Origin of the sequence: Paracoccus angustae, assembly GCF_042648745.1 — a bacterium.
In the GTDB taxonomy this organism is placed as follows: domain Bacteria; phylum Pseudomonadota; class Alphaproteobacteria; order Rhodobacterales; family Rhodobacteraceae; genus Paracoccus; species Paracoccus angustae.
Map to the genome: position 1 here is coordinate 164,927 of NZ_JBHRXY010000005.1, position 49,930 is coordinate 214,856.

The 49,930-nt window shown below is 65.5% G+C and carries 46 protein-coding genes (1 of these 46 only partly in view); 29 read left to right on the plus strand and 17 right to left on the minus strand.

Annotated elements, in window-relative coordinates; genetic code table 11:
- Positions 1-218, minus strand: the start of a protein-coding gene (locus tag ACFOM8_RS09215; protein WP_377761062.1) for a helix-turn-helix transcriptional regulator. 604 nt of this gene lie to the left of the window's left edge; the window shows 218 of its 822 coding nt (coding positions 1-218); it begins with the start codon at positions 216-218; the stop codon falls past the left edge of the window.
- A 257-nt stretch (positions 219-475) separates the two neighbouring features.
- Entirely contained in the window at positions 476-1,465 is a 990-nt protein-coding gene (miaA, locus tag ACFOM8_RS09220) for a tRNA (adenosine(37)-N6)-dimethylallyltransferase MiaA (RefSeq protein WP_377761063.1), read from the minus strand.
- Here miaA and pyrH point away from each other — a divergent pair.
- The 8 genes from pyrH (at position 1,464) to ACFOM8_RS09260 (ending at position 9,989) form a co-directional block, all read left to right on the plus strand.
- On the plus strand, positions 1,464-2,198 hold the full coding sequence (pyrH, locus tag ACFOM8_RS09225) for a UMP kinase (RefSeq protein ID WP_377761064.1): 735 nt from the start codon (positions 1,464-1,466) through the stop codon (positions 2,196-2,198). The two genes, miaA and pyrH, sit on opposite strands and share 2 nt — an antisense overlap.
- Before the next feature lie 117 nt (positions 2,199-2,315).
- Positions 2,316-2,879 (plus strand): ribosome recycling factor, encoded by a 564-nt coding sequence (gene frr, locus ACFOM8_RS09230; RefSeq protein WP_377761065.1) that lies wholly within the window; start codon positions 2,316-2,318, stop codon positions 2,877-2,879.
- 6 nt (positions 2,880-2,885) lie between these two features.
- The gene (uppS, locus tag ACFOM8_RS09235; RefSeq protein ID WP_377761066.1) at positions 2,886-3,623 is read left to right on the plus strand and encodes a polyprenyl diphosphate synthase; all 738 of its coding nucleotides are present in this window, start codon (positions 2,886-2,888) and stop codon (positions 3,621-3,623) included.
- Positions 3,620-4,465: a phosphatidate cytidylyltransferase gene (locus ACFOM8_RS09240; protein WP_377761067.1), complete on the plus strand. Its 846-nt coding sequence runs from the start codon at positions 3,620-3,622 to the stop codon at positions 4,463-4,465. The genes uppS and ACFOM8_RS09240 overlap by 4 nt, the downstream gene beginning before the upstream one ends.
- A 3-nt stretch (positions 4,466-4,468) precedes the next feature.
- Positions 4,469-5,626, plus strand: a complete 1,158-nt coding sequence (dxr, locus tag ACFOM8_RS09245; RefSeq protein WP_377761068.1) for a 1-deoxy-D-xylulose-5-phosphate reductoisomerase — start codon at positions 4,469-4,471, stop codon at positions 5,624-5,626.
- Positions 5,623-6,954, plus strand: a complete 1,332-nt coding sequence (rseP, locus tag ACFOM8_RS09250) for an RIP metalloprotease RseP (RefSeq protein ID WP_377761069.1) — start codon at positions 5,623-5,625, stop codon at positions 6,952-6,954. Before dxr ends, rseP begins: the two co-directional genes overlap by 4 nt.
- Before the next feature lie 105 nt (positions 6,955-7,059).
- Positions 7,060-9,360 (plus strand): outer membrane protein assembly factor BamA, encoded by a 2,301-nt coding sequence (gene bamA, locus ACFOM8_RS09255; RefSeq protein ID WP_377761070.1) that lies wholly within the window; start codon positions 7,060-7,062, stop codon positions 9,358-9,360.
- Positions 9,360-9,989, plus strand: coding sequence for an OmpH family outer membrane protein (locus tag ACFOM8_RS09260; RefSeq protein ID WP_377761071.1), 630 nt, complete (start codon positions 9,360-9,362; stop codon positions 9,987-9,989). Before bamA ends, ACFOM8_RS09260 begins: the two co-directional genes overlap by 1 nt.
- A 211-nt stretch (positions 9,990-10,200) precedes the next feature.
- Here the strand turns inward: ACFOM8_RS09260 and ACFOM8_RS09265 are convergent, their stop codons facing one another.
- Entirely contained in the window at positions 10,201-11,139 is a 939-nt protein-coding gene (locus ACFOM8_RS09265; RefSeq protein ID WP_377761072.1) for a nucleoside hydrolase, read from the minus strand.
- Between the two features lie 109 nt (positions 11,140-11,248).
- Between ACFOM8_RS09265 and ACFOM8_RS09270 the strand changes: the two genes are divergently transcribed.
- Positions 11,249-13,057, plus strand: coding sequence for an ABC-F family ATP-binding cassette domain-containing protein (locus ACFOM8_RS09270; RefSeq protein WP_377761073.1), 1,809 nt, complete (start codon positions 11,249-11,251; stop codon positions 13,055-13,057).
- Here the strand turns inward: ACFOM8_RS09270 and ACFOM8_RS09275 are convergent.
- Complete coding sequence (locus ACFOM8_RS09275) at positions 13,054-14,028, minus strand: putative zinc-binding metallopeptidase (RefSeq protein ID WP_377761074.1); 975 nt, start codon at positions 14,026-14,028, stop codon at positions 13,054-13,056. The two genes, ACFOM8_RS09270 and ACFOM8_RS09275, sit on opposite strands and share 4 nt — an antisense overlap.
- 260 nt (positions 14,029-14,288) lie before the next feature.
- On the opposite strand from ACFOM8_RS09275, the gene rplU reads away from it, so the two are divergent.
- The 4 genes from rplU to ACFOM8_RS09295 all read left to right on the plus strand — a co-directional run bounded on the left by rplU (position 14,289) and on the right by ACFOM8_RS09295 (position 16,724).
- A complete protein-coding gene (gene rplU / locus ACFOM8_RS09280) occupies positions 14,289-14,651 on the plus strand; it encodes a 50S ribosomal protein L21 (protein ID WP_377761075.1) in 363 nt (120 codons plus the stop codon).
- 12 nt (positions 14,652-14,663) lie between these two features.
- Positions 14,664-14,936 carry a 50S ribosomal protein L27 gene (rpmA, locus tag ACFOM8_RS09285; RefSeq protein WP_377761076.1) on the plus strand — a complete coding sequence of 91 codons (273 nt, stop codon included), beginning with the start codon at positions 14,664-14,666 and terminating at the stop codon, positions 14,934-14,936.
- Between the two features lie 111 nt (positions 14,937-15,047).
- Entirely contained in the window at positions 15,048-15,599 is a 552-nt protein-coding gene (locus ACFOM8_RS09290; protein WP_377761077.1) for a GNAT family N-acetyltransferase, read from the plus strand.
- 144 nt (positions 15,600-15,743) lie between these two features.
- The gene (locus ACFOM8_RS09295; RefSeq protein WP_377761110.1) at positions 15,744-16,724 is read left to right on the plus strand and encodes an LLM class flavin-dependent oxidoreductase; all 981 of its coding nucleotides are present in this window, start codon (positions 15,744-15,746) and stop codon (positions 16,722-16,724) included.
- A gap of 272 nt (positions 16,725-16,996) precedes the next feature.
- On the opposite strand, the gene trpS is transcribed toward ACFOM8_RS09295, so the two are convergent.
- Positions 16,997-18,031 carry a tryptophan--tRNA ligase gene (gene trpS, locus ACFOM8_RS09300; protein WP_377761078.1) on the minus strand — a complete coding sequence of 345 codons (1,035 nt, stop codon included), beginning with the start codon at positions 18,029-18,031 and terminating at the stop codon, positions 16,997-16,999.
- A gap of 76 nt (positions 18,032-18,107) precedes the next feature.
- Between trpS and ACFOM8_RS09305 the strand changes: the two genes are divergently transcribed.
- The gene (locus ACFOM8_RS09305) at positions 18,108-18,809 is read left to right on the plus strand and encodes a rhomboid family intramembrane serine protease (protein WP_377761079.1); all 702 of its coding nucleotides are present in this window, start codon (positions 18,108-18,110) and stop codon (positions 18,807-18,809) included.
- Positions 18,810-18,843: 34 nt separating this feature from the next.
- Complete coding sequence (locus ACFOM8_RS09310; protein ID WP_377761080.1) at positions 18,844-19,599, plus strand: SDR family NAD(P)-dependent oxidoreductase; 756 nt, start codon at positions 18,844-18,846, stop codon at positions 19,597-19,599.
- A 7-nt stretch (positions 19,600-19,606) separates the two neighbouring features.
- Here ACFOM8_RS09310 and murJ read toward each other — a convergent pair whose 3' ends face one another.
- From murJ to ACFOM8_RS09325, 3 genes are read right to left on the minus strand one after another with little or no spacing between them, the layout of a single operon-like run.
- Positions 19,607-21,139, minus strand: coding sequence for a murein biosynthesis integral membrane protein MurJ (gene murJ / locus ACFOM8_RS09315; RefSeq protein ID WP_377761081.1), 1,533 nt, complete (start codon positions 21,137-21,139; stop codon positions 19,607-19,609).
- Between the two features lie 3 nt (positions 21,140-21,142).
- The gene (locus ACFOM8_RS09320) at positions 21,143-23,926 is read right to left on the minus strand and encodes a [protein-PII] uridylyltransferase (protein WP_377761082.1); all 2,784 of its coding nucleotides are present in this window, start codon (positions 23,924-23,926) and stop codon (positions 21,143-21,145) included.
- A 2-nt stretch (positions 23,927-23,928) separates the two neighbouring features.
- Positions 23,929-25,146, minus strand: coding sequence for a penicillin-binding protein activator (locus tag ACFOM8_RS09325; protein ID WP_377761083.1), 1,218 nt, complete (start codon positions 25,144-25,146; stop codon positions 23,929-23,931).
- Between the two features lie 89 nt (positions 25,147-25,235).
- On the opposite strand from ACFOM8_RS09325, the gene rsmI reads away from it, so the two are divergent.
- Positions 25,236-26,126: a 16S rRNA (cytidine(1402)-2'-O)-methyltransferase gene (gene rsmI / locus ACFOM8_RS09330; RefSeq protein ID WP_377761084.1), complete on the plus strand. Its 891-nt coding sequence runs from the start codon at positions 25,236-25,238 to the stop codon at positions 26,124-26,126.
- Between the two features lie 2 nt (positions 26,127-26,128).
- A complete protein-coding gene (locus ACFOM8_RS09335) occupies positions 26,129-26,566 on the plus strand; it encodes a YraN family protein (protein ID WP_377761085.1) in 438 nt (145 codons plus the stop codon).
- A gap of 335 nt (positions 26,567-26,901) precedes the next feature.
- Here ACFOM8_RS09335 and ACFOM8_RS09340 read toward each other — a convergent pair whose 3' ends face one another.
- Both ACFOM8_RS09340 and ACFOM8_RS09345 read right to left on the minus strand, forming a co-directional pair.
- Positions 26,902-27,678, minus strand: a complete 777-nt coding sequence (locus ACFOM8_RS09340) for an alpha/beta fold hydrolase (RefSeq protein ID WP_377761086.1) — start codon at positions 27,676-27,678, stop codon at positions 26,902-26,904.
- Positions 27,675-28,274 carry a 2-hydroxychromene-2-carboxylate isomerase gene (locus ACFOM8_RS09345; protein WP_377761087.1) on the minus strand — a complete coding sequence of 200 codons (600 nt, stop codon included), beginning with the start codon at positions 28,272-28,274 and terminating at the stop codon, positions 27,675-27,677. Before ACFOM8_RS09345 ends, ACFOM8_RS09340 begins: the two co-directional genes overlap by 4 nt.
- 84 nt (positions 28,275-28,358) lie before the next feature.
- Here ACFOM8_RS09345 and ACFOM8_RS09350 point away from each other — a divergent pair, with 84 nt between their 5' ends.
- Entirely contained in the window at positions 28,359-29,378 is a 1,020-nt protein-coding gene (locus ACFOM8_RS09350) for a ribose-phosphate pyrophosphokinase (RefSeq protein WP_377761088.1), read from the plus strand.
- 60 nt (positions 29,379-29,438) lie between these two features.
- Here the strand turns inward: ACFOM8_RS09350 and purD are convergent, their stop codons facing one another.
- Complete coding sequence (gene purD, locus ACFOM8_RS09355) at positions 29,439-30,695, minus strand: phosphoribosylamine--glycine ligase (protein WP_377761089.1); 1,257 nt, start codon at positions 30,693-30,695, stop codon at positions 29,439-29,441.
- A gap of 62 nt (positions 30,696-30,757) precedes the next feature.
- Here purD and xseA point away from each other — a divergent pair, with 62 nt between their 5' ends.
- Positions 30,758-32,311, plus strand: a complete 1,554-nt coding sequence (xseA, locus tag ACFOM8_RS09360; protein ID WP_377761090.1) for an exodeoxyribonuclease VII large subunit — start codon at positions 30,758-30,760, stop codon at positions 32,309-32,311.
- 56 nt (positions 32,312-32,367) lie between these two features.
- Here xseA and ACFOM8_RS09365 read toward each other — a convergent pair whose 3' ends face one another.
- From ACFOM8_RS09365 to trhA, 3 genes are all read right to left on the minus strand, one after another.
- Positions 32,368-33,570, minus strand: coding sequence for an MFS transporter (locus ACFOM8_RS09365; protein WP_377761091.1), 1,203 nt, complete (start codon positions 33,568-33,570; stop codon positions 32,368-32,370).
- Between the two features lie 2 nt (positions 33,571-33,572).
- The gene (gene eda / locus ACFOM8_RS09370) at positions 33,573-34,217 is read right to left on the minus strand and encodes a bifunctional 4-hydroxy-2-oxoglutarate aldolase/2-dehydro-3-deoxy-phosphogluconate aldolase (RefSeq protein WP_377761092.1); all 645 of its coding nucleotides are present in this window, start codon (positions 34,215-34,217) and stop codon (positions 33,573-33,575) included.
- Positions 34,218-34,330: 113 nt separating this feature from the next.
- Positions 34,331-34,981 carry a PAQR family membrane homeostasis protein TrhA gene (trhA, locus tag ACFOM8_RS09375; protein ID WP_377761093.1) on the minus strand — a complete coding sequence of 217 codons (651 nt, stop codon included), beginning with the start codon at positions 34,979-34,981 and terminating at the stop codon, positions 34,331-34,333.
- 232 nt (positions 34,982-35,213) lie between these two features.
- Between trhA and rpsB the strand changes: the two genes are divergently transcribed.
- The 3 genes from rpsB to ACFOM8_RS09390 all read left to right on the plus strand — a co-directional run bounded on the left by rpsB (position 35,214) and on the right by ACFOM8_RS09390 (position 37,689).
- Entirely contained in the window at positions 35,214-36,002 is a 789-nt protein-coding gene (gene rpsB / locus ACFOM8_RS09380) for a 30S ribosomal protein S2 (protein WP_377761094.1), read from the plus strand.
- 82 nt (positions 36,003-36,084) lie between these two features.
- Positions 36,085-36,996, plus strand: a complete 912-nt coding sequence (gene tsf / locus ACFOM8_RS09385) for a translation elongation factor Ts (protein ID WP_377761095.1) — start codon at positions 36,085-36,087, stop codon at positions 36,994-36,996.
- Between the two features lie 108 nt (positions 36,997-37,104).
- Positions 37,105-37,689, plus strand: coding sequence for a (d)CMP kinase (locus ACFOM8_RS09390; protein WP_377761096.1), 585 nt, complete (start codon positions 37,105-37,107; stop codon positions 37,687-37,689).
- Positions 37,690-37,695: 6 nt separating this feature from the next.
- Here ACFOM8_RS09390 and ACFOM8_RS09395 read toward each other — a convergent pair whose 3' ends face one another.
- On the minus strand, positions 37,696-37,968 hold the full coding sequence (locus ACFOM8_RS09395) for an I78 family peptidase inhibitor (RefSeq protein ID WP_377761097.1): 273 nt from the start codon (positions 37,966-37,968) through the stop codon (positions 37,696-37,698).
- A 79-nt stretch (positions 37,969-38,047) separates the two neighbouring features.
- On the opposite strand from ACFOM8_RS09395, the gene ACFOM8_RS09400 reads away from it, so the two are divergent.
- Positions 38,048-38,335 carry a hypothetical protein gene (locus tag ACFOM8_RS09400; protein ID WP_377761098.1) on the plus strand — a complete coding sequence of 96 codons (288 nt, stop codon included), beginning with the start codon at positions 38,048-38,050 and terminating at the stop codon, positions 38,333-38,335.
- Between the two features lies 1 nt (position 38,336).
- On the opposite strand, the gene ACFOM8_RS09405 is transcribed toward ACFOM8_RS09400, so the two are convergent.
- The gene (locus ACFOM8_RS09405) at positions 38,337-38,870 is read right to left on the minus strand and encodes a superoxide dismutase family protein (protein WP_377761099.1); all 534 of its coding nucleotides are present in this window, start codon (positions 38,868-38,870) and stop codon (positions 38,337-38,339) included.
- Between the two features lie 123 nt (positions 38,871-38,993).
- Between ACFOM8_RS09405 and ACFOM8_RS09410 the strand changes: the two genes are divergently transcribed.
- The 5 genes from ACFOM8_RS09410 to ACFOM8_RS09430 all read left to right on the plus strand — a co-directional run bounded on the left by ACFOM8_RS09410 (position 38,994) and on the right by ACFOM8_RS09430 (position 45,267).
- Positions 38,994-39,302 (plus strand): ETC complex I subunit, encoded by a 309-nt coding sequence (locus tag ACFOM8_RS09410; RefSeq protein ID WP_377761100.1) that lies wholly within the window; start codon positions 38,994-38,996, stop codon positions 39,300-39,302.
- Between the two features lie 128 nt (positions 39,303-39,430).
- A complete protein-coding gene (locus ACFOM8_RS09415) occupies positions 39,431-40,360 on the plus strand; it encodes an MYG1 family protein (RefSeq protein WP_377761101.1) in 930 nt (309 codons plus the stop codon).
- A gap of 322 nt (positions 40,361-40,682) precedes the next feature.
- A complete protein-coding gene (locus ACFOM8_RS09420) occupies positions 40,683-42,302 on the plus strand; it encodes a dsDNA nuclease domain-containing protein (RefSeq protein ID WP_377761102.1) in 1,620 nt (539 codons plus the stop codon).
- The gene (locus ACFOM8_RS09425; RefSeq protein WP_377761103.1) at positions 42,299-44,458 is read left to right on the plus strand and encodes a DEAD/DEAH box helicase; all 2,160 of its coding nucleotides are present in this window, start codon (positions 42,299-42,301) and stop codon (positions 44,456-44,458) included. The genes ACFOM8_RS09420 and ACFOM8_RS09425 overlap by 4 nt, the downstream gene beginning before the upstream one ends.
- 236 nt (positions 44,459-44,694) lie before the next feature.
- The gene (locus tag ACFOM8_RS09430; protein WP_377761104.1) at positions 44,695-45,267 is read left to right on the plus strand and encodes a hypothetical protein; all 573 of its coding nucleotides are present in this window, start codon (positions 44,695-44,697) and stop codon (positions 45,265-45,267) included.
- 107 nt (positions 45,268-45,374) lie between these two features.
- Here the strand turns inward: ACFOM8_RS09430 and ACFOM8_RS09435 are convergent, their stop codons facing one another.
- Positions 45,375-48,452 (minus strand): DUF3320 domain-containing protein, encoded by a 3,078-nt coding sequence (locus ACFOM8_RS09435; protein ID WP_377761105.1) that lies wholly within the window; start codon positions 48,450-48,452, stop codon positions 45,375-45,377.
- A 99-nt stretch (positions 48,453-48,551) separates the two neighbouring features.
- Between ACFOM8_RS09435 and istA the strand changes: the two genes are divergently transcribed.
- On the plus strand, positions 48,552-49,930 hold a 1,379-nt coding region (gene istA / locus ACFOM8_RS09440; protein ID WP_377761106.1), incomplete at its 3' end, for an IS21 family transposase.

Consider the following 49,930-nt stretch of genomic DNA (forward strand, 5'->3'; position numbering starts at 1 on the left):
GCCGGGACAAAGCGCAGATCGCCCGCCCGCAGGCAGGCATGGTCGCGGGGAAAGTCAAACTGGACGCGCCCCTCGATCACCCAGACCAGCACGTGATCCGGGCGGGTGCGCGGCTGCGGCGGCTTGGCCCGGCTGCCCCACAGGAACGCCTCGAGCGGCAGCAGCCGCATGCCGTTCTGCCGTCCGACGGGATGCGCTCCGCGCCAGGCGGGTTGCATGGCGGCGGGGACGGGATTGCCTCTGGATGCCGGGATCGACGGGGGACCGGCGGGCGGTTCGGGCGCGTCGGCGATGAAGGGGGCGTTGACTCCATCCACCCCCAACCGCCGGCCAGCCCGGATCCTGCTGGGAGAGAACGGAAATCCGTCTTTCCATTGCGAATGCTCGAACGCCGACATGAGATTCGCCTGACATAAAGGACAATAAGCGAATTATTGCCGATGACTGGTTCGGACTCAATGCCGTCGATGCGCGATCAGTCGGGCGCTGTGCTTTTTGCGTCAGCCTGGACGGGCCGCCAGTCCCGCATCCGGCCCCTGAACCAGATGCGCTGCGCCTTGGCGTACTGCCTTGTGGCGATGATCGCGCGTTCGGTCGCGGTCGGCAGGTCGATCTCGCCCCGCAGATGGGCGACCAGCTCGGGCGCGCCGATGGCGCGGGCCCATTGCCGGGCGGGATCCCAGAACGGCAGCATGGCGCGCGCTTCATCCAGCGCGCCTTGGCGCATCATCGCATCGAAGCGCCGCGCGATGCGGTCGGCCAGCCAGTCGCGGTCCGCTGTGACCAGGATGCGCTGCCCATCCTCCGGGCCGATCAACGGAGGCGGCGTGTCGGCCTGCCAGTCGGCCAGACCGCGCCCGGTGGCGGTCAGCACCTCCCACGCGCGCTGCACGCGCGCGGGGTTCCGGGTGTCGATGCGGGCGCGGGTGGCGGGATCGAGCGCGGCCGCCATGCGCGCCAGGCCGCCCTCGGCGGCCAGTCGGGCGTCCCCCTCGGCCCGGATGGCGGGAGGCACGGGCGGAACATGGGCCAGCCCCTGCGTCAGCGCCGTCAGGTAAAGGCCGGTCCCCCCCACGACGATCAGCCGCCGGTCCAGAAGGCCCGCCACCTCGCGAAGCCAGTCGCCGACCGAATAGGCCGTGCCCGGCGCGACATGGCCGTAAAGCGCGTGGGGAACCGCGGCCTCGTCGGCGGGCGACGGACGCGCGGTCAGCACCCGCCAGCAGGACCAGACTTGCAGGGCGTCGGCATTGACGATCAGCCCGCCCTGCCGACGCGCGACGGCCAGCGCCAGCGCCGACTTGCCGCTGGCCGTCGGCCCCGCGATCAGCAGGTGGCGCCCGGGGTCGATCTGGTGCAGAGGGATCACGGCAAGGCGGCTTTCGGGCGGTTGAACACCGACGCCTTTTGCGACATTTTGCGCCGCGATGAAAGCGACCGGCGCTGTAGACGAAGGAATGGACATGACCGATCATGGGGGCGCGGCGCCCGCGCAATACGGCAGGGTTATGCTGAAGATCTCGGGCGAGGCGCTGATGGGCGACCAAGGCTACGGCCTGCACCCGCCCACCGTCGCGCGCATCGCCGACGAGGTCGAATCGGTCCAGAAGATGGGGGTCGAGGTCTGCATGGTCATCGGCGGCGGCAACATCTTCAGGGGCCTGCAAGGCAGCGCCCAGGGGATGGAGCGGACAACGGCGGACTACATGGGGATGCTGGCCACGGTGATGAACGCGCTGGCCATGCAGTCCGCGCTGGAGGCCAAGGGCCTGCATTGCCGCGTCATCAGCGCCATCCGCATGGACGAGGTCTGCGAGCCCTATATCCGCCGCCGCGCCATCCGCCACCTGGAAAAGAAGCGCATCGTGATCTTCGCGGCGGGCACGGGAAACCCGTATTTCACCACCGACACCGCCGCCACGCTGCGCGCGAACGAGATGAACTGCGAGGCGATCTTCAAGGGCACCAAGGTCGATGGGGTCTATGACAAGGATCCGAAAAAGCATTCCGACGCAAAACGTTACGGCGAGGTCAGCTATGACGAGGTTTTGCAAAAGCACCTGGGCGTGATGGACGCCTCGGCCATTGCCCTGGCCCGCGACAACCGCCTGCCGATCATCGTCTTCTCGCTGGACGAGCCGGGCGGCTTCCGGGGCATCCTGGAAGGCAAGGGCACCTACACGCGGGTTCACAACTAGCCCCTTGGGGGCCGTCGCCGGAATGGCAAAGCCTCGCGCATTTTAGGGGCAAAGTCTTTGCCATCATTAACCGATCCCGCTACAAGCGGGGAAAATTCAATGCAGAGGCAGTCCCAGATGGCAGAGGACATCGACATCGACATCGACGACCTGGAACGGCGCATGAAGGGGGCGATGGAAAGCCTGCGCCACGAATTCTCCAGCCTGCGCACGGGCCGCGCCTCGGCCTCGATGGTCGAACCCGTCCAGGTCGAGGCTTACGGCCAGATGACCCCGATCAACCAGCTGGGCACCGTCAACGTGCCCGAACCGCGCATGGTCACCATCAACGTCTGGGACAAGGGCATGGTCGGCAAGGTCGAAAAGGCCATCCGCGAATCCGGCCTGGGCATCAACCCGCAGACGAACGGCACCATTATCATGCTGCCGATCCCCGAACTGAACGAGGAGCGCCGGCGCGAACTGACCAAGGTCGCCGCCCAGTACGCGGAACATGCCCGCGTCGCGATCCGCAACGTGCGCCGCGACGGCATGGACCGGATCAAGAAGGGCAAGGCGAACGGCATGCCCGAGGATGACCAGAAGTTCTGGGAAACCGCCGTGCAGGAACTGACCGACAAGATGATTGCCCAGGTCGATCAGGCGCTTGAAAGCAAGCAAGCCGAAATCATGCAGGTCTGAGGGAAAATGATGGCCGCTGAAACCGCACCGCTGCTGTTATCGGGCGGGGTCGATCAGCGGCCTCGTCACGTCGCGATCATCATGGACGGCAATGGCCGCTGGGCCACCGAACGCGGCTGGCCGCGCCTTGTCGGCCACCGCCGGGGGGCCGAACGCGTCAAGCAGATCGTCCGCGCCTGCCCCGACCTGGGGGTGAACTGGCTGACCGTTTACGCCTTTTCGACCGAGAACTGGAAGCGTTCGACCGAGGAAGTCCTGGGTCTGATGAAGATCTTCCGCCGCTACATCCAGTACGAGGCCGAGGGCATGGCCGCCGAGGGCGTGCGCCTGCGCTTTATCGGCGGACGGGACCGTCTGGACGACAAGCTGCGCGCCCTGATGTCCTCGATCGAGGCGCGGACGGCGGGCAACACCCGCCTGAACCTGACGGTCGCGATCAACTATGGCGGCCGGGACGAACTGACCCGCGCATCCGCCCGCCTGGCCCAGAAGATCGCGCGGGGCGAGATCGAGACGCCTACCGAAACCGATCTGGCGGCCTGCCTGGACACGGCGGACCATCCCGATCCCGACCTGGTGATCCGCACCTCGGGCGAAACGCGCACGTCGAATTTCCTGCCGTGGCAGGCGGCTTACGCGGAATACGAGTTCACGCCGGTGCTGTGGCCGGATTTCACCCCTGACCACCTGGCGCGGATCCTGGACCGCTTCGGGTTGCGCGACCGCCGCTTCGGGGGCGTATGAGCGCCGGGCGCGTCCACGCGGTAAAGCCTCCTGCGGGCAAATGGGCCGACCTGTCGCGCCGTGTCGCCTCGACGCTGGTGCTGCTTGGCATCGGCATCATGCTGGCGGTGGCGACGGGGGTCTGGCTGCGGCTGGCAATGGCTTTGATTTCGGCCATCACATTTTGGGAACTGGCGGCGATGACGGGCTGGAAGAACCCGCGCCTGCATCCCGGCATCTTCGGGGCCTGGCGGCCTTTCGCGCTGGCGGTCATCGCCTTCATGTCGCAGGTCGTGGCGACGATGTCCGGCCATCCCCTGGCGGTCCTGGCGCTGCTGTTTCCGTTGGTCGCGGGCATTCCCGGCGCCGCGACGCGCGACCGCTGGACCTATGCGGTTTTCGGCCTTGCGATCATGCTGGTGGCTTTCGGCCTGGTCGGCTTCCGCGAGGCTTACGGCCTAAATTTCGTGCTGTGGCTGATGGGCATCGTGATCGTGTCGGACACCACGGGCTATTTCTTCGGCCGCATGATCGGCGGGCCGAAGTTCTGGCCCTCGCTCAGCCCGAAGAAAACCTGGTCGGGAACCGTGGCCGGGTGGATCGGCGCATTTCTGATGGGCGTTGTCCTGTGGTGGCTGGGCCGGGCCGACGCCCCGGCGGTCTGGTGTTCGCCCATTGTCTGCCTGGCGGGCCAGATGGGCGACATCGCCGAAAGCTGGCTGAAGCGCCGGGCGGGGGTCAAGGACAGCTCCAACCTGATTCCCGGGCATGGGGGCTTCATGGACCGTTTCGATGCGGTGACGGGCGCGGTTCTGGCCACCATGTTGATCGGGCTGTTGACGGCATTGCCCGCGGTGAATTGACGAATGCGACGGATTTCCATTTTCGGGGCCACCGGTTCGATCGGGGCGAACGGCGTTGACCTGATCCGCCGCGCGGGCGGGCCCGGGGCATTCCACACGGTCGCGCTGACCGGCGGGCGCAACATCGCGCGGCTGGCGCGGATGGCGCGCGACCTGCGGGCCGAGGTCGCCGTGACCGCGCATCCCGGCCTGCTGGGCGACCTGCGCGACGCGCTGGCGGGCAGCGGCGTCGAGGCCGCGGCAGGCCCCCAGGCCTTGATCGAGGCCGCGCGGCGCCCGTCGGATTGGGTGCTGTCGGCCATTGTCGGCGCGGCGGGGCTGGCGCCGGGGCTGACGGCTCTGGCCCAAGGGGGCGTGCTGGCGCTTGCCAACAAGGAATCCCTGGTCTGCGCGGGGCCGCTGCTGCGCCGGGCGGCCCAAGCCGGAGGCGCCACGATCCTGCCGGTGGATTCCGAACATTCCGCGATCTTTCAGGCGCTTGGCCAGGATGATCTCGAATCCGTCAAGGACGTGACCATTACCGCCTCGGGCGGCGCCTTCCGCGACTGGCCGCTGGAGCGGCTGGCCGCGGCGACGGTGGCCGAGGCCTCGACCCACCCCAACTGGGCGATGGGCCAGCGGATCACCATCGACAGTGCGTCGATGTTCAACAAGGCGATGGAGGTCATCGAGGCGAAAGAGTTTTTCGGCCTCCGGCCCGATCAGATCAGGGTGCTGGTCCATCCCGAATCGATCATTCATGCCCTGGTCGGCCATGTCGATGGCGGCACCATCGCGCATCTGGGCGCGCCCGACATGCGCCATGCCATAGGCTTCGCGCTGAACTGGCCCCGCCGCGCGCCGCTGCCGGTGGCGCCGCTGGATCTGGCCGCGCTCGGCAGCCTGACCTTTCGGGCGCCCGATGAGATCCGCTGGCCCGCCCTGCGCCTTGCGCGAGAGGTGATGACGGCGGGCGGCATGGCGGGGGCGGTGTTCAACGCGGCCAAGGAACAGGCGCTCGACGACTTCATCGGCGGACGGATCCGGTTCACGGCGATGGCGCCTCGCGTGGAAATGACCTTGGAGGCCCTGTCGGCGCGCGCAGGCTTCGGCGATGATCCGGCTGATCTGGAGACGGTCCTGCATTGGGACCGCGAAGCACGCAAGGAAGCCGCCGCATGACCGACCTGATCCCGCAATTCGGCAGCACGCTGTGGACGCTGGCTGCGTTTTTCGTGGCCTTGGCGGTGATCGTGACCGTTCACGAATTCGGCCATTATTACATCGGCAGGCTGTCGGGGATCCGGGCCGAGGTTTTTTCGGTGGGATTTGGCCCGCGCCTGATCTCGCGCCGCGACCGGCGCGGCACGCTGTGGCAGGTGGCCGCGATCCCGCTGGGCGGTTATGTCCGCTTTCTGGGCGACGCCAATGCCGCCAGCGCGGGGACCGGCCGCCCGGTCGATCCGGCCTTGCGGCGGCAAACGCTGTCGGGGGCGCCGTTGTGGGCGCGCTTTGCGACGCTGCTGGCGGGGCCGGTCTTCAATTTCATCCTGTCGATCCTGGTTTTTGGCGGCTTCGCGCTGGTCCAGGGCCTGCCCACCGAGGAGCCGCAGGTCGGCGCCATTGCCGAGGCTCCGCCCGGCGTGGTCAACGAGTTGCAGCCGGGCGACCGGATCCTGGCCGTGGGCGGCCAGCCGGTCCAGACCTGGGGCGACATCGGACAAATCGCGGAAACGCTGCCGGTGGCCGCGCAGCAGGACTGGCGCGTGCTGCGCGACGGGGCCGAGATCACTGTGCGCGGTCCCGACCCCATGCCCGCCCGCATCAGCGGCGTGGCCCCGCGCAGCGCGGCGGCCGAGGCCGGGCTGCGCGCCGGCGACGTGGTTCTGGCCATCGACGGCCAGCCCGTCAGCCGCTTCACCCAGATGCGCCAGGCGGTCGAGGCCGCCGAAGGCCGGCCGCTGACCCTGCATGTGTGGCGTCCCGGCGCGGGAACGGCCGATTACACGCTTGTTCCCAAGATGCAGGATCTGCCCGCCGACGGCGGAGGCTACGAACGCCGCTGGCTGATCGGCGTGACGGGCGGCGAAAGCTTCTTCGCGCCCGCGACGCGCCGCGCCGGGCCGCTGGAATCGCTGGGACTGGGCATCCAGCAGACCTGGGGCATCATCGCCTCGTCCCTTTCGGGGATGTGGGCGATGATCTCGGGCCAGATCGGGACGTGCAACCTGGGGGGCGCGATCAGCATCGCGGAAAGCACAGGGCAGGCGGCCAGCGCGGGCGGCGGCAGCTTCCTGTGGTGGATCGCGGTCCTGTCGGCGGCCATCGGGTTCCTGAACCTGCTGCCGATCCCGGTTCTGGATGGCGGCCATCTGATGTTCTACACGTGGGAGGCCGTGACCGGCCGCCCGCCCTCGGACAAGGCGCTGAACCTGCTGACGGCGATCGGCATGGCGGCGGTGCTGTCGCTGATGATTTTCGGGCTCACCAACGATCTTTTGTGCCCTTGACGCGCGATGCGCTTTTGACAGGGCAGGCGGATTGATGCACAAGCTTGGTGCAAAAGAAGGCGCTGAAAACAGCGCCGCTTCAGGCTGACGGCAAGAGGGGCAGCGATGACACGGAAACTGGGCAAGGGCGCGGTCGCGCTGATGACGGCCTTGACGATTGCGGTCCCGGCGACGCTGATCCCAGGGGCCGCGGCGGCTTATGTCTTCAACGACGTGCGCATCGAGGGCGCGCAGCGGGTCGAACCGGCCACCGTGCTGTCCTATGCCAATATCGCGCGCGGCCAGGACGTGTCGGCGGGCGAACTGAACGACGCGCTGCAACGCTTGCAGAATTCCGGCCTGTTCGAAACGGTCGAGATCGTGCCCCAGGGCGGCGTCCTGGTGATCCGGGTCAGCGAATACCCCACGATCAACCAGATCAGCTTCGAGGGCAACCGCCGCATCAACGACGAGCAACTGTCCGAGGTCGTGCAAAGCCAGTCCCGCCGGGTCTATCAGCCCAGCCAGGCCATCCAGGACGCCAACAACATCGCCCAGGCCTATGCCGCGCAGGGCCGCCTGGCCGCCCGCGTCGATCCGCGCATCATCCGCCGCAGCGACAACCGCGTGGACCTGGTCTTCGAGGTCCGCGAGGGCAACGTCACGGAAATCGAGCGCATCGGCTTTACCGGCAACCGCGCCTTCAGCGACCGCCGGCTGCGCAACGTGCTGGACACCAAGCAGGCCGGGATCCTGCGCACCTTTATCCGCCGCGACACTTTTGCGCCCGAACGGCTGCAACTGGACGAACAGCTGCTGACCGATTTCTACCGCTCGCGCGGGTACGCCGATTTCCGGGTGCAGGCCGTGGCGCCGGAACTGGCGCGCGAACGCGACGCCTTCTACATCACCTTCAACATCCAGGAAGGCCCGCGCTATCGTTTCGCGCAGGTCAACACCGTGTCCGAGATCCCGGGCGTCGACGCGGCCGCCTTTGCCGCGCAGAACCGCGTCGGGCGGGGCGATGTCTACAATCCCGCCGCCATCGACAACACCATCCGGCGAATGGAAACGGTGGCGCTGCAACAAGGCCTGAACTTCGTCAACATCGAGCCGCGGGTCACGCGCAATCCGCAAAACCAGACGCTGGACCTGACCTTTGCCGTCACCCGCGGTCCGCGCGTTTTCGTGGAACGCATCGACATCGAGGGCAACACGACCACGCTGGATCAGGTGATCCGCCGCCAGTTCAACACGGTCGAGGGCGATCCCTTCAGCCCGCGCGAGATCCGCAATGCCGCCGAACGCATCCGCGCGCTTGGCTATTTCAGCGATGCCCAGGTCGAAAGCCGCCCCGGCAGCAGCGGCGAACAGGTGATCGTGGATGTGAACGTGGAGGAACAGCCGACCGGATCGCTGTCCTTCGGCGCGTCCTACGGCGTGTCCTCGGGCGTGGGACTGAACGCGTCCTTGCAGGAAAACAACTTCCTTGGCCGGGGCCAGACGGTGGGGCTGTCGATCTCGACCGCGGATGGGGACCAGTCGTCCTCGCTGACCTTTATCGAACCCTATTTCCTGGGCCGCGACCTGCGCTTCGGCTTCAACACCTATTACAACGTCACCGAAAGCCTGAACTCGGACTACAACACCCGGTCGGTCGGGGTGCGTCCGTCGATCGAATTCCCGATCTCGCAGAACGGGCGGCTGGAACTGCGCTATCGCCTGTCCAAGGAAACGCTTGGCGGGGTCGAGGACGACAGCTCGGAAATCCTGCAACGCGAGGAAGGGCAGCGCGTCACCTCGGCGCTCGGCTACAGCTATCTGTGGGACACGCGCATCACCGGGCTGGACCCGCTGACCAGCTACAAGCTGCGCTTTTCGCAGGATTTCGCGGGGCTTGGGGGCGACACGAAAAGCGTGACCACAAGCACCCTGGCCGGCGTGGAAAGCACCGCCTGGCGCGAGGAGGTCACCCTGCGCGCCGAGTTCGAGGCGGGCGCGATCCATTCGCTGGACGACTATTCGACCTGGATCCTGGACCGATACCGCGGCGGCACCCGCATCCGCGGGTTTGAACCCAACGGCATCGGCCCGCGCGACCTGGCGGCCGAAAACGAAGACGGGTTGGGCGGCAACTATTTCTGGGTGGTCCGCACCGAGGCGCAGTTCCCCTTGGGCCTGCCCGAGGAATACGGCATCTCGGGCGGGTTGTTCGCCGATGTCGGCTCGATCTGGGGGCTGGACGACACGGTCGGCACCGGGGGCGAGCCCGTGGACGATTCGATGCATATCCGCGCGTCGGTCGGGGCCTCGCTGTTCTGGACGACGCCGATCGGCCCGCTGCGGTTCAACTTCTCGAAGGCGCTCAAGAAGGAAGACTACGACGAGGAGCAGAACTTCGACCTGACCATCTCGACCCGGTTCTGATGCGGGGGGCGGGGCTGGTCGCGGCTTGCGCGCTGCTTGCCCTGGCGGGCGGCGCCGCGGCGCAGGAGGCGCCGGAAGGCGCCCCGGCCGCGCCGGAACTGCCCTCGCGCACCATCCGCACGCCTGCCGATTCCAAGCCGCTGGCTGCGGCCCCGATCCTCACGGTGGATCAGGACCGGCTGTTCGCGGCGTCTGACTGGGGCAAGCGGACGCAGCGCGTGCTGGAGGAGGAAGGCCGCAAGATCGAGGCAGAGAACGAACGCCTTGCCGCCCAGTTGTCCGACGAGGAGGCCGAACTGACCCGGCAGCGCGGCACGCTGGATCCGGCAGAGTTCCGCAAGCAGGCCGAGGCCTTCGATCTGCGCGCCACCGAAGTCCGGCGCGAGCGCGCCAAGGTGGTGGAGGATCTGAACGCCTGGGCCGAGACGGATCGCGCGGCCTTTTATCGCGCGGCGCTGCCCCTGATGGGCGAGATGATGCAGGAACGCGGCGCGGTGGCGGTGCTGGACCGCCGCACGGTTTTCGTGTCGCTGGATGCCATCGACCTGACGCAGGATCTGGTTGTCCGGCTGAACACGGACCTGGGCGACGGCGCCGGAACCGTGCCCTTGACCGGCAGCACGCCCTAAGCCGGATCGGCGGTCAGCAGATACGGGACGCGCGGTGCAACGCGCTTCCACCAACGGGCGGGATCAGGAAACGCGCGCGTTTTCCCTGCCCCGGGTGATCGGGTTTCATAAGAAATACCGCCATGTCGCGACCAAGCCCGAACGGGTGGGCGTGGCGAAGGCGCTAGCCTTCGCCAGATCGCGTGCGGAAAAGCTGCAAAGCCGGTCCGGCCTAGGGCAGCCGCGCCAGCCGTTCGGTCAGCAGGGCGAAGAAACCGTCCCGGTCCACATGGCGGATGAAAAGCGCATTGGCGGGACGGCCCGTGACGCGCCACCAGTCGGCGACCGTCATGCCGGTGGTGAAGCGGCCTTCGGTCTCGATTTCCACATTGATCTCGCGTCCCCGGAACAGGTCGGGGCGCAGCAGCCAGGCGATGGTGCAAGGGTCGTGCAGCGGGGCGCCCTGGCTGCCGTATTTCTCCTTGTCGAACCGCTCGAAGAAATCTGTCCAACTGGCGACGGCGGGGCCGCAGCGGCCGGGCAGGGCGCGCATTCCCTCGATCCAGTCGCGGGAGGTCAGCGCCTCGTGCGTGGCGTCCAGCGGCATCACCACCAGCGGCGCGCCCGCGGCAAAAACGGCGGCCGCGGCTTCGGGATCGACATAGATGTTGAATTCGGCGGCGGGGGTGACGTTGCCCACTTCGAAATAGGCGCCGCCCATCAGGACGATCTGCTGGACGCGGGTCACGATGTCGGGGGCCTGGCGGAAGGCCTGGGCGATGTTGGTCAGGGGGCCGACGGGCACCAGCGTCACCGTGCCCGCCGGTTCCCGGCGCAGCGTGTCGATGATGAAGTCGACGGCGTGCCGAGGTTGCAGGGCGATGGCGGGATCGGGCAGCTCGATCCCGTCCAGGCCGGTCTGGCCGTGGACGTTTTCAGCCGTCACCAGCCTGCGCGCCAGGGGCTGGTCGCAGCCCGCGAAGACCGGGATGTCGGGGCGGCCCGCCAGTTCAAGGATTTTGCGCGCGTTCCGTTCGGTCAGCGCCAGCGGCACGTTGCCCGCGACCACCGTCAGGCCCAGCACCTCCAGTTCCGGGCTGGACAGCGCCAGCAGGATCGCGACCGCATCGTCCTGGCCGGGATCGGTGTCGATGATAATCTTGCGGGCCATCCAAACCTCCTGAACCGTGCCGCTTTTCTGGGATCCAAACGCCCGGGGCGCAAGCCCCCTGACGTGCGATCCATTGACCGCCCGCGCCCCCCGCGATAGGGCCGCAGCCATGGCACGCGCACCCCTTCTTCAACTGACCGACATTTCGCTGACCTTTGGCGGCGATCCCGTGTTCGACGGGCTGTCCCTCACCATCCAGCCGGGCGACCGGGTGGCCCTTGTGGGCCGCAACGGATCGGGCAAATCCACGCTGATGAAGGTCATGGCGGGCCTGGTCGAGGTGGACCGGGGCGAGGTCGTGGTCAGCGCCGGGGTCTCGACCGGCTATATGGAGCAGGACCCCGACCTGTCGGATTTCGCGACCCTAGGCGAGTTCGCCGCCTCCGGCCTGCCGGAGGCCGAGGCTTATCGCGTCGAAATGGCCGCCGAGGGGCTGAAGTTCGATCCCGCGCGTCCGGTCGATACCGCATCGGGCGGCGAACGCCGCCGCGCCGCGCTGGCCCGGCTGCTGGCGCGGGCGCCCGAACTGATGCTGCTGGACGAACCCACGAACCACCTGGACATCGAGGCGATCGGCTGGCTCGAGGATCACCTGTCCCAGACCCGCGCGGCTTATGTCATCATCAGCCATGACCGCGCCTTTCTGCGCCGCCTGACCCGCGCGACCCTGTGGATCGACCGGGGCGAGGTGCGCCGCCAGGAAAAGGGCTTCGAAGCCTTCGAGGACTGGCGCGAGGCCGTCTGGTCCGCCGAGGACGACGCCCGCCACAAGCTGGACCGCAAGATCAAGGCCGAGGCCCGCTGGGCCGTCGAAGGCATCAGCGCGCGCCGCAAGCGCAACCAGGGCCGCGTCCGCGCCCTGGCCGCGCTGCGGGCCGAACGCGGCGCCCAGATCCGGCGGCAGGGAACGGCGGCAATGGCGCTGGACAGCGGGCCGCAGTCCGGCAGAAAGGTGATCGAGGCCAAGGGCATCGCCAAGGCCTTTGGCGACCGCGTGATCCTGCGGCCTTTCGACCTGCTGGTGAACCGGGGCGATCGGGTGGCCTTTGTCGGCCCGAACGGCGCGGGCAAGACCACGCTGATCAAGATGCTGACCGGAGAGATCGCGCCCGACCAGGGCAGCGTGACGCTTGGCACCAATCTGGAACTGGCAGTCTTCGACCAGACCCGCTCGGCGCTGAACCCGGACCAGACCTTGTGGGAATCGCTGACCGGCGATCCCGACATGCGGGTCTCGGGCCGGGCGGACCAGGTCATGGTGCGCGGCCAGCCCCGTCATGTGGTGGCCTATCTCAAGGACTTCCTGTTCGACGACGCGCAGGCCCGCGCGCCGGTGCGCAGCCTGTCGGGCGGCGAGAAGGCGCGGCTGCTGCTGGCGCGGCTGATGGCGCGCCCGTCGAACCTTCTGGTGCTGGACGAACCCACCAACGACCTGGACGTGGAAACGCTGGACCTGCTTCAGGATCTGCTGGGCGATTACGACGGCACCGTGCTGCTGGTCAGCCATGACCGCGACTTCATCGACCGCGTGGCCGACACCACCGTGGCGATGGAGGGCGACGGCCGCGCCACCGTTTATGCCGGCGGCTGGTCCGATTACCGCGCGCAGCGGGGCGAGGATGCGCCCCCCGCCCCGGACAGCGCGCCGAGAAAACCCGAGGCCGCGCCCGAAAAGCCCAGGGCCGCCAAGGCTGGCCTGACCTTTACCGAACGCCACCGCCTCGATGCGCTGCCCGCCGTGATCGAGCGGCTGGAAGCCGAGATCGCCAAGCTGTCCGAGTTCCTGGCGCAGCCCGACCTGTTCACCACGGCGCCCGCCAAGTTCCAGAAGGCGACCGAGGCGCTGGCCGAACGGCAGCAGGCGCTGTCGAAGGCCGAGGAGGAGTGGCTGACGCTCGAGGAAAAGGCCGACTCCTAGGCGCCTCGTTCCGCATGGCTGCTGATCCAGCCATGCGCGAACTTGATCTTTTCCCGGATCTTCGGCGTCAGGATGAAGGGATACAGATCCGAGTTGTCCAGGGCGCGGTTGATGTCGTTGATGGCGATGGCGACGGCGGCCGCGATGTTCAGCAGGTGGTCGGCGTCGGTGTCGGCGTAAGGCTGGTAGCCGTCGGGCACGCCCGTCATCGACAGGCCCGCGCTGACGAAGCTGTCGGTGAAATCGACCATGTGCAGCAGATGCGCCACCGTCTCGGCCCAGTCCTCGTGCGGGTGGGAGGTCGCATAGGCGGTGATGAAATCCTCGCCCGGATCCTTGGGGTTGGCGTAGTGTTCCTGCAAGGCGGCGTCGTAATCGGCGGTCTCGTCGCCGAACAGCGGACGGAATTCGTCCACGAAGCCCGGCGCCGCCTTGAGCCGGTCGAACAGGAAATGCGCCAGTTCGTGCCGGAAATGGCCGACCATGGATCTGTAGTGCTCGCCCAGCTGGCGCTGGCGCTGGACGCGGATCAGTTCGTCGGCCTCGGTCACGTTGATGACGATTTCGCCGTTGTCGTGGCCCATCATGATCTGCTCGGCCCGCCCGGTGCCGGTGTTTTCGGACAGCATCTGGAAGCGGGGCCGCATCCCCCCGTCCGCATCGGTGAACCATTGCCAGTTCGACAGGTTCGCCAGCACCCAGCGTTTCGCCCGTTCCGCCCGGGCCAGAAGCTGCCGGTTGTCGCCCACGTTCAGAACAGGCACCGTGTCCGACATGGCGCAGGACCGGCACAGCGTTTCGCCCGGAACGGCGGCCCAGTTGCACTGGATGGTGTCGCGGTTGGCGCAGGGTTCGGCCTTGTTCCACATGGCGCGCGCCTCGGGCTCGTAGAACAGGGGCTGGCCGCAGGCGCAGAACAGGTTGTCGAAGTAGACGCGGGTGTTGCAGGCGGGACAGGTGAAACTCTGCATGATGAATTCCTTGGAGGGCTGCTGACAAAACCGTGCCATGTGCCAGGGTTCCATGCCGCGACGGAAATTTCGCGGGGCGATCCGATGCTTGACTCGAGAGCGGGAATCCGCCATATCCACGCGGACCGGCCGGGCGAACGCCCTTGGCCGGTACGTTATTTTGAATCACATCCCATGGGGGATGCGCTGTCCGAAGGCGGGAAACCCCAACGCCAGAGCGATCTGGGGCCATAGGACGCGGCAAGGAAGGAAACGAAGCGATGTTCGCGGTTCTGAAGACGGGCGGCAAGCAATACAAGGTGCAGGCGGGCGATGTCCTGCGCGTTGAAAAGCTGAATGCCGCGGCTGGCGACAAGATCCAGTTCAACGAAATCCTGATGGTCGGCTCGACCCTGGGCGCCCCGCTGGTTGACGGGGCCTGCGTTCAGGCCGAAGTGATCGACCAGATCAAGGCCGACAAGGTCATCACCTATGTCAAGCGCCGCCGCAAGCACAGCTCGCAGCGCACGCGCGGGCATCGCCAGCAACTGACCCTGCTGCGGGTGACCGATGTTCTGGCCGAAGGCGCGGCATCGACCGGCGTGAAGACCGCCGTCGGCGCACGCACCAAAGAAAACGCGTAAGGAGACTGACCCATGGCACACAAGAAAGCAGGCGGTTCGTCCCGCAACGGTCGCGATTCGGCCGGTCGCCGTCTGGGCGTGAAGCTGTATGGCGGCCAGGAAGCCGTCGCCGGAAACATCATCGTGCGTCAGCGCGGCACCAAGTGGTGGGCCGGGACCAATGTCGGCATGGGCAAGGACCATACCCTGTTCGCCCTGACCGACGGTCATGTGACCTTCAAGAAAGGTCTGAAGGGGCGCACCTTCATTTCCGTGATTCCCGCGACCCTCGAAGCCGCCGAGTAACCCGAGCTTAACATTTCGCTGTTACAGGGGGATCGGCGAAAGCCGGTCCCCCGCCTGTTTTCCGGGGGAGGGAAGATGGTCATGTCTGCACCGATGCGGGAGGGAACGCGCTTGGACGATCTGAAGATTTCGGATTCCGCGTTGAACCAGCCCGTTATCGCCACCGAACGGTTCATCCTGCGCCCGCTGCGTCCTTCGGACGCCGGGATGATCGCGCATTACACCTCGGACAAGCGCGTGGCCGAAGGGACGCGGGCGATCCCGCATCCGCTGCCGCCGGGCGCGTCCGAGGCTTTTGTCGCCCGCGCCCTGTCGCCCGACCGGACCGAGGATGTCTGGGCCATCGACGGCTCGGCCAACAAGCTGGCCGAACTGCTGGGCGTGGTCTCGCTGACCCGGATGGAGGGGGATCAGTCCGAACTGGGGTTCTGGATCGGCGCTGGCTTCTGGAACACCGGCTTTGCGACCGAGGCCGTGGATGCCCTGGTCCGCGCCAACCCGCACAAGGCCCGCACGCTGTTCGCCGAAGCGTTCCAGGACAATCCCGGCTCGGCCCGCGTGCTGACCAACTGCGGCTTTGTCTATCTGGGCGATGCGGAAAGCTGGTCAGTGGCCCGCAATGCCCGCGTTCCGACCTGGACCTATCTGCGCAAGATGGACTGAAGGCAAGGGGGCGCTCGCGCCCCCTCTGGCGCGCAAGCGCGCCATTCACCCCCGAGGGTATTTCGGCAAAGAATAAGCCGGTTGCAGAATATGCAGCCGGCCGCTTGCATTTCGGCACGGGGCGCATAACTCGGCGGCATGAGCATTCCGTTTTCCCTTCTTGATCTGTCGCCGGTGCCCGAGGGTTTCGAAGCCCGGGACGCCATCCGCAACACCCTTGACCTGGCGCGCCGGGCCGAGGACTGGGGCTATCGCCGCTTTTGGCTGGCCGAGCATCACAACATGCCGGGCATCGCCAGCGCCGCGACGGCGGTGCTGATCGGGCTGGTGGCGCAGGCGACATCCCGGATGCGGGTGGGCGCGGGCGGCATCATGCTGCCGAACCACGCCCCGCTGACCGTGGCCGAGGCCTTCGGCACGCTGGCGACGGTCTTTCCTGACCGCATCGACCTGGGTCTCGGCCGCGCGCCGGGCGGCGACGGCGCCGTCATCCGGGCGCTGCGCCGCGATCCGATGGCCGACAGCTTTCCGCAGGATGTCGTCGAGCTGCTGGACTATCTGGGACCCGAACGCCCGGGCGCCGCTGTTCGCGCGCTGCCGGGCGAGGGGACGAATGTCCCGGTCTGGATCCTGGGCAGCAGCCTGTTCGGCGCGCAACTGGCGGCGCATCTGGGCCTGCCCTATGCCTTTGCCAGCCATTTCGCGCCGGGCGACATGGAAGGGGCCATTGCCATTTACCGCGACCGTTTCCGTCCCGGTCCCTGGAACGACCGGCCGCAGGTGATGATCGCGATCAACGTCTTTGCCGCCGATGACGCCGAACAGGCGCAGTATCTGCGCACCTCGATGCAGCTTGCCTTTGCGCGGCTGCGGACCGGGATGCCGGGCAAGCTGCCCCGCCCCGTGCGCGATCTGGACGCGGAGATCGGGCCGCAGATGCGGCGCATGGTCGATCAAGCGCTGAAGATCAGCGCGGTCGGCGATTCAGGGCAGGTCAAGGATCAGATGCAGGCGTTGATCGCGCAGTACAGGCCCGACGAGGTGATCCTGACCGGGCAGATCCACGACCACGGGGCGCGCCTGCGCAGCTTCGAGATCGCGGCGGAAGTCATGCGGACGCTATAGGCTGGCAGGATGGCACGCGGCTGTCTTGCGGGCATGGCGGCTGGCATGGTGCTGGCTTGCTGGGTCCGAAAGCTGGCTGGCGGTCCCGCTGGCTGGCCTTGTCGGGATCCGTATACCGCACTTCAATCCCGGGCGCAATAAAAATCCAACAAAATCATATAGTTGATCATTTCAGTCGGGAGTTCGGCAAGCGTCTGAACCGAAAGCGAATTCGATGAAGACAAAGCCGCCGCTGCCTGGGCAGCGGCGGCTTCAGGCACAGGCGGGACGGATCACGGCCGGGTGCGCAGAAGGCCCATGATCTCCTTGGTCCGTTCCAGGATGGGTGTCGCGATCTCGTCCGCGCGGACCGCGCCTTGTCCCAGGATGCGGTCGATCTCTGCCGGATCGGCCATGTGGTCGTTCATCCGCCGCGTGATCGGCTCTAGCGAGGCGACGGCCAGGTCCGCCAGCGCGGGCTTGAAGGCGCCGAAGCCCTGGCCTTCGAACCGCGCCAGAACCTGGTCGGGCGTTTCGTCGGCAAGCGCGGCATAGATGTTGACCAGGTTGCGCGCCTCGGGGCGGTCCTTCAGGCCGTCCGCGCTGCCGGGCAGGGGGTCGGCGTCGGTGCGGGCCTTGCGGATCTTCTGCGCGATTGCGTCGGCGCCGTCGGTCAGGTTGATGCGGCTGGCGTCCGAGGGATCGGACTTCGACATTTTCTTGCTGCCGTCGCGCAGGGACATGACGCGGGTCGCCGCGCCTTCGATCAGCGGCTCGGTGATCGGGAACTGTTCGACGCCATAGTCGTGGTTGAACTTGGCGGCGATGTCGCGGGTCAGTTCCAGGTGCTGCTTCTGATCCTCGCCCACCGGAACGGCGGTCGCCTGATAGGTGAGGATGTCGGCGGCCATCAGCGCCGGATAGGCCAGAAGGCCCAGGCTGACGTTTTCGGTGTTCTTGCCCGCCTTGTCCTTGAACTGCGTCATCCGGTACATCCAGCCGACACGGGCCACGGTGTTGAAAAGCCACGCCATTTCGGCATGGGCCGAAACCTGGCTTTGGTTGAACAGCACCGACCGCGCGGGATCGACGCCCGCCGCCATGAAGGCGGCGGCGGCCTCGCGGATGTTGCGGCGCAGGGTTTCGGGATCCTGCCAGACCGTGATCGCGTGCAGATCCACAAGGCAATAGATCGTCTCGGCCTCGCCTCCCTGAAGGGCCGCGAAACGCTTCAGCGCGCCCAGGTAATTGCCCAGTGTCAGCCCGCCCGAAGGCTGGATGCCCGAAAAGATGCGGGGTTTGAAACGGGTCTTCGGCGTCTCGGTCATGTGCGGGCCTGCTTGGATTTTGCCTGGCCTTGGCTTAGCCCTTGGCCAAAGCGTCCGCAACCGCGAAGGAAACCCGATGCGCCAGGCCATGCCCGTCTCTCCTCTCAACCCGCTGCCTGCGGTTCTCTGGGCGCTGGCTCTGCCTGCCATCGCAGGCGAGATGGTGTTCATGCTGGGCCAGACAGGGCTGATCGGCGGCGCGCAGGGCGTGGGGCTGCGGCTGAACGCGATGCAGATGACCGCCTTCGCGCCGGAAATGGTGCAGCGCATGTGGCAGCTGCGCGCGGTCGATTGGGACCAGGCTTACCGCATCCTGTCCTACAGCTTCGTCAATACCTCCTTCACCCATGCGCTGTTCGTGGTCGTTTTCACCCTGGCGCTTGGCAACATGATCGCGCGAGAGTTCCGCCCCTGGGCCGTTGCGGCGCTGTTCCTGGGATCGGCCATCGGCGGGGCTCTGGTCTACGCGGCGGCGGTTTCGGTGCTGCCGGGGCGGCCGGGGCCGCTGATCGGCGGCTATCCGGCGGTCTACGGGCTGGTCGGCGCCTTCACCTTTCTGCTGTGGTCGCGGCTTGGGGCGGTTCATGCCAACCGGATGCGCGCCTTTGCCCTGATCGGAATGCTGCTGGCCTTCCAACTGGTCTTCGGCATCGTCTTCGGCGGCGCGGGCTATGGCTGGATCGCCGAGATCGCGGGCTTCGGCGCGGGCTTCCTGCTCAGCTTCGTGCTGGTGGATGGCGGGGTGCAGCGGGTCTTGCGCCAAATCCGGCAGCGGTGAAAATGACCGCATCGCGTCAAGGAAAGGGCATCGGATGAAGATCGATTTCGCGGGCAGGACGGGTATCGTGACGGGCGCCGCATCCGGCATCGGCAAGGCCGTTGCCGAAGGCTATGCGGCATGCGGCGGCACGGTGATCGTGTCGGACCTGAGGCAGGAGGCGGCGCAGAAGGTTTCTGACGCCATCACCGCCGCGGGCGGCAGCGCCCTGGCCTTTGCCGCCGATGTGGCCTTGGAACGGGATGTCGAGGCCCTGGTGCGCTTTGCCGAGGACCGGACCGGATCGCTGTCCCACATCGTCAACAATGCCGGGATCGGCGGGGCGCAGGCGCCCACCGGCGAATACCCGGTCGACGCTTGGAGAAAGGTCATCGACGTGAACCTGACCGGGGTGTTTCTGGGGATGCGCTTTGCCATTCCCGCGATGAAGCGGGCCGGGGGCGGTGCCATCGTCAACGTGTCGTCGATCCTGGGTTCGGTGGGGCTGGCCAATTCGCCGGCCTATGTCGCGGCCAAGCACGGCGTGAACGGCCTGACCAAGGCCGGCGCGCTGGAACATGCGGGCGACGGGATCCGGGTGAACGCGGTCGGGCCGGGCTTCATCGGCACGCCGATGCTGGACGAGAGCCTGGACAGGCAGACGCTGGATCATCTTGCCACGCAGCATGCGTTGCAGCGGTTGGGCACCGCGGACGAGGTGGCCTCGCTGGTGCTTTACCTGCTGTCGGATCTGGCCAGCTTCGTCACCGGATCCTATCACCTGGTGGATGGGGGCTACACCGCGCGATAGACCGGCGTCAGCGCCCCCGCCGGACCGCCGCCTTGAGTTCGGACAGGCGATAGGCCCGCGTCGCGAAGCTGAGCGTGAAATAAATCGCCGCGCCCCCGAAGACCAGCACCGCCAGCCCGGGCACGCGGGCGACCTCCGCCCGCTCCAGCCAGCCCATGATCGTCCACAAGGCCCCGGCCATCAGGGCCGAGGACAACAGGATCAGCGGCGTCTTGCGGCGCAAGCGGTCGTCGGCGCGGGCCGCGTCGCCCATGGCGCGGGTGCCCCACCACAGCTGCGCGACCATGATCCAGGCGGCGACGGTGGTGCCAAGGGCCGCCGCCAGAAAGCCCAAGGCCGGCATCAGCCCGAAGGCCACGACCGCGTTCACCACCATCGACCACAGGGCGTAGCGGAACGGGGTCTTGGTGTCCTCGCGGGCGAAATACAGCGGTTGCAGGATCTTTTGCAGCACAAAGGCGGGCAGGCCGAAGGCATAGACGATCAGCGCGCGGGCCGTTTGCGTGGTGTCCTCGGCCGTGAATTCGCCGCGCTCGAACAGGGTGCGGACCATGGGTTCGGCGATCACGGCGATGGCGAAGGCGGCGGGCAGGGTCAGGAACAGGCCGAATTCGGTCGCCCGGGAATAGGCGGACTGGCCGCCCGCGTGATCGCCCGCCCGCAACCGGCGCGACAGTTCGGGCAGCAGGACCACGGCCACGGCGGCGCCGACCACGCCCAGGGGAAGCTGGTACAGGCGGTCGGAATAGGACAGCCAGGAAATCGCGCCCTCGAAATGGCTGGCGACCTGGCGGCCGACCAGCAGGTTGATCTGCACCACGCCCCCGGCGAATGCGGCGGGCAGCGCCACGGCCAGAAGGCGGCGCATGTCGGGGGTCAGGCGCGGGCGGCGGGGGCGGAAGGACCAGCCGGTGCGATGCGCGTCCCACCAGACCAGTGCCAGTTGCGCGATCCCGGTCAGCGGCGTGGCCCAGGCCAGGGTCAGGCCCACGTCCCAGCCTTGCCACCACGCCACGGCCATGGCGGCGATGAACAGCAGGTTCAGCAGCACCGGCGCGGCGGCGGCGGCGGTGAAGCGGCCGTTGGCGTTCAGCACGCCCGAGATCATCGAGGCCAGCGAGATGAGCAGGATATAGGGGAACATGATGCGGCCGTACTGCACGGCCAGCGGGAACCGCTCGTCCCCCGCAAAGCCCGCGGCCATCAGCCAGACCAGCCCCGGCATGAAGACCATGGCGACGGCGGACAGGATCAGCACGGCCATCAGCAGGCCCGAGAACGCCTCGGACGCGAAGCGTTGGGCGTCTGCGCGGTTGTCCAGCTTCTTGGCGAACATCGGAACGAAGGCCGTGTTGAACGCCCCCTCGGCGAAGAACCGGCGGAACATGTTGGGCAGCGACAGGCCCACGAAAAAGGCGTCCGCCACCGCGCCGCTGCCCAGCCAGGCGGCCATCAGGATGTCGCGGACAAAGCCCGAGACGCGCGACACGAAGGTCCAGATCCCCACCGAGAGGAACCCGCGCACCAGTCCCGATTTCATGATCTACGCCTCTGCCCGTTTCGCCCCGTCGGCAATAGCCGCGCGCAGCTTCTTTTCCAAGGCGTCGCGCTTGGCGTCGCTGTGCAGTTTCAGGCCGAACATGTCCTTGACATAGAAACTGTCCACCACCTGCGCGCCAAAGGTCGCGATCACGGCGCTGACGATCTGGATGTGGTTCGCCGCCAGGGTCCGCGTCAGGTCGTAAAGCAGGCCCGGGCGGTCGCGGGTATCGACCTCGATGATGGTGTAGATGTCGCTGCCTTCGTTGTCGAAGGTCACATGGGTGGGGAACTTGAACTCGCGCGTGCGTTTCTTGGGCTTGTCGCGGGTGGCGAAAGCCTCGCGCGCGACGATCTCGCCCTTCAGGATGCGCAGGATCTTCTGGTGCAGCCGGGGCATCCGGGTTTCGTCGAAGGGGCTGCCGTCGGGATCCTGGACCCAGAACACCGCCGTGGCAAAGCCGTCGCGCGTCGTATAGGTCCGCGCGTCCACGACATTCGCGCCCATCAGCGTCAGCGCCCCGCAAAGCCGCGAGAAGATGCCGGGATGGTCGGCCAGCACGAAGGCCGCGCGCGTGGCGTCGCGGTCGGGATCCGCGCGCAGGTCGATGCGGATTTCGTCGGGGCCGATCCCGCTCAGCAGTTCGGCGAATGTGGCCTGCGTTTCGGTCGGAAGGCCCGACCAGTAGTTGTCGTAATGCCGCCCAAGCTCGGACCGGATCGCCCGGGCGTCCCACCCCTTGGCGATCAGCATGTGGCGCAGGCTGCGCTTGGCCTCGCTTTGGCGGCGGTCGCGGTTCAGATCCTCCAGCCCGTTTTCCAGGACGGCGGCGGTTTCCTGGTGCAGCTTGCGCAGCAGCGCGGCCTTCCAGTTGTTCCAGGTGCCCGGTCCGACGCCGCGGATGTCGCAAACGGTCAGCACCAGCAGCATGTCCAGCCGCTTGCGGGTCTTCACCGCCTTGGCGAAGTCGCGCAGGGTGCGGGGGTCGGCGATGTCGCGTTTCTGCGCCACGTCCGACATCAGCAGGTGATTGCGGACCAGCCATTCCACCGTGTCGATGTCGTCCTGCGGAAAGCCGAAGCGCGCCGCGATCCGCCGCGCCAGCCGCGCCCCCAGGATCGAGTGATCCTCGCGCCGGCCCTTGCCGATGTCGTGCAGCAGCACCGCCAGATACAGGACGCGGCGGTTGATGCCCGATTCCATGATCTCGCTGGAAAGCGGCAGATCCTCGGGATGCTCGCCCCGCTCGATCTCGGCCAGGGCGGCGACGCATTGGATCGAATGTTCGTCCACGGTGTAGTGGTGATACATGTTGAACTGCATCATCGCCACCACCGGCTCGAATTCCGGGATAAAGGCGGCCAGCACGCCCAGTTCGTTCATGCGGCGCAGGCCGCGTTCGGGATTGCCGTGCTTCAGCAGCAGATCCATGAAGATGCGCGTGGCTTCCGGGTCGGCGCGGACCTTGTCGTCGATCAGATCCAGATTGGCCGCGACCAGGCGCATCGCGTCGGGGTGGATCAGGATGCCCGTGCGCAGCGCCTCCTCGAACAGGCGCAGGATGTTGAGGGGATCCTTCAGGAACGCGGCCTCGTCGGTGATGCCCAGGCGGCCGTGATTGTCGGCAAATCCGGCCCGCATCTTGCGGCGGCGGCGGAACAGCCTGCCCAGAAAGGGGGCGCTGCGGACATGGCGCGCTTCAAGCTCGGTCAGAAAGACGCGGGTCAGTTCGCCCACATGGGTGGCATGGCGGAAATAGTCCTGCATGAAATACTCGACCCCGCGCCGGGCCGAGGTGTCCTTGTAGCCCATGCGGCGCGCCACCTCGACCTGCATGTCGAAGGACAGCACATCGACGGGGCGGCCCGCGATCAGGTGCAGGTGGCAGCGCACGGCCCAAAGGAAATCCTCGGCCTGCCAGAAGGCCAGGTGTTCTTCCCGCGTGAACACGCCGAGATCGACCAGTTCGACCGCCCGGTCTACGCGGTGGATGTATTTCGCGATCCAGTAAAGCGTCTGGAGATCGCGCAACCCGCCCTTGCCTTCCTTGACGTTCGGCTCCAGGACATATCGCTGCCCGCCCTGCCGCTGGTGGCGGGCCGTGCGTTCTTCCAGCTTTGCCTCGATGAACTCGGGCACGGTTTTCGAGAACAGCTCGACCCACAGGCGTTCGCGCAATTCCTCGGCCAGGGGCGCGTGGCCCGTCACCAGCCGGTGTTCCACCAGCGAGGTGCGGATCGTCATGTCGCCCGCGCCCAGGCGGATGCACTCGTCCACGCTGCGGATGGAATGGCCGATCTTCAGCTTCAGATCCCACAGGATGTACAGCATCGATTCGACGACGCTTTCGGCCCAGGCGGTGATCTTCCACGGCGTCAGGAACAGCAGGTCCACATCCGAGGCGGGCGCCATCTCGGCCCGGCCATAGCCGCCGACGCCCAGCACGGCCAGCCGCTCGGCCTCGGACAAGGATCGCTGCGGGTGCAGATGGGTGGTCGCGACGTGGTGGGTGGCGATGACGATGCCGTCCGTCAGGCTGGCAATGGCGCGCACGGTTTCACGCGCGGCGCGGGGATGGCTGGCAAGCCCCGCCTCGATCGCCGCCATGGCCTTGGTTCGCGCTTCGGACAGCAGCGCCACGGTGCGGGCGCGGATGTCCTTGCGTTCGGTCATTCCGGCAAGCGCCTGATCCAGGACCGGCAGGAAACCGGCGGGGTCGAAGATCGGATGCGCCCCGGGCAGGGCCGGGGCGCTTTGCCGGACCGTCGCGTCGGGCAGGTCGGCCAAGATCAGAACCCGAAGCCGCCGCCAAAGCCGCGCGGCGCGGGATCCAGGATCACCAGCCGGTTGCCGCGCAGGGTGGCCACGGCCAGCGCCCGGTCCGAGGTGCCGTCCGGCCGCAGCCGGAAGACACCGCCCACGCCCGCAAAGCCCGCGTTCTGGGTCAGCCCGGTCGTCGTCAGCGCATTGCGCTTGCCGCTGCGCGCCAGCGAGGCGACGGCGGCCACCCCGTCATAGGCCAGGCTCGCGAGTTCGTGGGGCTGTTCGCCATGGGCGCTGCGATAGCGCGCGTCGAACTGCGCCTTCAGGCCCTGGTCCGGGATCGCGAACCAGCCTTCCTGCAACTGCGGCATCCCGATGCGGTCGGCGGGCTGGTCCCAGCGGGTCAACCCCATCATCTGCGTCACGGGCGAGCGGACGCCGGCGGCCGCCAGCTTCTCGGTCAGGTAGGGCAGCACGGCCTGGTTGTTGGCGGTCATGAACACCGCGTCGACTTGGCCCGACTGCGCGGCGGCCACGATCTGCGGCGTCACGGCGTCGATCCCCGTGATCGAGACGGGGTGGTTGCTGCGCCCCGCCAGGCGGGCGCCGTTGCGGGCGATGGCGGTCTCGATGGCGCGGCCGCCAAGCTGGCCTGCAACGTCATCCTCGGCCACGACATATATGTCGCGCTTGCCCTGGCGGGCGGCATAGCCCACCAGCCGGTTGGCGACATTGGCGAAGCTGTTGCCCAGGATAAAGACGTTGCCGCCCGCGATCTCGGCATTGTTCGAGAATGTCAGGACGTTGATGTTGCGCGGCCGCATGGCGTTGCCGACGGCGTTGGCGGCCTCGGCGAACAGCGGGCCGACGATGATCTGGGCACCCGCGTCGGCCGCGGCATTCGCCTGCGCCACGGCCTGCGCGGTGCTGGTGCCGGTGTCATAGACGCGCAGGTCGATATTGGCGCCCTGCGCATCCGCAGCCGCCATCCGCGCGGCGTTCTTCAGGCTGCGCGACAGCCATTCCAGATCGGCCGATCCGCTGCCGCCCGGAGCCAGCAGGGCCACGCGCACCGGCTCGCCCGGGTTGATCAGGGGGCCGATGGCAGGGCCGCTGACCGTCGTTGTCTGCGATCCGCCCGTGGGCTCGCAGGCTGCCAGGACAAAGGCGGACAGGATGGCTGCGGCCCGGGCAACGACGCGGCGCAATCCGGTGGCGGGCCGGGTTGTGGCGGAAACGACCATATGAAACTTCCCTGCTGTGAGGTATCGGCGAGGTGCGGGCAGCCTAGGACCAACCGGCTGGCTTGGCAATCAGTCGAAAGGAAAACGCCATGGACATCCAGCCCCCGCAGCGCCTGACCGCCCATGTCGAGGCAAGGCCGCTCGACACCGGCCTTTACCTGGTGGCGACGCCCATCGGCACGGCACGCGACATCACCCTGCGGGCGCTGGACGTGCTGAATGCGGCCGAGGTTCTGGCGGCCGAGGATACGCGCGTGCTGCGCCACCTGCTGGACATCCACGGCGTTCCCCTGCGCGGGCGGCGCGTGCTGCCCTATCACGACCACAACGGCGACCGCGCCCGTCCCGCGCTGCTGGCGGCCCTGGCCGGAGGGGCCAGCGTCGCCTATGCCTCGGATGCCGGGACGCCGCTGGTGGCCGACCCGGGCTTCCGCCTGGCCCGGGAGGCGGCGGGGGCAGGCCACCGCGTCCACGCCATTCCCGGCCCCTCGGCGCCGCTGGTGGCGCTGAGCCTGTCGGGCCTGCCCAGCGACCGCTTCCTGTTCGCAGGCTTTCCGCCTTCGACCAGAGGCGCGCGCATGGCATGGCTGCGGCAATGGATGGCGGTGGACGCGACCCTGATCCTGTTCGAAAGCCCCCGGCGCGTTAACCAAACGTTGGAAGAGATGTGCGAGATTGATGCGAATCGCGTTACGGTGGTGGCGCGGGAACTGACCAAGAAGTTCGAGGAGGTGATCCGCGGCACCGCCGCCGAACTGGCCAGGGATCCGCGCATGGCCGCCCTCAAGGGCGAGGTCGTGATGCTGGTCGACCGGCCGGGTGCCGTGGAGGCCGATGACGATGCGATCCGGCAGGCCCTGCGGGTCAGGCTGGGACGGATGACGGTGAAGGACGCCGCGAAAGAGGTCGCGGCGGAACTGGGATTGGCACGGCGCGATGTTTATCAGATCGCGCTGTCGCTGGGTCAAGGCGAGGAGTGATCATGAGCTATGCCAAGGCAGGGGATTTCGATCGGGCGCTGCCGGTCACGCCCCGCGTCGTGTCGGCTGCGCGCCGTTCGCGCGGGCGGCTTGCCCATCTGTCGGGAACCTTGGCCGAGGATAGCGTCGCCCGCATTCTGGAGGGCAGGGGAATGACGATCCTGGCCCGGCGCTGGCGGGGCAAGGCGGGGGAAATCGACCTGATCTGCCGGACTGGATCATGCCTGGTTTTTGTCGAGGTCAAGCAGTCCGCGACCCATGGCGAGGCTGCGCAGCGGTTGGGCGCCGCCCAGCAAGGCCGCATCATGCATGCGGCGCTGGAATACTGCGACAAGGAAGGTCATGCACCCTTGCCGGAAATGCGCTTCGACGCGGCCCTGGTCGACGGGCAGGGCCGCGTCGAAATCCTCGAGCGGGCCTTCGAGGAAGCCTTCGCTTGATCCATGCCTTGCCGTCTGCGGCCGGATCAGCCCAATCATCGCGTCGTTTCCCGATAACTTGGCTCTGAAGTTGGTTTAGTAGTTGCGGATGCAACGGTCTGGCCGTCACCCAGTCGGAATTTGCCAGGGATCACGGCTGCTGTTTTCAACGTTTGCGGATCAGGGCACGATGTGTTCGGGCGAGGGTCCGCGTGCCATCCGCCGGTTTGTGACCTTTCCTTTGCCTCTTGTTGTCGGCCCTGCGGTTCATGTCGCGGTCGGCATGCGGGATGTCGAGGGTGGCGCCATTCAACGGGCTGGCAGGCCGTCGGCGCGGTCCGCCACGACTTCGCCGTCTAAGCGCGGTCGAGATTGACGGCGATCAGACCGGCGGTTTCGTCTGGATGGGTCAGCGGCAGCATGTGGGCCGCTCCGGGAACGGTGGCGCGGCCGACATCGGCAAGGCGTCCCGCCAAGGCTTCGGCAATGTTGTGGATGACTCCCGGGGATCGCTCTCCGGCGATGATCAACACGGGGGCGTCGATGGCCTCCAGCCCGCCGTCGCGCAGGATGTTCGCGTGGTCGCGGGTCAGGGTGTCGTCCGTAGCGGCCACCAGACGGATCTGGTCGGTCATCATCCTCTGGGCAGGCGAGGGCAGGGCGTCAAAGGGCTGCGCCCCCCAGATGTCGATAAAGGCCCGGGCGGCATCCTCGACGCGGCCCTGGGCCAGATGTCCGGCAATGATCCGGCCGCGGTTCCGCTGCTCTGCGTCTGGCGCTGCGGCAAACAGCACCGGCTCGATCAGGGTCAGGCTGCGGATCGCCTCGGGCGCGGCGATGGCGATGCGCAGGGCAACGGTCGCGCCCAGGCTGTGGCCGATCAGATCCAGTGGCCGGTCGATGAAGCTGGCCGCGATCCGCGTCACGGCGGTGTGGAAATCCGGGCCCTCGGTCCCGTTCATCCAAGGGCCGCTGCGGCCATGCCCCGGCATGTCGAAGCCCGTCAGATCGACGCGCCCCTCCAGCCGCCGGGCGATCGGTCCCCAGTAGCCGGCGCTGCCCATCATGCAATGCAGCGCCAGCGCCGGACGATCCTTGTCGCCCGGCCAGTGGCGCTTGTGGATGCCGGTCATAGCGCCGACAGGTGCCGGTCGAGGAAGTCCAGCCGGTCCTGGCCCCAGAACTTCTGCCCGCTTTCCCGCACTACGTAGAAGGGCGATCCGAAGACCCCCGCTTCGACCGCCTGTTCCAGGTTGCGGCCGTAGGTCTCGGCGCCGATGAACAAGCCTTTATCGGCCAGCGCGGGATCGAAGCCATGCGTTCCCAAGATGTCGCGGATCACGGCGTCGTCGCTGATGTCGCGCTCCTCGGCCCAGACGGCGCGCAGGAAGCCCTGCACCAGCCCGCCCAGGTCGCCGCCGCCCGTCCCTTGCGCGGCGATGATCGCATAGGACGACGGCGCCATGTTCACCGGCCAATGGGCGGGCTTCACGTTCAGCGCCATTCCCAGGCGATCGGCCCAGCGGGGCAGTTCCTGAGCGCGATACTCCATCCGGCTGGGGTGGCGATCGGCCGGGCGGACCCCGCCGGTGCGGTCGAAAAGCTGTAGGATGTCCAGCGGCTTGTAGGTGATCGCCGCGCCGTGCCGGGCGGCGATCCGTTCCAGCCGGTCGCCCGCCAGATAGGCCCAGGGGCTGATCGTTCCGAAATAATAGTCGATGTTGGCCATAACGAACCTTCGCAGTTTGCCCGCAGGCTAGCCCGGTGCTAAGGCGTGCGCAATCTGGCGAATCCCCGCGAAAAGGCCCCATCCATGCCCGTCATGACCGAACCCAAGCTGATTTCCGGCAATGCGAACCGGACCCTGGCCGCCGCCATCGCGCGGCGGATGTCGATGCATCGGGGTATGAACGTCAGCCTGTGCGACGCGCGGGTCGAGCGGTTCAACGACCAGGAGATCTTTGTCGAGGTGTACGAGAACGTCCGGGGCGAGGACATGTACATCATTCAGCCGACCTCGAATCCGGCCAACGACAACCTGATGGAACTGATGGTGATGACCGATGCGCTGAAGCGGTCGTCGGCGGCGCGCATCACGGCGGTGATCCCTTATTTCGGCTATGCCCGGCAGGACCGCCGCGCCAAGGCCCGCACGCCGATCAGCGCCAAGCTGGTCGCGAACCTGCTGACCGAAGCCGGGATCGACCGCGTGCTGACGCTGGACCTGCACGCGGCGCAGATCCAGGGCTTTTTCGACATTCCGGTGGACAACCTTTATGCCGCGCCGGTCTTTGCCCTGGACGTGCAGCACCATTTCCGCGGCCGCATGCAGGATCTGATGGTCGTGTCGCCCGACGTGGGCGGCGTGGCGCGGGCTCGTGAGCTTGCGACGCGGATCGGTGCGCCTTTGTCCATCGTGGACAAGCGCCGCGAGAAGGCGGGCGAAGTGGCCGAAATGACCGTGATCGGCGACGTCGAGGGCAAGGTCTGCATCATCGTGGACGACATCTGCGACACCGCAGGCACGCTGGTGAAGGCCGCCCAGACCCTGACCGACAGCGGCGCGACCGAGGTTCACGCCTATATCACCCATGGCGTGCTGTCCGGCCCGGCGGTCGAGCGGGTCAGCAAGTCGGTGATGAAGTCGCTGGTCATCACCGATTCGATCCAGCCGACCGATGCGGTGAAGTCCGCGCCGAATATCCGCATCGTTCCGACCGCGCCCATGTTCACGCAGGCGATCCTGAACATCTGGAACGGCACCTCGGTCAGCAGCCTGTTCGAGACGGATACGCTGCTGCCGATCTACGAGGGGCTGTATTCGTCCATCTGACGGCCCGCTGCTGGCCCCGTCGGATGCCTCCGGCGGGGGTATTTGGGCAATGAAGAAGCGTCAGAGCGCGCGCCAGCCGATGTCGCGGCGGCAAAAGCCTTCGGGCCAGTCGAGGGCATCAACCTGGGCATAGGCGCGCCGATGCGCCTCGGCCAGGGTCGCGCCGCGTCCGGTGCAGGCCAGGACACGGCCGCCCATGGCGACGGTCTGGCCGTCTCGGCTGGCGGTGCCGGCGTGAAAGGTCATGGCGAAACTGCTTTCAGGCAGATTGTCCAATCCTTTGATGGTGCTGCCTTTCCGGTAAGCGCCCGGATAGCCTTGCGCGGCCATCACCACCGTCAGGGCGTGATCGTCCGCCCAGTTGACGGTCATGCCGGACAACCGTCCCTCGGCGCAGGCCAGCAGCAGATCCAGCGCCTGCCCGCCAAGCCGCATCATCAGCACCTGGCATTCGGGATCGCCGAAGCGGACGTTGTATTCCACAAGCCGGGCACGTCCGTCCTGGATCATCAGACCGGCATAAAGGACGCCCTGGAACGGCATTCCGCGCGCGGCCATCTCGGCCACGGTGGGGCGCACGATCCGCGCCATGACCTGTTCCTGCAAGGCCTCGGTCAGGATAGGGGCGGGGCTATAGGCGCCCATGCCGCCGGTGTTCGGCCCGGTGTCGCCATCGCCCGCGCGCTTGTGGTCCTGGGCGGTGCCGACGGGAAGGCAGTCGGTGCCGTCGCAGAGAACGAAGAAGCTGGCCTCCTCGCCGGCCATGAACTCCTCGATCACCAGCGACATCTCGCCGAACTCGCCGTCGAAGATGGCGTCGATGGCCCCGTGCGCCTGTTCCACGGTTTCGGCCACGGTGACGCCCTTGCCGGCCGCCAGGCCGTCGGCCTTGACCACGATGGGGGCACCTTGCGCGGTGACGTAATCGCGGGCGCTTGCGGCGTCGGTGAAGCGCGCCCAGGCGGCGGTGGGCGCCCCGCAGGCGTCGCAGATCTCCTTGGTGAAGGCTTTGGACGCCTCCAGTTGCGCGGCGGCCTGGGACGGGCCGAAGACCAGGAACCCGGCATCGCGCAGCGCGTCCGAAACGCCGGCGGCCAGGGGCGCCTCGGGGCCGATCACCACGAAGTCTATGGCGTTTTCCTGGGCGAATTCCAGAACTTCGGCACGCGACAGGATGTTCAGGTCGGCGCATTCCGCGACATTGGCGATGCCCGCGTTGCCCGGCGCCACAAGGAGGCGGTCGCATTTCGGGTTCTGCCGTATAGCCCAGGCCAGCGCATGTTCGCGCCCGCCGCCGCCGAGGATCAGGATGTTCATGGGCCGCCCTTTCGCTTCTGGTCGCGGCGTTCTAGTGTGGCGCGGCGAAGGGAACAAGACGCATGGATTTGCTGGAAGACGCGCCGGGCAGCAACGCCCACGAATTCACGGTTTCCGAGCTGTCGGGCGCGGTCAAGCGCAGCCTGGAGGATCAGTTCGGCCGGGTGCGCGTGCGCGGAGAGATCGGCCGGGTGTCGCGCCCGTCATCGGGGCACGTCTATTTCGACCTCAAGGACGATCGCAGCGTGCTGGCCGCCGTGACCTGGAAAGGGCAGGCGGGCAAGCTGGCGCAGCGCCCCGAGGAGGGGATGGAGGTCATCGCGACCGGCCGCATCACCACCTTTCCGGGCCAGTCCAAGTATCAGCTGATCGTCGACCAGATCGAACCGGCAGGCCTTGGCGCGTTGATGGCGATGCTGGAAAAGCGCCGCCAGACGCTTGCGGCCGAGGGACTGTTCGACGAGGCCCGCAAGCGTCCGCTGCCGTTCCTGCCGCGCGTGATCGGGGTCGTGACCTCGCCTTCGGGCGCGGTGATCCGCGACATCCTGCACCGGCTGCGCGACCGCTTTCCGACGCATGTGCTGATCTGGCCTGTGGCCGTGCAGGGCGAAGGCTGCGCGCCCCAGGTCGCGGCGGCGATCCGGGGCTTCAACGACGTGCCGCCCGGCGGGCCGATCCCGCGACCGGACCTGCTGATCGTCGCGCGCGGCGGCGGCAGCCTCGAGGATCTGTGGGGCTTCAACGAGGAAGCCGTGGTTCGCGCCGCTGCCGAAAGCCGGATCCCGCTGATCTCGGCCGTGGGGCACGAAACGGATACCACGCTGATCGACTTCGCGTCGGACCGCCGGGCGCCCACGCCGACCGCCGCGGCGGAGATGGCGGTGCCGGTGCTGGCGGAACTGTCGGCGCGGTTGGCCGAATCGCAGGCCCGGCTGATGCGGTGCAGCCGGCATCACATCGACCGCCCCCGGCAGCGGCTGCGGGATCTGTCCCGCGCGCTCGGCCGTCCCGGCGCGTTGACCGAGGGCGTACGGCAGCGGCTGGATCTGTGGGCCGGGCGACTGGAACCGGCGCTGCACGGGTTGGTGCGGACGCGCAGGCACCAGCTTGCCTTGCGGCCCATGCCGGTGGCGCTGCTGCGGCGGTTCACGGACCGCAAGGCCCATGCGCTGCACGGGTTGGAGCACCGGCTGGACTCCGCTGCAATCCGGCGGCTGGAGCGGCGGCGCGACCGGATGACGGCGATGGGGGAACGGCTGGATACCTCTTTGGCCAGGGTGATGGCCAGCACGCGGCGGGCGATCGCGCAGCAGGATCAGCGGCTGGCCGATCTGGCGCGGCGGCTGGAACAGGCCGTGCAGCGGGCGATCCGCAACCGCGACCAGGCGATGCAGCGGGTGGACCGGCTGCGCCTGTCGCTGGGCTACAAGGAAACGCTGAAGCGCGGCTTCGTGGTGGTCCACGGCCCCGAGGGGGTGCTCACATCGGCGCAGGCCGCTCGCCAGACGCCGCAGATGGACCTGGAATTCGCCGATGGCCGCGTGACGGTCCGCCCGGAAGGCGCGCCCAAGCCCGCGCGCAAGGCCAGGCCGCCGGAACAGAAATCCCTGTTCTGATCTTCACCTTTGCCCAAATATCCTCGGGGGGTGCGGGGGGCGAAGCGCCCCCGCCGCTAGGCCTCGCGCGGGCGCAGCATCAGCCAGATCAGCGCCCCTCCGGCCAGCACCAGGAAGGGCAGCATCGCCAGGTTGACCGCGTTCCAGCCCGCCACCACCGATCCCCCGCTGCAATTCATCAGCCCCCCCGAGGACAGCGAGGCGAGGAACACGCCGCCGAACACCACCGCGTCGTTCAGACCCTGCACGCGGCCCCGCTCCTCGGGCGCGTGGGCGCGGGACAGCATGGTGGTGGCGCCGATATAGCCGAAGTTCCAGCCCATCCCCAGCAGGATCAAGGTGGCGAAGAAATGCGAAAGCTCGACCCCGGACAGGGCGGTGGCGCCGGCCAAAGCCAGAAGCAGCAGGCCCGCCGCGACGATCCGTTCCGCGCCGAAGCGCGCGATCAGGTGGCCGGTAAAGAAGCTGGGCGCGAACATGGCCAGAACGTGGGCGCTGACGATGTTGGCCGCGTCCGTCGGCCCAAAGCCGCAGCCCACCACCGCCAGCGGGGTCGAGGTCATCACCAGGTTCATCAGCGCATAGGCCACCATCCCGCAGATCATCGCCACGGCGATCTGCGGCTGGCGCAGCAGTTCGGCCAGCGGGCGGCCTGCCTCCGCGCCGGCCTCGGCGGGCGCGGGCTTGGGGCTGTCGAGGAACGCGAACAGGAACGGGCCAAGGGCATTCAGCCCGATCACCGCCAGATAGGCCGCAAGGAACGGCACCGCCGTCAGCCCGTCCGTGGCGCGGACCACGGCCGGGCCGATGATTGCGGCGGCCAGTCCACCCGCCATCACCCAGCTGATCGCGCGGGGGGCGTAATCCTCGGAGGCGAGATCGGTGGCGGCGAAGCGATAGAAACCCTGCGCCGACATGTAGATGCCCGTCAGCAGGGATCCGGCCATGAACAGCCAGAACGATCCCGCCGACAGCCCCCAAGCTGCAAGGCCCGCGCCCAGGCCGCCCGCAAGGACCGCCAGCAGAAAGCCCGCCCGCCTACCGCGATCTTGCATGAAGCGCGCCAAGGGCCGCGCCGTCAGCGCCGATCCCAGAACGATCATGGACAAGGGCAGCGTGGCGATGCAGGGGTTCGGAGCCAGGATCTGCCCCGCAAGGCCGCCCACGATAAAGATCACCGACATCTGCGCGCCCAGGATCGCCTGCGCCGCGACCAGCACGATCACGTTGCGGCGGGCGCGCCTGTCGTCGGAGGGCAAGGTCAGCCCCGGCTCAGCCGGGATGCGGCATGGGCCCGTTCCTGGATCGCGCCCCAATTCTCGGCGCTGACATCGGCGTCGGTGGCGATCCAGCTGCCGCCGATGCAGACCACGTTCGGCAGGGACAGATAATCGCCCGCATTGGCCGGCGAGATGCCCCCGGTCGGACAGAAGCCGATCTTCGGCAGCGGCCCGGCCAGCGACTTCAGCGCGCGGGCGCCGCCGATCGCCTCGGCCGGGAAGAACTTCAGCATGTCATAGCCCGCGTCGGCCGCGCGCATCACCTCGGACGCGGTGGCCGCACCCGGCAGCAGCGGCAGCTCAAGCTCCTCGCAGGCGGCGATCAGCCGGTCGGTGAGGCCGGGCGACACGGCAAAAGTCGCACCCGCTTCCTTGGCGCGCTTGGCGTCGTCCGGCGTCAGAACCGTGCCCGCGCCGACATGCCCGCCCGAAACGCCCGACATCGCCCGGATCGCATCAAGCGCGGCATCGGATCGCAGCGTGATCTCCAGCACCGGCAACCCGCCGGTGACCAGCGCCTGCGCCAGCCCCGCGGCCCGTTCGGCGTTCTGGATGACGATCACCGGAATCACCGGGGCAAGCCTGCACAGCGCCCGCGTCCTTTGCGACTGTGTTTCAGGGTTCATGGCGCCACCTTTCTAACCGCAATCTGCGGGCAAACTGCCCGGAGGCGGGGGGTGATGCAAGCGATTTGCCGCCCTGCGGCGAAAATCTTGTTATCGCTATCAGGCGGCAACGGTCAGACGGCGACCAGCACGGCCACGTAATGGATCGCAGCGGCGGTCACGACAAAGCCGTGCCAGATCGCGTTCTGGAAGCGCAGCCGTTCCCAGACATGGAAAACGACGCCCGCCGTGTAAACGACGCCGCCGACGACGATCAGCAGCATCGAAACGGGCGGCAGGTGGTCGGAAATGGGGCCGAAGGCGATCAGCCCGCTCCACCCCATGAGGATATAGAGCAGGATCGCCAGCCGGTCGTATCGCCCGGGCAGCAGGCATTTGAGGGCGACGCCAAGCGCCGCCATGGTCCAGATGAAGACCAGCAGCGCCAGCACCGTCGGATCCGAGGAGGCCTTGTGCAGGAAGGGCGTATAGGTGGCGGCGATCAGAACGAAGATGGCGGAATGATCGACCCGCCGCAGATACCATTTCAGCGGCGAATGCGGCAGCATGTTATAGGTGAAGGACGCGGCCAGCGCCAGGATCAGCCCCGCGCCATAGATCGCCGCGGCCAGAACCTCGGCCCGGTCCGCCGACATCGCGGTATGGAACATCAGCGCGGTCACGCCCACCAGCGCCAGGGTGACGCCCACGCCGTGAACGATCCCGTCTGCAAGCACTTCGTAGAAATCGTATTGACGCCCAAAGCGGAAGCGGCTGTCGGCCATGGCGGAACCCCCTTCGCCCTCATCTTGCCCGACCGTTCCCGACCCGGCAACTGACAGATTCGTCAGCTTTTATCGGTTCCGCAAGGGGAAGCCCTTGCAAAACGAATCCAGGGGGGCTATCTGCCCCACACTTCACAGGCAGGGGCGGGCCCTTGCGGGAGAAATCCGCAAAAGGTCCACCGGTTGGGACATCCGTCCTGAATCCCCTGCCAAGGCGCAAACCGGAAAGGACATGGACATGGCGCTTCCCGAATTCTCCCTGCGTCAGCTCTTGGAAGCTGGCGTTCACTATGGCCACCAGACGCAGCGCTGGAATCCGCGCATGGCGGAATACATCTATGGCGACCGCAACGGCATCCACATCCTGGACCTGACGCAGACCGTCCCGATGCTGGACGCGGCGCTGCAAGTCGTGCGCGACACCGTGGCCAAGGGCGGCCGCGTGCTGTTCGTCGGCACCAAGCGCCAGGCGCAGAAGCCGATCGCCGATGCTGCCGAGAAATCGGCCCAGTTCTACATGAATCACCGCTGGCTGGGCGGCACGCTGACCAACTGGAAAACCGTTTCCCAGTCGATCAGCCGCCTGAAGGCCATCGACGAGACCATGGCCGGCGGCGCCGAAGGGCTGACCAAGAAGGAACGCCTGCAACTGGAGCGCGAGCAGCAGAAGCTGCAAGCCTCGCTGGGCGGCATCCGCGACATGGGCGGCCTGCCGGATCTGCTGTTTGTGATCGACGTGAACAAGGAAGACCTGGCGATCCTGGAAGCCAAGAAGCTGGGCATTCCGGTTGTGGCCGTGGTCGATACCAACTGCTCGCCCGAAGGCGTGGACTACATCATCCCCGGCAACGACGACGCCGCCCGTGCCATCGCGCTGTATTGCGATCTGGCCAGCCGCGCCGCGCTTGACGGCATGTCGGCCCAGATGGGCGCGGCGGGCGTGGATGTCGGCGCCCTGTCCGAAGCCCCCGAGGAACTGCTGGACGAGCCCGCCCCCGAACAGGCGACCGCCGACGCCTGATCGGCGTTACACCGGATATTCACGGAACTGTCGTCAGGCGGGGATATGCCCCGCCTGACGCGTTGATCAAAGGAGACGGATCATGGCTATCACCGCCGCGATGGTGAAAGAGCTGCGCGAAACGACCGGCGCAGGGATGATGGACGCCAAGAAGGCGCTGACCGAGACCGACGGGAACATGGAAGCCGCCATCGACTGGCTGCGCACCAAGGGTCTGGCCAAGGCCGCCAAGAAGGCCGACCGCGTCGCCGCCGAAGGTCTGGTTGGCGTGCAGGTCGCCGATGGCCGCGGCGTCGCCGTCGAGATCAACTCGGAAACCGATTTCGTCGCCAAGAACGCCGACTTCCAGCAGCTCGTGCGCGAGATCACCGACACCGCCCTGACCACCGCCGACGATGTCGAGGTTTTGAAGTCCACGCATCTGAACGGCAAGCCCGTTTCCGAAGTGCTGACCGACGCCATCGCCCGCATCGGCGAGAACATGACCCTGCGCCGGATGCACGTTCTGGAAGGCGACACGGTGGTGTCCTATGTCCACAACGCCGCCGCCGAAGGCATGGGCAAGATCGGCGTCCTGGTCGCGCTGAAGGGCGACAAGGACAAGGCTCAGGCGATCGGCAAGCAGTTCGCCATGCACATCGCCGCGACCAACCCGGTTTCGCTCTCCGAGGCGACCATGGACCAGGCGCTCTTGGCGCGCGAGCTGGAAGTCCAGACCGCCAAGGCGATGGAGGAAAACGCCGCCTCGGCCAAGCCGAAGCCCGAAGCCGTGATCCAGAACAACATCATTCCGGGCCGGATGAAGAAGTTCGTGGCCGAAAACACGCTGCTGGGCCAGGCCTTCGTGATCAATCCCGACCTGACGGTCGAGCAGGCCGCGAAAGAGGCCGGGGTCGAGATCACCGGCTATGCCCGCGTCGCCGTCGGCGAAGGCATCGAGAAGAAGGAAGAGGATTTCGCGACCGAGGTCGCCAAAACCCTCAGCGGCGCCTGATCCCGCTGTTCCGACAACGGAATGCCGGTCCTGCGGGGCCGGCGTTTTTCATTTTGACGACCGGACCTGGCCATGCCATGCACGGGCGCGAAACTGCCTTGCGAAACCATGCCATTCATTATCGCCATCGACGGGCCCGCCGCCTCGGGCAAGGGCACCATTGCCCGCGCGCTTGCCGCGCATTTCGGCTTTCACCACCTGGACACCGGGTTGCTGTACCGGGCGACCGGCGCAAAGGGCGGCGATCCGGTGCTGGCCGCGCAGACGTTGGAGGCCGATGATCTGGCCCGGCCCGGCCTGCGCAGCGCGCAGGCGGGGCAGGCGGCCAGCCGCGTCGCCGCCATCCCCGCCGTGCGCGCCGCGCTGCTGGAGTTCCAGCGCCGCTTCGCCTTGCAGGATCCCGGCGCCGTGCTGGACGGGCGCGACATCGGCACGGTCATCTGCCCCGATGCGGCGGTCAAGCTGTATGTCACGGCCTCGGACCAGGTTCGCGCCGCCCGCCGCGCGGCCGAGCTGGGCGCCGATCCGGTCGAGATCCTGGCCGAGCTGCGGGAACGCGACCGCCGCGACAGCGAACGCGCGACGGCGCCCTTGCGGCCTGCCGAGGACGCGGTTGTTCTGGACACGAGCGACCTGACCATCGCCGAGGCGATTGCCCGCGCCATCGCCCAGGTGGATCGCGCGCGGGCGTGACCCGTCTCAGCCGCAGGTCACCCGGGCGATCCAGCCCTTGGGATCCAGGAAGATGTTCAGCCGCCGCGGCTGATAGTCCTGCGTCACGACCTGCCCGGGGCTGATTTCCCGCCGATGCAGTTGCGGGGGCAGGTAAACCTCGCCGATGTTCATGCCGACCAGCCGCTGATGCTGGCTCAGGTCGCAGCTTGTGGCGGCAACGGTCAGGCCGTAGCCCGTCGAGCAGGCGGCCATGGAGAACAGGGCCAGAACGGAAAGGATGGCACGGGCCGATGACATACGATCACCTCTTTGTGTTTGAGGCAGAACGATTGCACCGCCCGCGCGTTCCCTGCTTTTCTGCGGATGGAGAAAAACGATGAAACAAGGGCTTGCCGCCATCGGTCTTGCTGTTCTGCCCGTGATGGCCTGGCCGTCGAGCGACGAGGCATGGGACGCGTTCCGCACCGCCGTCGCGCAATCCTGCCGCGCGCTGGTTGAAGCGCCGGCCTCTGCAAGCGTCGCGGTCGAAGTCAATCCGTTCGGTTCGGAAAGCTATGGCGCGGCCCTGGTCACGGCCGGTTCCGACCGGATGGTCTGCATCTATGACAAGGCCGCGGGCACGGCGGAGCTGACGGCGCCCTTTGCGGACGCCGCAGCGCAGTGATCTAGCTGGCTTCGGCGAAGGTGCCGCAGCCGATCCGGCCGCCGGCATGGCCCGAAGGCTGGCCCACATAGTCGTCGGGTTGTTCATGGATGATGATGGCGGATCCGTCTTCGTCTGCGACCATTTCCTTGCTCAGCCCGGAAACGAAATATTCGACCATCAGCGTGCCGCTGTCGGGGACATGGATATTGGGCAGGTCGCCCGGATGCGGGCCGTTGGCCGCCATCACGCCATGGTCCTTGTCGCCCGCCAGGTGCCCGCCCGCCGATTCGAAGTCGGGCGGCGTGCATTCGCCGGTCTGGTGGATATGGGCGCCGTGGATGCCGGGGGGCAGGCCCTCCAGTTCCAGCGTTACCAGCATCATGCCGGACGGGGTGGCGACCGCGGTGGCGGTGCCGCGGCTTTCGCCCTCGGCCGTCTTGATTTCCGCGATCATCGGCGCCTCGCCTTCGGCCGGGGCGGCGGGCGCGGCGGTTTCCTGGGCCGCGGCGGGCAAGGCCAGCAGCACAAGGGCGGCAGCGGTTCGGAACGGCATGGGAAATCTCCTCTGGTTGCGGTTCCGGCCTCAACGCCCGGGAGGGGCGGACGTTCCGGGCCTTGATCCGCGCCGCGTCATTGGCGATAAGTCCCCCGAGATCCGCCCCCGAAAGGTAGCCCCATGCGCGTTCGCATCTATCAACCCGCCCGCAATGCCATGCAGTCCGGCACCGCGCGGACCAGGACATGGGTGTTGGAGTTTCCGCCCGTCGGACGCGATATCGACCCGCTGATGGGCTGGATCGGCAGTGACGACACGCAGAGCCAGGTCCGCCTGCGCTTTGACACCCAGAAGCAGGCCGAGGATTACGCCCGCGAACATGGCCTGGACTACATTGTCCAGCCGCCGCAAAAGCGCGCCGCCAATGTCCGTCCGCGCGGCTATGGCGAGAACTTCGCGACAGACCGCCGCGCGCCCTGGACCCATTAGGTTTTGTTGTTCGGAGCATAGTTGCTGCCGGCTAGGGGTAAATTTGTTCAGTTCGGGGCAAAGATTTCGTAACCCATTGATTCTCTACTGACCGCCTCCGGGCGGTCATCTCTTTTCCAGGACATCTCATGACTATTGCTCATCTTGTCACCCATTCCGGTGGCTTTCACGCTGACGAGCTTCTCTCCTCCGTTGTCCTGACGCGGCTTTTCCCGAAGGCGCGGATCACGCGGACGCGTGATGCGGCTTGGACCACACCGGCGCCGGACCGGGTGATCTATGACGTCGGCCGCGATCACGATCCGGAGCGGCTGATCTTCGATCACCACCAGAAGAGCCCACCTCTGCGCGACGACAGCCAGCCCTACAGCTCGTTCGGCCTAATCTGGCGGCACTTCGGCAGGGACTATCTGCGGACCTTCGGTGTTCCTGATGGGGATCTGGACATGATCCATGCAGCGTTCGACGCCGATTTCGTCCTGCCCATCGACTTGGTAGACAATGGTTCCCTGTCGCCAAGTGGATTGCTCGCGGACCTGTCCCTGCCGCTCCTGCTGGAAAGCCTCAAACCCGTCTTCGACGATCGCAGCCCGGGTGCCGATGATCGGGCCTTCGACCACGCTTTGACCATCGCTCGTGCCTTTGTCGAGGCGGCGGTTGCACGAAAGGCCGCCAAGCTGCGGGCCGAGGCTGTCGTTATGGAGGCCATTGCCGCCGCCGGAGAAAGCCGGGTCCTCGAACTCCCGATGGGCATGCCCTTCCGCTCTGCCATCGAGAAGGCAGGCGCCGATCACCTGCTCTTCGTGGTCCATCCCCGAGAAACAGACTGGGCCCTGACCGGCATCCGCCGCGAAGCTGAAGGTTTTGCCCTTCGGGCCGATCTTCCCGTAGGTTGGGCGGGGCTGACGGACGCGGCCTTCGAAGCTGCATCTGGTGTGCCTGGCTCACGCTTCTGCCACAACGCCCGCTTCATTGCTGTGGCCGCAGATCGTGAGGCTGCTCTGCAGCTTGCTACTCTGGCAGTTCAACATGCGCGGGCACTGCGAGGAACAGCTTGAAGCCTACACTTGTCCCAAGTGGCAGCATCTCATCATTAACCAAAAGGGCGGAAAGCGGTTGTTCGCTGCGTTCAGCTCGATCGTCCGCTGTGTGTGAACTTAGTAGAATTGGGGGTATGAACCGGGTGAACCAGTATTCGCAGCGTGCGTCGATTGAGTGACCCGTCCTTGCGCCACAAAGCGGCCAAGTCCTTGCTTCATGTGCCACTGGCGACACAATCTCCGCATTTCGCTGCCTTCGAGATGAGGGTGGAGGTCAACAAGTTGCGATACGCGTGAATTATGCGCCTATACTATGGACATGAGTTAAGTGAGCGCTGCCGTGACCTTGGACGTTCTTATCGATGATCCATCAAACGCCGGAGGGGTCGCCGCCAGGGCGGGCTTTACATACCAGGATCAGGTAGGGGTCGGTTTCCTGCTCGATATGTTGGAAGACGCAACAATCGTCGCAGTGGAATTCGAGACGGCGGATGACATCACCTTGCGCATCCTCGAAGAGGACAGAAGCATCAACGAGTATGTTCAGGTAAAGACCACCGAAGACGACAGGAAGTGGTCAATTAAAGAAATAACGGAGCGAAGCAAGTCGAGCACGAAGACGCTCCCCGGAACATCACTATGCGAAAAATCTCTAGCGTGCGACCGCTTCGAAGCCGAACCCCGTTTCCGCATCGTGTCGCGGCGCGATGTCGCTTCCGCTTTGAAGCCATTTTGTGCGCCTCGGGGGCGAAGGAAGGCTGTTACGGAAAAACTGGCTGCGCTGAAGGAGAGTTTCTCTAACAAGCATAAATCATTCACATCAAAGAACAAGCGCAACCTTGGTCATTGGGCGGAAACCCTCTACTGGCAGGTCGCTGGCTCGAGTGACGGGCTTGAGCGCGATGGTATCAACAAGATCCTTAGGATGTGTGAGGCTCAAGGCTCGATTCCGGGCATAACGCGAGCGGAAGCGATGTATAAGGAACTGCTTTCCCAGGTTCGGGAAGCTTCAGAGGCTGACCGAGCAACAGACGGGGACAAGAAAAGCCTCGCGAGGGCGACGGTTCAGCAGTGGTGGAAAGAAAAGCTTGCCGACATCCGGGCCAACGCACGGCTGGACCTCAAGGTCTACACCACTCTGCCGGAACCGTTCCTAAAGGAGATTGCAAAGCTTGACGAGGTCGCGATCGCGCGGTCTATGAGAAGCTTCGATGTCGAGTTCGATGACGGAGAGTGGCGCTCGGAAGCCCTGTGTGATTATCTCGTGGATTGGCTGCCCGAAATCGCGCTGCCTTCGCACACGCTTGCCCAATTTGACAGGTTTTCTGCAAGACAGCTGCTCCCGAGAGCGCTGGACGCTTTGAAAGGTCGGCGCATTGATGTCGACACGCTCCTGGCCGAAGTTCTTCTCCACGCGGTCATGAGGAACCATCTGAACAGCGAGCCTATGCCTTGCCGTCTGTTCAATATGGAAGACGGAACTGCCACCAGTGCCCATATCGTTTTCAACGACTCGGGAGATCAGCTTTGGCTTGGACGCCCTCATCTGCTGCGAGCAGATCAGCGCGACGATATCCTTACTGAGATCGCTGAAGGCCTACACGAGGCAGTGTCGTCCGGGGTCCTGAAGGCGGAGCGCCGCTTCATCATGACGCTCCGCGAGCCGCATCACGCTAGACCGTCATCAATCGATGGACTCTTCACTGACCGCGCAAAAATTGAAGACCTTCGTAGAGCGGTTCGGCTACCGATCCTGCTCGCCTACGAAAGTCCACATTTGGCTACCGGATTCTATAACGCATACCTGAGCGACCTAATTTCTGAAGCTAATATGGAATATGAAAAGTTAAAGCCGGTGCTGCCTGCCACTTTGGTTAGTATTTCCGTCCATATCTTCCTAATTCCGATACCGAACGTAGACAGCCTCCTCTCCGAGTTCGAGAAGGTGATAAAAAGATGATAAATTCTATCGAAATGGACGCTCGAGACTTGCTTCGCGCCCCAGAGCGCAATGCCTCGGACTGGGAGAAAATTTTACGCAACCTCGCAATGCTTTCAAACAATACGTCTACCCACGACACCTCCCGAGAACTGATCATACGTGCGTTAGACAAGAAACGGGAGATTCCTGAGAAATACCATGATCTTCTTAATGATCTCATCAAAGCTGTTGGGCTGATCCCATATTTGCCGGATCCGAAAGATTTTTCGGAATCGATGCTCCTGCAGGCTCATATCGCTCCGGGACTCGATGGTCGACGTTTCCACTCCCTGCAACTCATTGTCTATCGCCAGATTATGGAAGGACGAAACGTCGTGTTAAGCGCGACTACAAGCGTCGGCAAAAGCATGATCATCGACGCAGTAGTTTCTGCGAATAAATTCCGTAGGATCGTTATCATCGTTCCGACGATCGCCCTCATCGATGAAACGCGCAAGAGGCTTGCCGCACGGTTCTCCGAAACTCACAGTATCATCACCCACGCGTCGCAAGTTTCCACGCCGGGTGCGCGCGCCATCTATATCCTCACACAGGAACGGGTCCTCTCTAGAGACGACCTCCAGAACATTGACTGGTTCGTGGTAGATGAGTTCTACAAACTCGACATTCGGGCCGACCTCGCGGGAGGCGCGGATCGGGCTGTCGATCTCAACCTTGCCTTCCACAAGCTGGCGTCGTCGGGAGCGAAGTTTTACCTGATCGGTCCCCATGTCGACGGGGTCAAGGGCATCGCTAGTAAATATCAGCACGTGTTCATCCCATCCCAATTTTCCACAGTTGCCTTGGACATCGTGCATTTTGACCTTCCTCGCGATGGAAGCGAGCGCGCCGAAAAGCTTAAAGAGATCGTTGGCGAGAACACGGGGCCGACGCTGATCTATTGTCAGTCGCCCGCGAAGTGCGCAGAGGCTGCTCAGCTCCTCATCGATGCCGAGAAGCGCCCGCTCACGAAGGCTACAGAGGACGCCACATCCTGGCTCGAGCAGGAATTTCCTGATAGCTGGATCGTCACTGACGCTCTGAAAAGGGGTATCGGGATACACCATGGAAACGTGCCGAGATCACTTCAGCAGTATATGATCCGGGCCTTCTCCGAAGGTAAACTCTCGATCTTAATTTGCACGTCAACCTTAATCGAGGGCATCAATACGGTTGCCGAAAATGTTGTTGTTTATGACCGGCGAGTAAACACATCAACCATCAACTACTTTTCTTTCCGGAATGTCGCCGGACGAGCAGGACGAATGGGGCAATGGTTCATCGGAAAAGTCTTTGTGCTCGAGAACCCTCCGGAACCATCCGACATGCTAGTTGAAGTGTCGGTTGAAACCCAGCCTGAGGGAACCCCCATTTCGCTTTTGTTGGGGTTGCCAGAAGAAGATCTTTCGGATGCGTCACGGCGCCGGGTCGAAAGCGAGATCAATGCGGTGGAACTTGATATATCGACTATCCGCGAGAACCGCCACATAGATATCGAAACCCAAAAGCTTGTAGCGAACCGCATTCGCAGCGATATGCTTTACCGAAATCTACTGAACTGGTCCCACATCCCGAATGGAGAAGAGCTAAACTATGTATGCGAAATAATTTTTGCGCAGATGGGGGGCGAACGGATCTTAAAGGGTTATCAGATCCACAGCGGAACTCAATTGGCCGCAGTGCTGACCAAGATCCGTATGTCGGACACACTACGCAATTTTTTAGATGATAGAGTTGAAAATCGGCGAGGTGAACAATCACCAAGTGACGCCATCGATCAGGGCCTTAAGTTTCTCCGCAGTTATCTTTGTTTTAAGTTCCCGCGGCAGCTCTCCGCTATTGAGTCAATTCACAAAGACATTGAATCTAGAGCGGGACGCAAATCGACAGCGAACTACCGAATGTTCATTGCGATGGCGGAAGCCATGTTTTTGGATCCAAATGTCTTTATCCTAGATGAATTTGGGGTTCCTTTCTCCCTAGGAACAAAACTGCTACCCGATCCATCGCCCGATGAGACCCTGCAGGACGCCGTAGACCGCATCCTCCAAACGAAAGATGAAATCCTCGGAATATTGCATCCGTTTGAACGGGAGATTTTCAAGAGTGTGGTGCCGGCGCTTCCCAGAGGCTGAACTACCAGAGAGCGTGGCACGACGTTCTGACCCGCTTGAGTGTTTACATCCGTCCGCAAGATGATGATCAGCGCGGCGAATGAACTCCGAAATATGGCAGGATCAGGCCACGGCTGGGTTGTGGGACGGAAGAGGAGCTGACAGCTGACGACGCAAGCCTGGTCGCCTCGCATTGGATGGTCCTCTCGGCATGGCTGCGTCGCTACGTTGGATCGAAGTGAGAAAGGCGGAGCGTGATGGACGAGAACCTCAGGGCGTATATGCGCCTCGTCGAGAAGCGCTCGTGCGAGCACAACCAAGCCTTCGGCTTGCTCTACGCCCAAGGGCTTTACGGTGCCTGCGCCGCGATCATCCGTCTGGAAATCGATAACCTCATGCGGGTCGATTACCTAGCTTTCTCTGTCCCCCTTACTGACCGTGATGGACTGTGCCGTAATGTTCTTACGGGCGCACGGTGGCAGCGACTTTCTGCCAAGGGGAAGTTCACGGACATCCGCGATGTCGAATTTCACACCTACGCCAATGACAATCACTCGTGGGTATCCTTGGCTTACGGCTTCAGTTCGAAGTTCATCCACCTCACGAACTTTTGGGCTTACGGCATATCTGAGCCACTGGCGACGATGTCCGCGGATGAGCGATCGGAAATCGTCTCCTACCTCCGCAGCTACCACGGCTTCACGGGGCATGATTTGCATATGGATGATCTTTTCAAGCTCCTTCCACAGGTTTTCGAAAAAATCCGCAGCAACGTCGAATGCTACGTCGAGCAGAAAGACGGGCTGCTTCTACATCCTCTATCTTTGTAAGGGGCAGCTCGTTTTCAGCTGCAAGCGTCGACGAACGGCGGCTTTGGTTTGGGAGCGATCATACCCCGCACGTGGTTCGAACGGCCGCTATGGGCCAACTTCATCGGTCAGGACTCCCCGCTGCAGTTTGTTGATAATGTGCTTTGTCGCCAATCACGACAAAGCTTCAAATAATCCCTAGCATCCTTGCTGAGCCGCGCGATGCCTAGCAGACGGGCAAGCTCCAAGTCCGGGTCTTCAGCTTTGAATATCTTGGCTTCGTCCCGAGCAATGACGCTAGCGATCTCGGATCTTGATATCTCCCGCAGTGACCGGTCGCCCATACCCCTGAAGGGAACGCGGTTCCTTATGCTGCCCTTCTCCCAGAGGAACCTGACATTTCCCTCGACTGTCACATCAAAGGTGTCATGCAAGGCCGACAGACGTGCCTGGATGCGTCCGCCGGTTCGTTGCCAGCCGTGAAGCTGGGAAATCCGGCGGGCAAGGAAGCTGTCGGGGATCGGACCCTCTGCGGCGACGATCTGCTGCATCAGGCTGCGGAGGTCGGCCGTGTAGTCATCATCGAAGAAGCGATCGGCACTTGGTTGGATGCCTTGCAATGGCAAAGGCGCCGGCAACGCGCCCGCCGCGTTATCGGCGAAGAGAACCGCGCGTTCCTCAACAGCTTCGTCGCTCTCATCGTCGTCTGATTGCTGCGGATCGGGTGCAGGCATTGGTAGGAGCGAGGTTCCCTCCGCAAGGGGCGCATCCTCCTCGACAGGAACCTGCTGCGCGTCCTCTTCAGCCCGGCGCGCCCGGTCAGCTTCCAGAATGGCTTGGAGACTGCCGTCAATACGCGTGATCGTGGCATCAGGAGCCCGGAACCAGTCGGTCGACCAGATCCGCAGAATATTCCAGCCCAAGCCTTCCAGAACAGCCTGACGGATCCGGTCTCGGTCGCGCGCTGTTGCCGAGGAATGGTAACTCGCTCCGTCGCACTCCACGCCGGCCAGCCAAACGCCCGCGTGATCGGGATGCCGCACGCCCAGGTCGATGCGGAAGCCCGACACGCCGATCTGCGTGTGGACCTCCCAGCCTTTTGCGGCCAAGGCACCGCGCACCCCTTCCTCGAAGGGAGAGTCTGCGGGTCCGACCGATCCGCTGTCCTGCGCGGCAAGAGCCACCGGTCCCCGGTTGGCGAAGTCAAGAAAAGCCTTGAGATCCGCAACTCCGCGGGCTCGTGTCCTTGTGGTGTCGATCTGATCGGCGGTGATCGAGGCAAAGACATGCAGTTCCGCCCGTGCCCTTGTAATCGCAACATTCAGGCGCTTTTCTCCGCCGTCCTTGTTCATCGCGCCAAAGTTCATGGTGAACTTGCCCGCCTGGTCCGGCCCGAAAGTGATCGAGAACAGCATCACGTCGCGTTCATCGCCCTGGATGTTCTCCAGGTTCTTGACGATCACCGGCTCTTCCAGCTCGTCGGCGAAGAACCATTCCAGATCGGGGTTGGCCTTGCGCTCGGCATCAAGCAGGTCGAGGATCAGACCCTGCTGCTGTGCGTTGAAGGTGATCACGCCAAGGGTAGGGCGCTTTTTCTCGGGCAGCCTCAGCCATTCGGTCAGGCGCTTGCGAATGAAGGCAGTGATTGCACGCGCCTCCTCGGGATTGGTCGATCCGGTGCCGCGCCCATAGATGCCGTTGACCTTGTGCAGCCGCACAGCATTGCCAGCAGCGTCGGGCGAGGGGAACGTGACCAGGCCCCCGTCATAGTAGTAATGGTTTGAAAACGCGATTAGCGCCTCGTCCCGGCTGCGATAATGCCAGTTCAGTCGATGGGTCGGGATGCCTGCCGCCGCCACTTCGTCCAGGATGGACGGCATGTCCTTTTCGAATTCAGCGAGTTCAGCGCCTTCCTGGGTGCCGTCATCGCTGCGCCCGAAGAAGTTCGTCGGCGGAAGCTGCTTCGGATCGCCCACGATGATCGCCTGGCGCCCGCGGGCAATTGCGCCGATGGCATCCCAGGTCGAGATCTGCGAGGCTTCGTCGAAGATGACGAGGTCAAACTGCGCCTGCCCGGCGGGTAGGTATTGGGCAACCGACAAGGGCGACATCAGCACGCAAGGCGCCAGCTTGCCAAACGTTGTCGGCATGTCGGCAATCAGGCTGCGGATCGCCCGCGTCGGGCGCTGCAATCCCAGTTGATGCCGCAGAACCCCCAGTTCCGAATTCCGTGGGACCGAGTCGCGCGTGGGCAGATCATTTCCCAGCCGCCGCATTACTTCGTCCGAGGCAAGATTGGCCAAGGCATCGTCAAGTTCCCGGAAACGGCGGATCAGGGCGTCATGTTCCCAATGCGCAAAGCCGCGCAGGCAAGCTTCGGCATCCATCGCCAGCCGCAGCCACCAGGCCATATAGGCCTGCTCGAAAGCACGCATGGTATCGGGAATATCCGCCTTCTCCTCCAAGGCGCGAACCAGCGGCTCCAGCCCGGCGCCGAGGGCCTCGGCTCGACAGGCGCGCCATTTCAGCCAGTCGCCGAACCGACTCTGTAGAGGCTCCAGTCCGGCCAGGAGGGTGTCGCAATCCTGTGGCAGGGCGCCTCCTGCATCGGCAAAGGCTGCTGCGGCTTGATCGGACCTGTTCGCTGTGTCGCGCAGGGCTTGCAGCAGGGAAGCAAAATCGCCGCCCGAGGCATGGGACAGTTGGGGCCGGTGTTCTTCCAGCCGCGCGGCAGGCAGGCCGGCGGCGCGCAAGTGTCGTTCCAGATCCAGGAAAGCGGATGCCGCATCGATCTCGGCAGCAATGCGGGCGGCATCCGTCTTCTCGCCCGCAAATCCAGGCAGCGACCGCAGGCTTGAGGCTGCGATGTCCTGCCATGCGCGCAGAAGCTGCTTCAGTGCCGGAAGGTCGCGTGCAGGATCCGCCTGACCCGCGCTTGCATAGCTTTGCAGCAGCTTGCGGAGTTTTTTCTGCGCCAAGCCGGCGAAGGGCCAAGACTTTCCCTGTGCCTCGCGCCACTGCAGTTCCAGGGCGTCCAGCGGCATGTCGGCCAAGCCCTCATCGGGGTAGCGGGCCGACAGTGCGGACCGGGCCTGGGCCGCGCGCGACAAGGCCTCCCTCAAGGCGTCAAGTCCGGCGCGGGCTTCATCGGGGTCGCGCAGCGCCTCGGGAGAGACGGCGGGCTTGTCCAGCCTGTTGATTTCCACCCAGAAGTGACCCAGGCAGGCCCATAATTTCCATTGAGATTTGACCCATGTGACCCTTCCCCGACGCGAAGAGCGGAGGGGGTTTACGGAGTGATCCACATGGGACTTTTGAACGTGATCCGGAAGCTGCGGCTGCGGGAGAAGTTGCCAATCCGCGAGATCGCGCGTCGCACCGGCCTGTCGCGCAATACGATCAAGAAGTATCTGAACTCAGGAACGATCGAGCCGTCCTTTGCCACCCCGGATCGGCCAAGCAAGCTTGATCCTTTTGCCGAGAAGCTGGCCGGCTGGCTGAAGACGGAGGCCGGCAAGTCGCGCAAGCAGCGGCGGACGCTGAAGCAGATGCATGCCGATCTGGTCAAGCTGGGCTTTACCGGCTCCTACGGCCGGGTTGCGGCGTTTGCGCGGGACTGGCGGACAGATCGCCAGCGGGAACAGCAGACCACGGGCCGCGGCACCTTTGTGCCGCTGTCTTTCCGACCGGGAGAGGCCTTCCAGTTCGACTGGAGCGAAGACTACGGCCATCTGACGGACGAGCGCACCAAGCTTCAGATGGCGCATATCAAGCTATCACACAGCCGGGCCTTCCTGTTGCGCGCCTACCCCCTGCAGACCCACGAGATGCTGTTCGACGCCCACTGGCACGCGTTCCGCGTCTTTGGTGGTGTGCCCGAGCGCGGCATCTACGACAACATGAAGACGGCGGTGGATCGTGTCGGCCGTGGCAAGGAGCGGCAGGTCAACCTCCGCTTCCTGGCCATGGCCAATCACTATGTCTTCGAGCCGGAGTTCTGCAATCCGGCAGCGGGTTGGGAGAAGGGACAGGTCGAGAAGAACGTTCAGGACTCCCGCCATCAGGTCTTACAAGGGATGCCGGGCTTTCCCGACCTTGCCACGATGAACACCTGGCTGGAACAGCGCTGCCTGGAGGTGTGGCAAGAGACCCCGCACGGCACGCTGCCCGGCACCATCGCCGATGTCTGGGCTGAGGAGCGGGCCGCATTGATGCCCCTGCCGCCGGCTTTTGACGGCTTCATCGAACTCAGCAAGCGCGTCTCGCCCACCTGCCTGATCAGCTTCGAGCGCAATCGCTATAGCGTTCCGGCGTCCTTTGCGAACCGGCCTGTCAGCCTGCGGATCTATCCAGACCGGCTGGTCGTGGCAGCCGAGGGCAACATCCTGTGCGAGCATTGCCGCATCATCCAGCGCAGCCACAAGCTGCCACCGCGGACGATCTATGACTGGCGGCATTACCTGGCTGTTCTTCAGCGCAAGCCCGGGGCGTTGCGCAATGGCGCGCCCTTTGCCGAGTTCCCGCCTGCCTTCCGGCAGTTGCAGGAGCAGATGCTGCGCAAGCCCGGCGGTGATCGCGAGATGGTCGACATCCTCGCCCTGGTTCTTCAGCACGACGAACAGGCCGTGCTGACGGCGGTGGAATTGGCCTTGGCCGAGGGCGTGGCGACCAAGACCCATGTGCT

Coding starts and splice junctions, on each gene's coding strand:
- tsf (WP_377761095.1), top strand. CDS start 36,085: ATGGCTATCACCGCCGCGATGGTGAAAGAGCTGCGCGAAACGACCGGC.
- trhA (WP_377761093.1), bottom strand. CDS start 34,981: ATGGCCGACAGCCGCTTCCGCTTTGGGCGTCAATACGATTTCTACGAA.
- ACFOM8_RS09405 (WP_377761099.1), bottom strand. CDS start 38,870: ATGCCGTTCCGAACCGCTGCCGCCCTTGTGCTGCTGGCCTTGCCCGCC.
- ACFOM8_RS09275 (WP_377761074.1), bottom strand. CDS start 14,028: ATGCAGAGTTTCACCTGTCCCGCCTGCAACACCCGCGTCTACTTCGAC.
- ACFOM8_RS09345 (WP_377761087.1), bottom strand. CDS start 28,274: ATGGCCAACATCGACTATTATTTCGGAACGATCAGCCCCTGGGCCTAT.
- eda (WP_377761092.1), bottom strand. CDS start 34,217: ATGAACCCTGAAACACAGTCGCAAAGGACGCGGGCGCTGTGCAGGCTT.
- miaA (WP_377761063.1), bottom strand. CDS start 1,465: ATGTCCATTCCTTCGTCTACAGCGCCGGTCGCTTTCATCGCGGCGCAA.
- rseP (WP_377761069.1), top strand. CDS start 5,623: ATGACCGACCTGATCCCGCAATTCGGCAGCACGCTGTGGACGCTGGCT.
- rplU (WP_377761075.1), top strand. CDS start 14,289: ATGTTCGCGGTTCTGAAGACGGGCGGCAAGCAATACAAGGTGCAGGCG.
- ACFOM8_RS09260 (WP_377761071.1), top strand. CDS start 9,360: ATGCGGGGGGCGGGGCTGGTCGCGGCTTGCGCGCTGCTTGCCCTGGCG.
- ACFOM8_RS09265 (WP_377761072.1), bottom strand. CDS start 11,139: ATGGCCCGCAAGATTATCATCGACACCGATCCCGGCCAGGACGATGCG.
- xseA (WP_377761090.1), top strand. CDS start 30,758: ATGGATTTGCTGGAAGACGCGCCGGGCAGCAACGCCCACGAATTCACG.
- ACFOM8_RS09425 (WP_377761103.1), top strand. CDS start 42,299: ATGATAAATTCTATCGAAATGGACGCTCGAGACTTGCTTCGCGCCCCA.
- ACFOM8_RS09395 (WP_377761097.1), bottom strand. CDS start 37,968: ATGTCATCGGCCCGTGCCATCCTTTCCGTTCTGGCCCTGTTCTCCATG.
- ACFOM8_RS09400 (WP_377761098.1), top strand. CDS start 38,048: ATGAAACAAGGGCTTGCCGCCATCGGTCTTGCTGTTCTGCCCGTGATG.
- ACFOM8_RS09390 (WP_377761096.1), top strand. CDS start 37,105: ATGCCATTCATTATCGCCATCGACGGGCCCGCCGCCTCGGGCAAGGGC.
- purD (WP_377761089.1), bottom strand. CDS start 30,695: ATGAACATCCTGATCCTCGGCGGCGGCGGGCGCGAACATGCGCTGGCC.
- bamA (WP_377761070.1), top strand. CDS start 7,060: ATGACACGGAAACTGGGCAAGGGCGCGGTCGCGCTGATGACGGCCTTG.
- dxr (WP_377761068.1), top strand. CDS start 4,469: ATGCGACGGATTTCCATTTTCGGGGCCACCGGTTCGATCGGGGCGAAC.
- ACFOM8_RS09410 (WP_377761100.1), top strand. CDS start 38,994: ATGCGCGTTCGCATCTATCAACCCGCCCGCAATGCCATGCAGTCCGGC.
- ACFOM8_RS09340 (WP_377761086.1), bottom strand. CDS start 27,678: ATGACCGGCATCCACAAGCGCCACTGGCCGGGCGACAAGGATCGTCCG.
- frr (WP_377761065.1), top strand. CDS start 2,316: ATGGCAGAGGACATCGACATCGACATCGACGACCTGGAACGGCGCATG.
- rpmA (WP_377761076.1), top strand. CDS start 14,664: ATGGCACACAAGAAAGCAGGCGGTTCGTCCCGCAACGGTCGCGATTCG.
- ACFOM8_RS09430 (WP_377761104.1), top strand. CDS start 44,695: ATGGACGAGAACCTCAGGGCGTATATGCGCCTCGTCGAGAAGCGCTCG.
- ACFOM8_RS09350 (WP_377761088.1), top strand. CDS start 28,359: ATGCCCGTCATGACCGAACCCAAGCTGATTTCCGGCAATGCGAACCGG.
- ACFOM8_RS09305 (WP_377761079.1), top strand. CDS start 18,108: ATGCGCCAGGCCATGCCCGTCTCTCCTCTCAACCCGCTGCCTGCGGTT.
- rsmI (WP_377761084.1), top strand. CDS start 25,236: ATGGACATCCAGCCCCCGCAGCGCCTGACCGCCCATGTCGAGGCAAGG.
- ACFOM8_RS09325 (WP_377761083.1), bottom strand. CDS start 25,146: ATGGTCGTTTCCGCCACAACCCGGCCCGCCACCGGATTGCGCCGCGTC.
- pyrH (WP_377761064.1), top strand. CDS start 1,464: ATGACCGATCATGGGGGCGCGGCGCCCGCGCAATACGGCAGGGTTATG.
- trpS (WP_377761078.1), bottom strand. CDS start 18,031: ATGACCGAGACGCCGAAGACCCGTTTCAAACCCCGCATCTTTTCGGGC.
- ACFOM8_RS09310 (WP_377761080.1), top strand. CDS start 18,844: ATGAAGATCGATTTCGCGGGCAGGACGGGTATCGTGACGGGCGCCGCA.
- ACFOM8_RS09240 (WP_377761067.1), top strand. CDS start 3,620: ATGAGCGCCGGGCGCGTCCACGCGGTAAAGCCTCCTGCGGGCAAATGG.
- murJ (WP_377761081.1), bottom strand. CDS start 21,139: ATGAAATCGGGACTGGTGCGCGGGTTCCTCTCGGTGGGGATCTGGACC.
- uppS (WP_377761066.1), top strand. CDS start 2,886: ATGATGGCCGCTGAAACCGCACCGCTGCTGTTATCGGGCGGGGTCGAT.
- ACFOM8_RS09415 (WP_377761101.1), top strand. CDS start 39,431: ATGACTATTGCTCATCTTGTCACCCATTCCGGTGGCTTTCACGCTGAC.
- rpsB (WP_377761094.1), top strand. CDS start 35,214: ATGGACATGGCGCTTCCCGAATTCTCCCTGCGTCAGCTCTTGGAAGCT.
- ACFOM8_RS09270 (WP_377761073.1), top strand. CDS start 11,249: ATGGCACGCGCACCCCTTCTTCAACTGACCGACATTTCGCTGACCTTT.
- ACFOM8_RS09335 (WP_377761085.1), top strand. CDS start 26,129: ATGAGCTATGCCAAGGCAGGGGATTTCGATCGGGCGCTGCCGGTCACG.